Annotated in this window: 53 protein-coding genes and 1 pseudogene (1 of these 54 only partly in view); 27 read left to right on the top strand and 27 right to left on the bottom strand. The window is 66.7% G+C overall.

Annotated features, from left to right (window positions below):
* The 3 genes from ASF98_RS09115 to ASF98_RS09105 all read right to left on the bottom strand — a co-directional run.
* Window positions 1-280: the 5' end (the start) of an SGNH/GDSL hydrolase family protein gene (locus ASF98_RS09115; protein WP_055800564.1), read on the bottom strand. Its footprint begins 482 nt before the window's first position; 280 of the gene's 762 nt are visible here — the first part of the coding sequence; it begins with the start codon at window positions 278-280; the stop codon falls past the left edge of the window.
* 43 nt (window positions 281-323) lie between these two features.
* The gene (glsA, locus tag ASF98_RS09110) at window positions 324-2150 is read right to left on the bottom strand and encodes a glutaminase A (RefSeq protein WP_055800561.1); all 1827 of its coding nucleotides are present in this window, start codon (window positions 2148-2150) and stop codon (window positions 324-326) included.
* A gap of 115 nt (window positions 2151-2265) precedes the next feature.
* Window positions 2266-2745: a MarR family winged helix-turn-helix transcriptional regulator gene (locus tag ASF98_RS09105; RefSeq protein WP_028272376.1), complete on the bottom strand. Its 480-nt coding sequence runs from the start codon at window positions 2743-2745 to the stop codon at window positions 2266-2268.
* A 78-nt stretch (window positions 2746-2823) separates the two neighbouring features.
* Here ASF98_RS09105 and ASF98_RS09100 point away from each other — a divergent pair, with 78 nt between their 5' ends.
* Window positions 2824-3456 carry an NADPH-dependent F420 reductase gene (locus tag ASF98_RS09100; RefSeq protein ID WP_055800558.1) on the top strand — a complete coding sequence of 211 codons (633 nt, stop codon included), beginning with the start codon at window positions 2824-2826 and terminating at the stop codon, window positions 3454-3456.
* A 63-nt stretch (window positions 3457-3519) separates the two neighbouring features.
* Window positions 3520-3807 (top strand): YciI family protein, encoded by a 288-nt coding sequence (locus tag ASF98_RS09095; RefSeq protein WP_055800556.1) that lies wholly within the window; start codon window positions 3520-3522, stop codon window positions 3805-3807.
* Here the strand turns inward: ASF98_RS09095 and ASF98_RS09090 are convergent.
* From ASF98_RS09090 to ASF98_RS09065, 6 genes are all read right to left on the bottom strand, one after another.
* On the bottom strand, window positions 3804-4655 hold the full coding sequence (locus tag ASF98_RS09090) for an SGNH/GDSL hydrolase family protein (RefSeq protein WP_055800554.1): 852 nt from the start codon (window positions 4653-4655) through the stop codon (window positions 3804-3806). The two genes, ASF98_RS09095 and ASF98_RS09090, sit on opposite strands and share 4 nt — an antisense overlap.
* Window positions 4656-4810: 155 nt before the next feature.
* On the bottom strand, window positions 4811-5851 hold the full coding sequence (locus ASF98_RS09085) for a siderophore-interacting protein (protein ID WP_055800551.1): 1041 nt from the start codon (window positions 5849-5851) through the stop codon (window positions 4811-4813).
* Window positions 5848-6675, bottom strand: a complete 828-nt coding sequence (locus ASF98_RS09080; protein ID WP_055800549.1) for an ABC transporter ATP-binding protein — start codon at window positions 6673-6675, stop codon at window positions 5848-5850. The genes ASF98_RS09085 and ASF98_RS09080 overlap by 4 nt, the downstream gene beginning before the upstream one ends.
* Window position 6676: 1 nt before the next feature.
* Window positions 6677-7765 (bottom strand): FecCD family ABC transporter permease, encoded by a 1089-nt coding sequence (locus tag ASF98_RS09075; RefSeq protein ID WP_055800579.1) that lies wholly within the window; start codon window positions 7763-7765, stop codon window positions 6677-6679.
* Between the two features lie 155 nt (window positions 7766-7920).
* Complete coding sequence (locus ASF98_RS09070; RefSeq protein WP_055800546.1) at window positions 7921-8979, bottom strand: FecCD family ABC transporter permease; 1059 nt, start codon at window positions 8977-8979, stop codon at window positions 7921-7923.
* Window positions 8980-8988: 9 nt separating this feature from the next.
* Window positions 8989-10110, bottom strand: coding sequence for an iron-siderophore ABC transporter substrate-binding protein (locus tag ASF98_RS09065; protein WP_442854033.1), 1122 nt, complete (start codon window positions 10108-10110; stop codon window positions 8989-8991).
* Between the two features lie 255 nt (window positions 10111-10365).
* Between ASF98_RS09065 and ASF98_RS09060 the strand changes: the two genes are divergently transcribed.
* Together ASF98_RS09060 and ASF98_RS09055 are read left to right on the top strand one after the other, a co-directional pair.
* Entirely contained in the window at window positions 10366-12318 is a 1953-nt protein-coding gene (locus tag ASF98_RS09060; RefSeq protein WP_055800543.1) for an MFS transporter, read from the top strand.
* Window positions 12315-12860, top strand: coding sequence for a TetR/AcrR family transcriptional regulator (locus tag ASF98_RS09055; RefSeq protein ID WP_055800540.1), 546 nt, complete (start codon window positions 12315-12317; stop codon window positions 12858-12860). Before ASF98_RS09060 ends, ASF98_RS09055 begins: the two co-directional genes overlap by 4 nt.
* 75 nt (window positions 12861-12935) lie before the next feature.
* On the opposite strand, the gene ASF98_RS09050 is transcribed toward ASF98_RS09055, so the two are convergent.
* Genes ASF98_RS09050 through ASF98_RS09040 form a run of 3 tightly spaced genes read right to left on the bottom strand, consistent with a single transcriptional unit; the run spans window position 12936 to window position 18675 of the window.
* Entirely contained in the window at window positions 12936-16403 is a 3468-nt protein-coding gene (locus ASF98_RS09050; protein ID WP_055800537.1) for an ATP-binding protein, read from the bottom strand.
* Window positions 16400-17224, bottom strand: a complete 825-nt coding sequence (locus ASF98_RS09045; RefSeq protein ID WP_055800536.1) for a DUF4194 domain-containing protein — start codon at window positions 17222-17224, stop codon at window positions 16400-16402. Before ASF98_RS09045 ends, ASF98_RS09050 begins: the two co-directional genes overlap by 4 nt.
* Window positions 17225-17226: 2 nt before the next feature.
* Entirely contained in the window at window positions 17227-18675 is a 1449-nt protein-coding gene (locus tag ASF98_RS09040) for a DUF3375 family protein (RefSeq protein WP_055800533.1), read from the bottom strand.
* A gap of 346 nt (window positions 18676-19021) precedes the next feature.
* Between ASF98_RS09040 and ASF98_RS09035 the strand changes: the two genes are divergently transcribed.
* From ASF98_RS09035 to ASF98_RS09025, 3 genes are all read left to right on the top strand, one after another.
* Window positions 19022-19324 carry a hypothetical protein gene (locus ASF98_RS09035; protein WP_055800530.1) on the top strand — a complete coding sequence of 101 codons (303 nt, stop codon included), beginning with the start codon at window positions 19022-19024 and terminating at the stop codon, window positions 19322-19324.
* A 64-nt stretch (window positions 19325-19388) separates the two neighbouring features.
* Complete coding sequence (locus ASF98_RS09030; protein WP_055800527.1) at window positions 19389-21374, top strand: acyl-CoA dehydrogenase family protein; 1986 nt, start codon at window positions 19389-19391, stop codon at window positions 21372-21374.
* 157 nt (window positions 21375-21531) lie between these two features.
* The gene (locus ASF98_RS09025; protein WP_055800524.1) at window positions 21532-22398 is read left to right on the top strand and encodes a TIGR04086 family membrane protein; all 867 of its coding nucleotides are present in this window, start codon (window positions 21532-21534) and stop codon (window positions 22396-22398) included.
* Here ASF98_RS09025 and ASF98_RS09020 read toward each other — a convergent pair.
* Complete coding sequence (locus ASF98_RS09020) at window positions 22395-22796, bottom strand: YchJ family protein (protein ID WP_235505744.1); 402 nt, start codon at window positions 22794-22796, stop codon at window positions 22395-22397. The two genes, ASF98_RS09025 and ASF98_RS09020, sit on opposite strands and share 4 nt — an antisense overlap.
* Before the next feature lie 228 nt (window positions 22797-23024).
* On the opposite strand from ASF98_RS09020, the gene ASF98_RS09015 reads away from it, so the two are divergent.
* The 5 genes from ASF98_RS09015 to ASF98_RS08995 all read left to right on the top strand — a co-directional run bounded on the left by ASF98_RS09015 (window position 23025) and on the right by ASF98_RS08995 (window position 28102).
* Window positions 23025-23681: a hypothetical protein gene (locus ASF98_RS09015; RefSeq protein ID WP_055800513.1), complete on the top strand. Its 657-nt coding sequence runs from the start codon at window positions 23025-23027 to the stop codon at window positions 23679-23681.
* A gap of 151 nt (window positions 23682-23832) precedes the next feature.
* Window positions 23833-24906 carry an aldo/keto reductase gene (locus tag ASF98_RS09010; RefSeq protein ID WP_055800510.1) on the top strand — a complete coding sequence of 358 codons (1074 nt, stop codon included), beginning with the start codon at window positions 23833-23835 and terminating at the stop codon, window positions 24904-24906.
* Between the two features lie 61 nt (window positions 24907-24967).
* On the top strand, window positions 24968-25972 hold the full coding sequence (locus tag ASF98_RS09005) for an aldo/keto reductase family protein (protein ID WP_055800507.1): 1005 nt from the start codon (window positions 24968-24970) through the stop codon (window positions 25970-25972).
* Window positions 25973-25974: 2 nt separating this feature from the next.
* Window positions 25975-26877, top strand: a complete 903-nt coding sequence (locus ASF98_RS09000; protein WP_235505743.1) for an SDR family oxidoreductase — start codon at window positions 25975-25977, stop codon at window positions 26875-26877.
* Window positions 26878-26992: 115 nt separating this feature from the next.
* A complete protein-coding gene (locus tag ASF98_RS08995) occupies window positions 26993-28102 on the top strand; it encodes a sulfite oxidase (protein WP_055800505.1) in 1110 nt (369 codons plus the stop codon).
* A 24-nt stretch (window positions 28103-28126) separates the two neighbouring features.
* Here ASF98_RS08995 and ASF98_RS08990 read toward each other — a convergent pair whose 3' ends face one another.
* Genes ASF98_RS08990 through ASF98_RS08975 form a run of 4 tightly spaced genes read right to left on the bottom strand, consistent with a single transcriptional unit; the run spans window position 28127 to window position 32105 of the window.
* Window positions 28127-28633: a ribose-5-phosphate isomerase gene (locus tag ASF98_RS08990; RefSeq protein WP_326949654.1), complete on the bottom strand. Its 507-nt coding sequence runs from the start codon at window positions 28631-28633 to the stop codon at window positions 28127-28129.
* A complete protein-coding gene (locus ASF98_RS08985; protein ID WP_055800502.1) occupies window positions 28630-30426 on the bottom strand; it encodes a dihydroxyacetone kinase family protein in 1797 nt (598 codons plus the stop codon). The genes ASF98_RS08990 and ASF98_RS08985 overlap by 4 nt, the downstream gene beginning before the upstream one ends.
* A 31-nt stretch (window positions 30427-30457) precedes the next feature.
* Window positions 30458-31234: an SDR family NAD(P)-dependent oxidoreductase gene (locus tag ASF98_RS08980; RefSeq protein ID WP_055800499.1), complete on the bottom strand. Its 777-nt coding sequence runs from the start codon at window positions 31232-31234 to the stop codon at window positions 30458-30460.
* A 46-nt stretch (window positions 31235-31280) separates the two neighbouring features.
* Window positions 31281-32105, bottom strand: coding sequence for a sugar phosphate isomerase/epimerase family protein (locus tag ASF98_RS08975; protein ID WP_055800496.1), 825 nt, complete (start codon window positions 32103-32105; stop codon window positions 31281-31283).
* A gap of 186 nt (window positions 32106-32291) precedes the next feature.
* Between ASF98_RS08975 and ASF98_RS08970 the strand changes: the two genes are divergently transcribed.
* The 4 genes from ASF98_RS08970 to ASF98_RS08955 all read left to right on the top strand — a co-directional run bounded on the left by ASF98_RS08970 (window position 32292) and on the right by ASF98_RS08955 (window position 36344).
* Entirely contained in the window at window positions 32292-33629 is a 1338-nt protein-coding gene (locus ASF98_RS08970; RefSeq protein WP_055800494.1) for an MFS transporter, read from the top strand.
* A gap of 23 nt (window positions 33630-33652) precedes the next feature.
* Window positions 33653-34534 carry a transketolase gene (locus tag ASF98_RS08965; protein ID WP_156372357.1) on the top strand — a complete coding sequence of 294 codons (882 nt, stop codon included), beginning with the start codon at window positions 33653-33655 and terminating at the stop codon, window positions 34532-34534.
* Window positions 34531-35538, top strand: coding sequence for a transketolase family protein (locus tag ASF98_RS08960; RefSeq protein WP_055800487.1), 1008 nt, complete (start codon window positions 34531-34533; stop codon window positions 35536-35538). Before ASF98_RS08965 ends, ASF98_RS08960 begins: the two co-directional genes overlap by 4 nt.
* A gap of 146 nt (window positions 35539-35684) precedes the next feature.
* Window positions 35685-36344, top strand: coding sequence for a GntR family transcriptional regulator (locus ASF98_RS08955; RefSeq protein WP_028272403.1), 660 nt, complete (start codon window positions 35685-35687; stop codon window positions 36342-36344).
* Between the two features lie 120 nt (window positions 36345-36464).
* On the opposite strand, the gene ASF98_RS08950 is transcribed toward ASF98_RS08955, so the two are convergent.
* Complete coding sequence (locus ASF98_RS08950) at window positions 36465-37247, bottom strand: SDR family NAD(P)-dependent oxidoreductase (RefSeq protein WP_055800475.1); 783 nt, start codon at window positions 37245-37247, stop codon at window positions 36465-36467.
* Between the two features lie 19 nt (window positions 37248-37266).
* On the opposite strand from ASF98_RS08950, the gene ASF98_RS24125 reads away from it, so the two are divergent.
* Entirely contained in the window at window positions 37267-37416 is a 150-nt protein-coding gene (locus ASF98_RS24125) for a hypothetical protein (protein ID WP_156372356.1), read from the top strand.
* Window positions 37417-37429: 13 nt separating this feature from the next.
* Here the strand turns inward: ASF98_RS24125 and ASF98_RS08945 are convergent, their stop codons facing one another.
* The 4 genes from ASF98_RS08945 to ASF98_RS08930 are packed head-to-tail and all read right to left on the bottom strand — an operon-like array spanning window position 37430 to window position 41050.
* Window positions 37430-39112 (bottom strand): DUF4389 domain-containing protein, encoded by a 1683-nt coding sequence (locus ASF98_RS08945; RefSeq protein WP_055800473.1) that lies wholly within the window; start codon window positions 39110-39112, stop codon window positions 37430-37432.
* Between the two features lie 41 nt (window positions 39113-39153).
* On the bottom strand, window positions 39154-39600 hold the full coding sequence (locus ASF98_RS08940; RefSeq protein ID WP_055800470.1) for a flavodoxin family protein: 447 nt from the start codon (window positions 39598-39600) through the stop codon (window positions 39154-39156).
* Window positions 39597-40652 carry a zinc-dependent alcohol dehydrogenase family protein gene (locus ASF98_RS08935; protein WP_055800468.1) on the bottom strand — a complete coding sequence of 352 codons (1056 nt, stop codon included), beginning with the start codon at window positions 40650-40652 and terminating at the stop codon, window positions 39597-39599. Before ASF98_RS08935 ends, ASF98_RS08940 begins: the two co-directional genes overlap by 4 nt.
* Window positions 40649-41050 carry a hypothetical protein gene (locus ASF98_RS08930; protein WP_156372355.1) on the bottom strand — a complete coding sequence of 134 codons (402 nt, stop codon included), beginning with the start codon at window positions 41048-41050 and terminating at the stop codon, window positions 40649-40651. The genes ASF98_RS08935 and ASF98_RS08930 overlap by 4 nt, the downstream gene beginning before the upstream one ends.
* Window positions 41051-41356: 306 nt before the next feature.
* On the opposite strand from ASF98_RS08930, the gene ASF98_RS08925 reads away from it, so the two are divergent.
* Together ASF98_RS08925 and ASF98_RS08920 are read left to right on the top strand one after the other, a co-directional pair.
* A complete protein-coding gene (locus ASF98_RS08925) occupies window positions 41357-41995 on the top strand; it encodes a hypothetical protein (protein WP_055800465.1) in 639 nt (212 codons plus the stop codon).
* 12 nt (window positions 41996-42007) lie between these two features.
* Window positions 42008-43597 (top strand): amidohydrolase, encoded by a 1590-nt coding sequence (locus tag ASF98_RS08920; protein WP_055800462.1) that lies wholly within the window; start codon window positions 42008-42010, stop codon window positions 43595-43597.
* A 120-nt stretch (window positions 43598-43717) separates the two neighbouring features.
* Here ASF98_RS08920 and eat read toward each other — a convergent pair whose 3' ends face one another.
* Both eat and ASF98_RS08910 read right to left on the bottom strand, forming a co-directional pair.
* Window positions 43718-45151, bottom strand: a complete 1434-nt coding sequence (gene eat / locus ASF98_RS08915) for an ethanolamine permease (RefSeq protein WP_055800459.1) — start codon at window positions 45149-45151, stop codon at window positions 43718-43720.
* Window positions 45152-45245: 94 nt separating this feature from the next.
* Window positions 45246-46286: a phosphotransferase enzyme family protein gene (locus ASF98_RS08910; protein WP_055800457.1), complete on the bottom strand. Its 1041-nt coding sequence runs from the start codon at window positions 46284-46286 to the stop codon at window positions 45246-45248.
* A 285-nt stretch (window positions 46287-46571) separates the two neighbouring features.
* Between ASF98_RS08910 and ASF98_RS08905 the strand changes: the two genes are divergently transcribed.
* Together ASF98_RS08905 and ASF98_RS08900 are read left to right on the top strand one after the other, a co-directional pair.
* Window positions 46572-47930 (top strand): aspartate aminotransferase family protein, encoded by a 1359-nt coding sequence (locus ASF98_RS08905; protein WP_055800453.1) that lies wholly within the window; start codon window positions 46572-46574, stop codon window positions 47928-47930.
* Window positions 47931-47981: 51 nt separating this feature from the next.
* Entirely contained in the window at window positions 47982-48725 is a 744-nt protein-coding gene (locus tag ASF98_RS08900; RefSeq protein ID WP_055800451.1) for a GntR family transcriptional regulator, read from the top strand.
* A 27-nt stretch (window positions 48726-48752) separates the two neighbouring features.
* Here ASF98_RS08900 and ASF98_RS08895 read toward each other — a convergent pair whose 3' ends face one another.
* A complete protein-coding gene (locus ASF98_RS08895; RefSeq protein WP_055800448.1) occupies window positions 48753-49259 on the bottom strand; it encodes a hypothetical protein in 507 nt (168 codons plus the stop codon).
* 162 nt (window positions 49260-49421) lie between these two features.
* Here ASF98_RS08895 and ASF98_RS08890 point away from each other — a divergent pair, with 162 nt between their 5' ends.
* From ASF98_RS08890 to ASF98_RS08880, 3 genes are all read left to right on the top strand, one after another.
* The gene (locus ASF98_RS08890) at window positions 49422-50327 is read left to right on the top strand and encodes an SRPBCC family protein (RefSeq protein ID WP_055800446.1); all 906 of its coding nucleotides are present in this window, start codon (window positions 49422-49424) and stop codon (window positions 50325-50327) included.
* 112 nt (window positions 50328-50439) lie between these two features.
* Window positions 50440-51825: an HNH endonuclease gene (locus ASF98_RS08885; protein ID WP_055800443.1), complete on the top strand. Its 1386-nt coding sequence runs from the start codon at window positions 50440-50442 to the stop codon at window positions 51823-51825.
* 334 nt (window positions 51826-52159) lie between these two features.
* Window positions 52160-52777 (top strand): uracil-DNA glycosylase, encoded by a 618-nt coding sequence (locus tag ASF98_RS08880; RefSeq protein WP_028272415.1) that lies wholly within the window; start codon window positions 52160-52162, stop codon window positions 52775-52777.
* Window positions 52778-52785: 8 nt separating this feature from the next.
* On the opposite strand, the gene ASF98_RS08875 is transcribed toward ASF98_RS08880, so the two are convergent.
* Window positions 52786-54015, bottom strand: a complete 1230-nt coding sequence (locus ASF98_RS08875; protein WP_055800440.1) for a type II toxin-antitoxin system HipA family toxin — start codon at window positions 54013-54015, stop codon at window positions 52786-52788.
* Window positions 54012-54272, bottom strand: coding sequence for a type II toxin-antitoxin system Y4mF family antitoxin (locus ASF98_RS08870; protein WP_055800437.1), 261 nt, complete (start codon window positions 54270-54272; stop codon window positions 54012-54014). The genes ASF98_RS08875 and ASF98_RS08870 overlap by 4 nt, the downstream gene beginning before the upstream one ends.
* Window positions 54273-54439: 167 nt before the next feature.
* Here ASF98_RS08870 and ASF98_RS08865 point away from each other — a divergent pair, with 167 nt between their 5' ends.
* The 3 genes and pseudogenes from ASF98_RS08865 to aspA form a co-directional block, all read left to right on the top strand.
* Entirely contained in the window at window positions 54440-55135 is a 696-nt protein-coding gene (locus ASF98_RS08865; protein WP_055800432.1) for a FadR/GntR family transcriptional regulator, read from the top strand.
* Window positions 55136-55189: 54 nt separating this feature from the next.
* Window positions 55190-56233 carry an asparaginase gene (locus ASF98_RS08860; protein ID WP_055800428.1) on the top strand — a complete coding sequence of 348 codons (1044 nt, stop codon included), beginning with the start codon at window positions 55190-55192 and terminating at the stop codon, window positions 56231-56233.
* A gap of 45 nt (window positions 56234-56278) precedes the next feature.
* A pseudogene (gene aspA / locus ASF98_RS08855) lies at window positions 56279-56463 on the top strand (aspartate ammonia-lyase); the annotation flags it as partial.

Below are 56463 nucleotides of genomic sequence, written 5' to 3'. Positions count from 1 at the left end.
TGTCGATCCTGGGACGGAGGATGTCGTTGGCCCCCGCATAAATGGTCACCAGCGTGGGTTTAAGTTCGACGGCGGCATCCACCTGCTCTGCCATGATCTGCCGAAGCTTCCGGCCCCGGATGGCGAGGTTGGCGTAGCCGAAGGACGGGTCCGCGGCACCGAGCTGCTCAGCCACGCGGTCCGCCCAGCCCCGCACTCCGTTGGGGCGGGCCGGATCATCATCGCCGACGCCTTCCGTGAACGAATCTCCCAAGGCTACATATCGGGCGGAAAAATCCATATCGATAGTCTGCCACCCGTTGCCGCGAGCAACAAAGCGGCGGCTATCCCCGGATCCGGACGGCTGACTCACGCAGGTATTGTTCCACCCGCGTGTAGGCATCCCGGGTCAGGGCTTTCCACAGGGCGATGGCAAGCCTCGGATCGCTGGACTCAAGTTCGGAGATCGCCTCGGCACTGAGCACCATCACCTCCACGGGACCGTCCGCCCTGACCGTCGTTTCCTGCCGGTTGCCGCTGCCCAGCGCCAGCTCGCCGAATGTCATCCCGGCGCTGAGGGTGTTGAGCTTGACCGGGTCAGAGTTGGCTCCGGACGACGTACTGCTGACCTTGCCGGAGGTAATGAAGTAGACCCCGCCAAACCGCAGCCCGATGCGGCGGATGACGTCGCCGTCGTCGTATTTCTTCGCCGTCATGAGGTCTTGCAGGGCCAGCGCGTCCGCCTCGTCGAGCGGCGCCAGCGCGGGCGAATCCGTGACCGGAACGTGGTCCCTGAGCAGCAGCCTGTTCCCGTACTTTGCCAGCAGCCGGGTTTCGCAAAATTCGACGGCGGCGCTGCGGGCGGAAAACGAAGGTACGGCCTCGTCCGGGTGCCCGTTCCGTTCGCCAAGAGACTCCGCTACGGCACCGTCCGCTTCGATCAGCACCAGTTCGCGGCCCGCGCCGGCCAGCCCCGCCCGCGCCACGTCGAGCATGCGCAGGGCGACGTCGCTGACCTGATCGGTCCGGCGAAGGTCCAGAACCACCAGCTCGACGTCGTCGTCCAGGCTGCTGAGCTCGCGCACCATTGATTCGGTCCCGGCGAAGAGAAGGTCACCATTGAGTTCTATGACGCGCGCCCGGTGTCCGTGGGCACGGAGGACGTCGGACGCTTCAGCATTGCGCCGGATGCCCGATGGCGTTTCGGTGACGTCGTATGCGGCAAGGATGGCCGAACGCCCCGCGCGCGCAGCCCTGACGAAGTGCAGCTCCATGTCCCGGGAAAGTCTCTGGGCGGTGGCCAAACCCCGGACGCTGCCGCCGTGTTCATCGAGCGGCGGAGAGTAGACCGCCAGCCCCACCTGGCCCGGCAGGACGGCGATAATTCCGCCGGCAACACCGCTCTTGCCGGGCATGCCCACGCTGCTGATCCAGGCACCGGCGTCGTCGTACATGCCGGACGTCATCATCACCGACAACACCCTTTCCACCGGGCCGATCTCCAGTACCTGCCTGTGGGTGAGCGGATTCTTTCCGCCGTTCGCGAGGGTGGCGGCCATAATGGCGAGGTCGAAGCTGTTCACCAGGACCGAGCACTGGCGGAAATAGTCCTCCAGGACAGGCGTGGGGTCGTCCTCGATGATGTTGAAGGAGCGCAGCAGGTGGGCCAGCGCCGTATTACGGTGCCCGTGTTTCAACTCAGACTCGAAGACCTTCTGGTCCACGGATAGCTGACGGCCCGCGAATGCTGAATATGTGCTGAGAATCCGTTTGAAGCTGGACTGGCCGCCGGATCCCCTGATCAGTGATGTAGCGGTGAGTGCTCCCGCGTTGATCATGGCGTTCGCCGGGCGGCCCGTCCCCTCTGCCAATGAGATCTCGTTGAAGGAGTCGCCGGAGGGTTCGACATCCACCTTTGCATCCACGGCGTCGTTGCCAAGGTCTTCAAGGGCCAGCCCGTAGGTGAACGGTTTCGAGATGGACTGGATGGTGAATTCCGCGCGTGTGTCCCCCACCTCATAGACCTGGCCGTCGACGGTGGCCAGCGCAATGCCGAAACGGTCCGGATCCACGTTGGCCATTGCCGGGATGGTGCTGTAAGGCTTGCCATCCTTGAGCTGGGCGATCTCGGCGTGGATCTGCTGCAGGTAGCTCTGGATGGGCGATTCCATGGACCCAACACTACGGCCGCCGCCCGCGTTGGGTCGCGTCGCTCGTCAGGACTCGCGGTTCAGGACTCGCGGTTCAGGACTCGCGGTTCAGGACTCGCGGTTCAGGACTCGCGGTTCAGGACTCGCGCAGGATCCAGTGATCCGCATCCAGCCGGCCCACGATCTTCTCGCCAATGCGGGCCAGGTCGGCAACGTCCCGCTCGGAGAGTGCGTCAAGGAACAGCGAGCGGACGGCTTCCACATGGCCGGGCGCCAGCTCAACGATCGTCGCCATGCCGTCGTCGGTCAGATGGGCGGTGGTGACACGCGCGTCGCGCGGATGCGGACGGCGTTCCACCCACCCGCGGTTCTGCAGCTTGGTGACCACATGCGACAACCGCGACAGCGAGGCGCTGGTCCGGGCGGCGAGTTCGCTCATGGGAAGGAAGCGGCCTTCCGCTTCGGAGAGCATGGCGAGTACGTTGTAGTCGAAAAGCGAAAGCTTGCCCGCGGCGTGCATTTTGGTGTCCAGCGCTGCCGGAAGCAAGGTGTTGATGCTCAGCTGGGCCAGCCAGGCGCGGCGTTCGTCAGCGTTGAGCCAGCGGGGTTCGGTCATGGATACATCCTAGGAGAAAAAATCATTGACAGTTCAAGCCCCGCTGTCCGAGCAGCCGTTCCGATCTAAGGAAGCAGCATGACTGACATCACGATCATCGGTACCGGCAACATGGCGGCAGCGATCGCCGCCCGCGCCGCAAGTGCCGGCCGCAGCATCCAGATCCTTAGCCGGGATGCAGTCGCCGCCTCCACCCTGGCGTCCGAGACGAATGCCTCCGCCGGAACAACCGGCCAGGAAATTGAGGGCAGCATTGTTGTCCTTGCAACCCACTTCGAGGTGTCCAAGGACATTGCCGGCCACTACGGCGAGGCGCTCAACGGCAAGACGATCGTGGATGTCTGCAACCCTGTGGACACGGAAACGTTCGACTCCCTGACAGTGCCTGCCGGGAGCTCCGCAGCCGAGGAGATCCAGGCTCTGGTTCCCGGCGCAACCGTGGTCAAGGGCTTCAACACGGTCTTCGCCTCCACACTGGCTGCCGGGGAAGTGGCCGGACAGACGCTGGACGTCCTTCTGGCCGGCGATTCCGCCGATGCGAAGGCTGCCGTGGCCAGCTTCGTCAATGATTCCGGTTTGCGCGCCATCGATGTGGGGCCGTTGCGCCGCGCGCGGGAGCTGGAAGCCTTTCAGCTGCTGATCATAGGGCTGCAGGCTGGCAACGCCCACCCTGAGTACAACTGGAACAGCGCACTGAAACTGCTTCCGTAGGTGGCCGGCTGGCGTGGCCGGGAGCTCCTCGCCGGGCCGGCGGGTAACCGGTAGGCTGGCCGCATGTACGTAGTCTCCCTGACCTATAAGGTTCCCGAAGAGATCGTCGATTTCCATCTCAACGCGCACGTCGCGTGGCTGCAGGATGCCTTCGACCAGGGGATCTTTATTGTCGCCGGCCGGAAGATCCCCCGCACCGGCGCGCTGCTGCTGTCCAACGCGGACCGGGCCAGCCTGGACGCGTCGCTGGTCCAGGACCCTTTTTACACGAACGGTGTGGCGGAGTTCGACGTCGAGGAATTCCACGCCGGCAGGGTTGCCCCGGGCTACGAAAACCTCCTGGACAGCTAGTTCCCCTCGGGCGCAGCTGCCGGCGCCTTCTCAAGGAGTTTCTTGAGGCCACCCTTCCGCGGAACTTTGACCGGTTCCGGCCAGCGCGGGCTTAGCATGTCCCCGAGGGTGACGCCGCGCAGCTTGCGGCCAAAAAGTGGCAACACCCAGTCATGCACCCAGCGGCGCTGCGCCTGTTCCCACTCCCGCAGGCTCAGTTTCGACGGCGGTTCCCACTCCAGCGGGCTGATCTTGTGCGGCACGCCCAAATGGTCCAGGACCTGGCCGGCCAGGTATTTGTGCCCCGCTTTGGACATGTGCAGCCGGTCCGAGTCCCACATCCGCCGGTCATGGAACGCATCGAAGCACCAGTAATCCACCAGCACTGCGTTGTACCTGGCCGCGATTTCCCGGACGCGGCGGTTGTAGGCGATGTTGCGCTTCTTGAGGGGCTCCAGGACAGCGGACACCTTGACGTCGAAACCGGTGAATAGCACCACGGTGGCACCCGTGGCCGCCAGCCGGGCCACGAGCGATTCGTACTCGGCCATGAGCGCATCCACATCGGTGCCGAAATCCAGGATGTCATTGCCGCCGGCGTACAGGGTCACCAGGGTCGGCTGCATGGCGAGCGCCGGCTCCAGTTGCTCATCGATGATGTGCCGAAGCCTCTTGCTGCGGATAGCGAGGTTCGCGTACTCCCACCCGGGTTCGGCCTTGGCCAGTTTCTCAGCAACCCGGTCGGCCCAGCCGCGCACCCCGTTGGGCAGCCGCTTGCTCCGATCCCCCACGCCCTCGGTGAACGAATCCCCCAAGGCAACAAACCGCCGTCGCCCGTTCCTGTCCGGAAGCAAAGGAAATGAACCCATCCCCGCACCCTAACCACACAAAGAAACGGCAGGGTTAACGGCCGACGACAGGATCTGCGAGAGGGATCAGAAAAAACCCGCAGGAAGTGCGAGATGGATTGGAAAATAGCAGCGAAAGGTGAGAGAGCGTTGCAGTCGGCGCGGGACTCGGGGCCCTACAGCTCGGCTTTCCCCTGCCGCCAGTAGCCCATGAAGGCCACCTGCTTGCGGTCTATCCCGACGTCGCGGACCAGGTACCGGCGCATGTCCTTGATGACTCCCGCCTCGCCGGCAATCCAGGCGTAGAACGGCATGGCACCCGCGGGCATTCCGGGGTTCTTCGTGGCAGCGATGGCCGCGGTTTCCATCCTCGCGGGCGTTTCCCAGAGGATGTCCTGGTCCACGTCCACGTCTTCCGGTTCCGGGCCGGCCCCGCCGGACGCGGCCTTGATGCCCACCCAGCCCGGCTCGGGAACGGCGGCGCGGACGGCTTCCTGCAGGAGTTCGCCGTGCCGACGTGAGCGTCCGATCGAGGCGCCGCGTGCCAGCCAGGTGATTTCGACGTCGGCGTCCGACTTCAGGTCCAGGAAGTCGCCGGCCTCGGGGACCTCAAGGAAAGCGTGCCCGCTCATATATGCCGGAAGGCTTTCGAGGATGGCGCTGATGGCGGGAACAGCGGTTTCGTCGCCCGCGAGGAGCACGCGCTGGGCCAGTCCCGGACGCCATTCGATGCCGGAGTAGATCTCCGCCGTGACGCAGTGCGCGGCACGGTTGTTGGGGCCGATGATGGTAAGCGCGTCCCCGGGTTTGGCGCCCAGTGCCCAGTTGGCTGCGGGGCCGCCGTTGCCCGCGGCGTCGAAGTGCATCACGAAATCCACGTCGATCTCGGGGTAGACTGCGTCGAGCCGTTCCTGCCTGACGGTGTAAGTGCGCATGGAGCCGCGCGTCGCCGGATCCATGGCCAGCCATTCCCGGTACCAGCCGGCCTGCTCCATCTGGAAAACAGGCAACGGCAGTTGGGCGCCATCCTCGGCAAGCGACGGGATCATCAGCTTCACGCGCAGATCCAGGGTGCCGCCGTGGACACCGAAGTCGCGCAGGGAGTACCCGCCAAAAGTGATGCGGCGGAAGTTGGGGCTCAGTTCCTGGACGGCGGTGACCGTCACGTCGAACGCCAGGGTCATGGGTTCGGTGGTGGCAATGTCGCGGGTTTTCATGAAACGAGCTCCAGTTCAGTTGCAGTGGTGTGGTGCCGGCCGAGCGGAATGATCAGTGGAGTGCCGGAAACGGGATCGGGAAGCACCCGCGATTCCAGGCCGAAGACGTCCCGGACCAGGTCCTCAGTGACCACATGGGTGGAGGCACCCTCGGCCACGATCCGGCCGCCCTTCATGGCAATCACGTGGTCCGCGTACCGCGCCGCGAGGTTCAGGTCATGCAGAACGATGGCCACGGTGGTGCCGCGCGTGCGGTTCAGGTCCGTGACCAGGTCCAGCACTTCCACCTGGTGTGCGAGGTCCAGGTAGGTGGTGGGCTCGTCCAGGAGCAGCACGTCGGTCTCCTGGGCCAATGCCATCGCTATCCAGACGCGCTGGCGCTGGCCGCCGGACAGTTCGTCCACGTTGCGCCCGGCGAGTTCCAGCGTTTCGGTGGCCTCCATCGCGCGCTGCACCGCGAGATCGTGCTGCGACAAGTCGCCTGCGCTCCAACTCCGGAAGAAGCCCTGGTGCGGGTACCGCCCGCGTCCCACCAGGTCGCGGACCGTGATGCCGTCCGGCGCGGTGGGATGCTGGGGCAGGAGGCCCAGGGTCCGGGCGACGTCCCGGGCGGAGCGGCTGTGGATGTCCTTGCCGTCCAGGGTCACGGTTCCGGCCGCGGGCTTCAACAGCCGGGAGAGTCCGCGAAGCAGGGTGGACTTGCCGCAGGCGTTGGCGCCCACGATCATGGTCACTTTGCCTTCGGGAATTTCAGCGTGCAGCCCCTCAACCACCGTGCGCTGGGCGTACTTGAGGGTGAGGTCCGTGGCGCGCAGAACAGCCATCTCAGGCATCCTTTCGATTGGAAGTGACCAGCAGCCACAGCAGGAACGGGGCGCCCAGGGCGCCGGTCACCACGCCTACCGGCAGCACGGTGCCGCCCAACAGGAGAGGTGCGATATTCGCGGCGAAGTAGTCCGCGGCCAGCACGATCAGTGCCCCGACGAAGGCCGACGCCGGGAGGCTGGCTTTGGCAGTCAAGCGTCGGGCGATGGGACCGGCCAGGAAGGCGACGAACGCAACGGGGCCAGCTGCCGCCGTCGCCACCGCGGCGAGGGCCACGGCGACAACCACCACGGCCAGCCGGGTGAAGCCGACCCTGATGCCGAGTCCGGCGGCGGCGTCGTCGCCGAGTTCCAGGATGCGGAGAGGTCCGGAAAGAGCGGCTGCGGCCGGGATGAGGACCAGCAGCGCAAGGGCGAGGACTCCGGCGCGGTCCCAGCTGGCGGAATTAAGGGAGCCGTTGAGCCACACCAGGGCGTCGGCGGCGGTGCGGATGTCCGCGCGCGTCATGATGAAGCTGACCACGGCGTGGAGCGCGGCGGCGATGCCCACACCCGCCAGGATCAGCCGGCTGCCGGCCGCGTTGCCGCGGTTTCCGCCCCCGGACCCCAAAGGCCCGGACCCCAGCGAGCCGCCGCGGGAGATCGCGTAGATGAGCGAGGCGACACCCAGCGCACCGGCCAGGGCGGCGCCGGACACCACGGCCCCGGACGCGCCGAAAACAACGATTGCAGTGACCGCGGCGGCACTGGCCCCGTAGCTGATGCCGATGACGTCCGGGCTGGCCAGCGGATTGCGGAGCATGGTCTGGAAGAGGGCGCCGGCCAGGCCGAACGCGGCCCCGATCATGGTGCCGATCACCGCGCGGGGAAGCTTGTTTTCCATCACGATGAAGCTTGCGCCGGGGATCTTCTGGCCGCCGGTGAAGTGGGCGAGCAGGATCTTGAAGAAGTCGGGGATCGTGACGGTGTAGCTGCCCAGCAGCACGCTGACGGCAAAGAAGACCACGACGGCGAACGCCAGCACGGCGGTTCGGCTCAGGGCGGTCCGGGTCAGGGCGGTCCGGTGCCAGGTACCAGCGCGAACGGGCAGATAACGCCCTGTTTTCGCGGTTTTGAGGGCATTATCTGCCCGTTCGCGCTCAGCACCGGGCCCAACACAGCGCCCAACACTGCGCCCAACACTGCGCTCGGCGCTGGGGGCGTTGTCTCCCAGTTCGCGCCCCACGTGGGCGAGGTCCGATTTGCTCACAGTCCCGCCCCCTTCCCGCGGCGGACGAGCCACACAAAGACGGGGGCGCCCACGAGGGCCGTCATGATGCCCGCCGGGACTTCGCCGGGCAGGAGGACCACGCGGCCCAGGATGTCCGCGGACAGCAGGAGCGCCGGGGCCAGGACGAGGGAAAAGGGCAGGATCCGGCGGTAGTCGGGCCCGGTGAGGAAGCGGACGGCATGCGGAATGACGAGTCCCACGAACCCGATGGGCCCGGCGAGGGCGGTGGCGCCTCCGCAGAGCAGCACAATGCCCAGGGCGGTGACGCCGCGGACAAGGCCGACCCGCTGGCCGAGCCCGCGCGCGATGTCATCGCCCAGCGCCAGGCTGTTGAGGATGCGGCCGGTGGCAAGCACAATGCCGGCGCCGAGGATGAGGAACGGCACGCCGGGCAGGACGACTGACCAGTCCCGTCCGGCAATCCCGCCCACCTGCCAGAACCGGAAGCGGTCCAGGGTGTCCTGGCTCGAAACGAGGATGACGTTCATAAGCGAGTACAGGCCGGCGCTCAGGGCGGCACCCGCGAGGGCGAGCTTCACCGGCGTCGCACCGTCCCGGCCCAGTGAAGCGACCAGGTAGACGACGGCGGCAGCTGCCGCGGCGCCGATGAACGCGAACCAGATGTAGCCGGTCAGCGAGGAGATTCCGAAAACGTAGATGCCGGTGACCACGGCCAAGGCGGCGCCGGCGTTGACCCCCATGATGCCGGGATCGGCCAGCGGATTGCGGGCCACGCCCTGCATCGCGGCGCCGGCCAGGCCGAGCGCACCTCCGGCGAGCAGGCCCAGGACAGTGCGCGGGATCCTTGCATGGACTACTGCGTGGTCGCCGTTGCCGGGATCGAATTGCGTGAATGCCTGCCACACGGTTTCGAGGGGAAGGCCGCGGGCGCCGACGGCCAGCGATACTGCCGCGACAAGAACAAGTACGACGACGGCGGCCAGCAGCCACGCGGCCTGCTTACGTGCGGCGGGGCGGCTGGAAGGTGAGCTTAGGTCATCGCGCTGTCCCGCCGTCGTCGTACTTGGTGTCATGGTGGGTGCTTACTTCACTTTGTCCGCTGCGCTGGCCAGTTGCGGCAGGAACGTGTCCAGCGACCACGGCAGGCTCAGGGGCGATGACGCCGAGATGGACAGCGTGAGCGTGTTGTCCGAGTCGGCAACCAGGGCGCCGCTCTTGATGGCCGGGATCTGGCCCAGCAGGGGGTCGGCCTTGATGGAATCAGTGGTGGCGGAGTCAGGAACCCAGGTCACGAAGATGTCCGATTCGAGCTCGTTGGCCTTCTCAGCGGACCACGGGATGAAGAACTCCTTGGAGCCCTTCGAGTTCGCCTCCACAACCGGGGCCAGCTTCATGCCGATCTCCGACAGGAACCGCGGCCGGTTGTCGTTGGCCGTGTAGACATTGACGCCGTCGCTCTTGGCGGGCTCAAGGTTGCCGTAGATGAAGCTCTTGTCGGCCAGCTGCGGGTACTTGGAGACCTTGTCCTTGATGGTGGCTTCGGTGTCTGAGACCAGCTTGGTGGCCTCCGCCTCCTTGCCCAGGGCCTTGCCGATGATGCTGGTGGAATCCTGCCAGGAGGTGCCATAGGCGATCTCGGGGTGGGCGACGACCGGTGCGATTTCGCTGAGCTTCTTGTAGTCCTCTTCCGTCAGGCCGGAGTAGGCGCCCAGGATGACGTCCGGGTTGAGCTTGGCGATCTCGGTGAAGTTGATGCCGTCGGCCTCGGAGAACTGGACCGGAGCCTTCTCGGTGCCGAAGCCCGCCCCCAGTTCCTCGAGCTTGGCGTCCTTCCACGGCGTGGAGCCCTTGTCATTGCCGCCCCATTCGTTCTTGGGGACGCCCACGGGCACAACGCCGAGGGCGAGTGCGACGTCGTCATTGACCCAGGAAACCGTGACGACGCGCTGCGGCTGCGACTCGATGGTTGTCTCACCGAAGACGTGCTTGATGGTGACGGGGAACTGCGAACTGGCGGACTGGCTGGCCGCTGTAGTACCGGTACCGGATGCGGCCGGACCGGTGGAGCAGGCGGTGAGCGAGAGCGCGGCCGCAGCCAGAACGGCGGTTGCCTTGCCAGCGGTCTTGAGCAGCACTCGGCGGGACGGGCCGGCGGCCAGGCCGCTGCGGCCGGCGCCGAGGCCGGAGAAGAGGGAGGAAGTCACGGAACTCCTTAGGTCAATGATGCGAACCTAAGTAAGGCTAGCCTATCCTTCTATGAATTAAGGAAGCTTTGCGTAACGTAATTGTCTCAATGATTGCCCGGGCGAGGAGATCATGCGGGCAAGACGCGGCCAATGTGAGCCGTCGCACCCCGAATTTTCTTGATGCGGAGGGGTGAACGGTGGTTCACTGGTAAGAGAGTAAACGCGCGTTCACCCCCTTGTGGCCGCCTCACGCCCCGAAGGTTCCGCCCCCTCATGCCCCAAACACGCAGTAAATCCCTGTCCCCCGGCGCCATCACGGCCGTCCTCGCGCTGAGCGGAACCGTGGTGGCGCTGATGCAGACCCTCGTGGTGCCGCTCCTTCCGGACTTCCCGGGCATCCTCGGAGTGACCGCCGACGACGCCTCCTGGCTCGTCACCGCCACACTCCTGTCCAGCGCGGTGGCCACCCCCATCGTTTCCCGGAGTGCGGACATGTACGGGAAACGGAAGATGATGGTGATCTGCCTGGCCATCATGGTTGCCGGCTCCATCGTGGCCGCGGTTGGCGGAAGCTTCCTCTGGCTCATCGTCGGCCGGGCACTGCAGGGGTTCTCCTCGGCCTTGATCCCCGTGGGCATCAGCATCATGCGCGACGAACTGCCCAAGGAAAAGATGGGGTCCGCCGTCGCCCTGATGAGCGCCACGCTGGGCATCGGCAGCGCCCTGGGCCTCCCGCTCGCCGGGCTGCTCTACGAAAGCCTGGGCTGGGAATCCATCTTCTGGGTCTCCGCCGCAGCCGGCAGCCTGCTGCTCACCGCCGTCGTCCTGGCGGTCCCCGAATCGAAAGTGCGCACGCCGGGACGGTTCGATTACCTTGGCGCGGTGATTCTGTCCGCGGCGCTGGCGGCACTGCTGCTGGCCATCTCCAAGGGCGGGTCGTGGGGCTGGGGTTCCGAGCCGGTACTGCTGCTGTTCCTTGCCGCGGCTGTTCTCCTGGCCGCCTGGCTCCCGTACGAGCTGAAGGTCAGCCAGCCGATGGTGGACCTCCGCACCTCCGGCAGGCGGCCCGTCCTCCTGACCAACCTGGCATCCCTGCTGGTGGGTTTCGCCATGTTCGCCAACATGCTCCTGACCACCCAGCAGCTCCAGCTGCCCACCTCCACCGGCTACGGTTTCCAGCTGAGCGTGATCACGGCCGGCCTCTGCATGGTTCCTTCCGGCCTGGCCATGGTGGTTTTCGCTCCCGTTTCCGGCGGCATCATCCGCCGGTTCGGCGGGAAGTCCGCGCTGATCGCGGGCGCCGCGGTCATGGTGGTGGGCTACGTGGGCCGCGTCTTCTTCTGGGACTCCATCGCCTCGGTGATCATCGGCTCCACGGTGGTCAGCATCGGCACGGCGATCGCCTACGCGGCGATGCCCACCCTGATCATGGGCGCCGTCCCCATCACCGAGACAGCCTCGGCCAACGGCCTCAACAGCCTGGTGCGGTCCATCGGAACGTCGACGTCGAGTGCTGCCGTTGCCGCCGTCCTCACCTCCGTGACCCTCACCGTGGGGTCCGCCCGGTTGCCGTCGTTCGAGGCATTCAAGGACGTCTTCTGGATGGCGGCCCTTGCGTCCACGGCCTCCATGGTGGCCGCGGTGTTCATTCCCCGGGCCGCGGCCGCCGCCACGGCAGCGCTTCCCGCACAGGCCGCCAACGAGCTCGTGGTGCAGGGACGCGTCCTGACGGCTGACCGCCGCCCCGTCGCTCCCGCCGTCGTCACCGTCCTCCAGACCAGCGGTGAACCGGTGGACTGGAGCCGGGTCGACAGTGACGGCATCTACTCTGTGGCGCTGCCCGGAGCGGGCACGTACCTGATGGTGGCCAACGCCGCAGGCTGGGCTCCGATGGCTGAAGTGTTCGATTTTGACGGCCGCACGCTCCAGCAGAATTTCCACCTCGAGGACCGCCTGGAGCTGGCCGGAACCGCGACCGTTGGAGGTGCCGTCCTTCCGGATGCGGTGGTGACCCTCCTGCAGGCCTCCGGCGAACATGTGGCAACAACCCGGACCGATTCCGAGGGCCGGTATTCCCTGCCGCTGCCCCTGGCCGGCCGCTACATCGTGACCTTGCTGCACCCTGCGACCCACCAGGCCATGGCCCGGAAACTGGCCGTGGACAACCGCTCCGTGACGGCGGACCTGACGATCGACGCTCCGGCCGGACAGCTGGTGGACGCGTGAGCACCGCCGGGATTTCCAGCCGCGACGCCATCCTGGACTCTGCGGGGAGGCTGTTCGGCGAACGCGGCTACCGGGGCGTGACCGTCCGCGACATCGCCTCCGACGCCGGCGTTTCGGCAGCGCTGGTGATGAAGCTGTACGGTTCCAAGGAAAAACTGTTTGCCGCCGCCAAGCCCGACGAGTCGCTGCTGTCCGATCTCGATGTCCCGGCCGCCGAGCTGGGCGCCACGCTGGTGTTCCGGGTCCTGATGCGCCGGGAGCGCGGGCTGAAGGAACCGTGGGCCATGCTCCCGTTCACCATCCAGGACTCCCCCACGCCCGACGCTGCGCGGCTGGAAACACGCGAACGGTACCTCGCAGCCATGGCCGGGATTATGAAAGACACGACGCCGGACCGCCGCTACGCTTCCACGGTGGTGGCGCTGATGACCGGCTTCGGTGAGGCAGTGCGCACGCTTGGCATGTTCGACGGCTGGGACTTCGATGAGCTGGTGGCCCACTACGGGGCGATCGTCCAGGCCCAGATCGACGCCTGCCCGTAACGGACCGCACCGCCACCCGCCGCTTTCCCCCCGACGGGCGGGCCGGGTTGAGGTGCCGGGTCAGGCCGGGCGGGGTTAGCGCAGGACGATGTCCACCGGGTTCGCCTCGGACCTCCACTGGCCCTCGGCACCGGCCCGCGGCCCGATCACCGGAGACGTGAGCACGCCGGAGCGGTTGGTGCGCTTGTCCCGCAGGATTTCCGTCACGGAGCCGAGGTGCCGGGACAGATCGATCACGTTTTCCGGCGCCGCCAGCAGGAGCTGGAAGCCGAATTCGTGCAGCGCTTTGATGCCGGCCCCGGCGAATTCCTCCGAGGCCAGGACGAAGGCCTCGTCCATCATCACAGTGCCGTAGGTGGTGAAGCCCTGCTCGGCGATGCCCAGCTGGTAGCTGAGGGCCGCGGCCATGATGAACGCCGTGAACCGCTGCCGCTCGCCGCCGGACATGGAGCCCGTGTCCGCGTGCATAAATACGTCGGTCCGCTTGCCGCGCTTCTTGCCCGAGGCCGGGTCAACCACTTCGCGGTGTTCCTTGCACTGGATGAACAGGTGCCCGCGCACATCCAGCACCTCGGCCCGCCAGCGCCGGTCCTCCGGGGTCTGCGAACCCAAACGCTTCACGAGCGTTTCCAGCGACTTGTAGCGGTTGGTGAGCTCGGCGTCGTCGTCCGTTTCAGCTCCGGAAGCCGCCGCCCCCGCAGCGCGCGAGGGACGCGTGTGCCGAATTTTCAGCGCATTCTGGATGGCGTCCTTGAACTGCTTCGCGGTGGGCGGGAGCGTCTGCTTGATGTCGAGTTCCAGGAAGCTGCCCTCATGGAAATTGACCTCGGACAGGATGCCGTTTAGCGGCAGGATACGGCTGGTGATCGAGCGGCGTTCCTCATCCAGCAGGTGCAGCAGCGTGCTGAACGATTCGTGCGTGCGCTGGTTGAAGAACTGACGGAACTCGGCTTCCTGCGCGGGCAGGCCGTCGCTGACTATGGCGTGGTAGCGGGCCTCGAACTCCCCGGCGGCGCCGATGGACGTGCCGTGGTCCGCGGAAATCGCCGTGCCCCATTCACGCACAAAGCCCTCGAAAATGCGGGTGAGCCGCTCCGAGGTCGCCTGGCCGCGGGACTCGGCGGTGTGCAGCTCGGCAAGGAGCCGGGTCCGGACCTCGTTGGCCAGGTTGTCCAGCTCATGCATCTCGCCGACGTCGCCGAACGCGGAGAAGTACGGTTCCAGTGCCGTCACGGTGGACTCCGACGGCGGTGCCTGGCCCAGGCGCGTGCGCGCGGCTTCCAGCAGCGAATCCCCGGCGGTGAGCTGCCGGTCCAGCGCCTTGTATTCGCTCTGGAGGACAGCTGCGGCTTCCGTGCTGGCCTGGTGCTTCTGCCGGGCCACCTCGATGTTGGCCCGCAGCGGCTCCAGGTCAGCCTGCGCGGCGAGGGCATCCTTGAGGCGCTGCTCGATCTTGCCGAGTTCGTCCTCCGCCACTGCCGCGGAAACCTGCTCCCAGGGCCGGTGGTCCTCGGCGATCCGGCGCAGCGCGTCCAGCTGGCGGGTCATGCCCTGGTGCGACTCTTCGCGGCTTCGCGCGAGCTCGGCTGCCTTCGCGAGTTCCTGCTGCAGATCCTCCACTTGCGTCGCCACGAGTTCCAGTTTCGAGGCATTGTCGAAGCCGAGGACGTAGTCCTGCCTGCTGGTGAAGCGGTCGTCCTTCTCCACGGTGTGGCGGTTGCGCTTGACCACGCCGCCAAGGCTCAGGCCCTTGTCCAGCCTGGCCAGTTCATCCGGGTCCTCGACGCACGGGTACGCGAAGTCGACGGCGATCCGCTCACGGATCCACTGCCCGGCGTCGGCCGCCGGCCCCGTGGTGAGGATGTCCAGCTTGGTCAGCAGCTCGCCGTCGGCCACGTCCTCCGCGGCCAGCGCACCTCCCGCCAACGGCTTGGACACGTCAATGGCGCGGAGTGCGCCGCGGACGGAGTTGTCGTTGAGGTAGCGGGTGACGGCCCCGAAGTGTTCACCGGGAACCAGCAGCGTGGTGGCCAGGTTCCGCAGCGCGCGCTCGGCGGCCGGCCGCCACCGTTCCTCCCCCTCTGCGAGGTCGATCAGCTCGCCGCCGAACGGCATCTGCTCTTCGGGCACGCCGGTCGCCGCGGCGATCGCGGTCCGGTTTTCAATGCTCGACGGCGGCAGCAGGGACTTGCGCGTCTTCAGCGAGACGAGCTCCTGCTGGGCCGCCGCAAGTTCACGTTTCTTCGTGGCGTGGCCGTCGAACGCCTCAAAGCGCAGCTCCTTCAGCGCCTCCGAGTCGCCCTGCAGTTCAGCCGAACGGGCGGCCGCGTGGGTGTGGGCCTGCTCCCAGCCCTCCGCCGTCCACTCAAGGTCCAGTCCGGCCTCGGCCAGGGCCTGGCGCGCGGCTTCCTCGATCTGCTGGCGCAGCTTGAGCCCCACCCGGGCGTTTTCCAGCGACTGCTCGATCGCCGAGATCGCGTTGCCGCCCTGGTTGTTGTAGTCCGCTTCAAGCTGCCGCAGATCCTTGGCCAGGCCGTCCCGGACCGCACGCTCCGCGGCCAGCTCCCTTGCCTTTGCCTGGGCGAGGTCCTTGTACCGGACCAGGGTCTTCTCGTGGACCGTGACGGCCAGCTGCTGCTTGTAGGCATCGAACTCTTCGCCGGCCAGCTCCCGCAGGCGGTTCGCGTCCAGCAGGGACTGCGCGTATTCCTTGTTCAGGCCGGGCACCGGAGCAAGCTGGTCACGCTGCTGCCGCACATCCTCCAGCCGCTGCCGGATTGACATCAGGTTGCTGAATTCCTCGACGACGTCGTCCGCCGCGGCCAGCGTGGCCGGCGCATCGAGCACCTGGTCGCGGAAGAACGTGTTGACGCTGCCGCCCAGCCCTTTGCCGGCCTGGATCACGCGGAGCAGCGGCAATGCCTGGTCCGAGTTGATGCCCAGCAGCCGGCGGAAGCGCTCGGCGAACGCCTTGTGCACGTCGAAGACCTGTGCGTCCGGAAAGATCACGTCCAGTGCGGCCTTGGTGAAGCGCTTTTCCGCAATGCCCTCGATTGCGGCGAGGTCCAGTGGCTTGTTGTCGATCAGGTAGTACCGCCCGACGCTCGACTCCGTGCCGTTCTTCGGCAGGTCGAACAGCGCCGACACCGTCACCTTCGTGCCCGCTGCGTTATCGAACGTCAGGGCGACGGCGGACCACGTGGCACCGGGGCGCTGGAAGGCACTGGCCGAGCCCTCGCCCACGGCCTTGTCGCCCACCTTGCCGCGCATGTACGTGAACGTGGTCCTCTTGTCCTCCACGGCACCGGAGCGCTGCGCCGCGGCCTCGTTGGAACGCGGCCGGGCATCGAACACCCGCAGCATGGCGTCGAACAGCGTCGACTTGCCGACGCCGGAGTTGCCCGTCAGCAGCGTGCCGTTGCGGTCCACATGCATGGTGTGGGCGCCGTGGAACGTGCCCCAGTTGACCACCTGAACCAGCGCGAGCCGCATCTGGCCCGGGTTGGTGAGCTCGCCCATCGGCAGCATGGTTGCGATGCTCACTTGGTGCTCCCTTCAGCGTCGTCCTCAGTGTCATCATCCGGGCTGGCGGGACTGTCACGGTCGAGCTCTATCAGCGCTTCCGTACCTGTCGGGTCTGCCGTGGCTGCTACCAGCGCTTCGATCTGGGCCGGGATGTCACCGATGTTTTCGAAGGGGAGGGCCAGCGGGAGGGCGTTGGAGATGGTGTAGACGTCCTCGAGGCCGGTGGTGATGAGGAGCTGGCGGGCCAGGAGCTTGGTGATGGCGCGGTTGACGACGTCGGAGTCCCGCAGCGCGTCCTGCTGGCCGGACGGCTGGTAGTGGGCCACCAGCTCGGCGATTTCCTCTTTTGTGATGGTCGGATCCGTCTGCGCCGTGACGTGGCGGTCCAGCAGGAGTCTCAGGCGCAGCAGCACGATGGTCTCCACCCGGCTCAGCGCACGCTGCTGGCGGAGGATGCTGGAACGGGTGCTGCCGCCGATGGCGTCCGGATCCACCGGGCGCAGCACGGCCACCTTCCGTTCATGGTCAAGCTGGAGCGTCAGGAAAAGCTCCGACAGGCGGCTGCGGAGGATCAGCTGGTTGTCCAGCAGCGTTGTCCACAGTTTCTCGTCCCGGCCGCCGTCAATGTACGGGCCCTTGAGCAGCTTCACCAGAGCCTGGCGGACCTTCATCGGCAGCACGCCCGTATCGCCCGGGAACAGTGCGGCGCCGTCCACGAAGGTGTCCCGCGGGGTGACCGTAAACGGATCTGCGTAGGTGTGTTCAGGCGCTGCGGGGGCTTCCGGCGTCTCGACGGGCCCGGCCACCGGGGCTGCCGTCGTCGTCATCTCTTCAGTCATCGTCAATCCTTTGTGAGCGTGACCACCGGCAGGAATGCCTTGCGGGTGGTGCCGTCTATCTGTTCGAAGTCGATGGCGTCCCAGCCGGCGCGGTCGAAGCCGGCGCCGTCGTGCAGCGCGTGGGACAGCAGGGCGCGGATGGAGTTGATGTGGCGTTCCTCCGGCGGAAGCTGCTCCCACGCCTCCGGCAGCGTGGCGGCCCCGGCGAGCGCGGCGCGGATGGCCGCCGGTTTGGCCTTCCCGGTGCGCGGCGAGCGCACGCGGTCCGAGTCGCTGAAGGCAATGGGGTCGGCCAGCTTGGGCGGGGCCGCGAACTCGTCGGGGTCAAAGAGCTTGACCATGGACAAGGACTCGAAGCCGGCATTGAAGAGCACCGGCCCGGGCACCAGCCCAGGGCGTTCCCGTTCATACGGCAGCGAGCGGATAGCCTGTTCGGCCTCGCGGAGCACCTTGCGGAGCCGCACGGACTGGCGGAAATCGTCACTCTGGACGTAGGTGTTGAGGCTTTCGCTGAGCTTGCCGTAGATCCGCTGGATCTGGCTGTGCTGGGTGCGGAGTTCGGCCACCAGGTTCTTCAGCGTTTCGCGGTCCTCGTGGCTGAGGTCGTCCGCGAACTGGCGGCTGAGCACCTCTCCTATCGCGGAGCGGAACCGCAGCTGCTGCTGGGGGTCCTCCAGGAACGCCGTGAAGGACCGGAACGTCCTTCCTTCGGGACTCTGCCGGAGCCGCTTGTCCGCCTCCAGCACCTGCGCCATGGTGGCGCCCTTGCTGAGGGATTCCTCGATGATCTGGTTGCGGAGCTCGCCCACCAGTTCCTCGATCCGGTCACGCATCTTCTTGTAGTCCGCCGGCAGGCTGGCTGCGAGGTCCAGGATGTTTCCGGCGGCCTCCACGGCCTCGTCGTCGTCCAGCAGTCCGTCGAAGTCGCCGGAGCTGATGTCCTCGATGAGCTGCCGCCGCTCCTCGATCTCGTCCTCGAGGGACTCCAGCCGGGCGGTCTGGTCCGGGTTCGTCTCATTGGCGAGCTTCTCGACGTCGCCCAGCAGAGTCCCCAGCCGGGAACCGTTCAGGGTGGAGCGTTCGCTGGAGAGGCTGTCGAGGAAGGCGAGGACGCGGGCCGCGGGCTCCGTGACTTCGTAGACGATCTGCCCGGACTGGTTGCGGCGGGTCAGGAAATTCTTGCGGGTCCATTCATCGCCGAAGGACTTCCCGTTGGCCACCCCGCCCAACCCCGGGTCCTGGCGGCGGAGCTGCTCGAGGAAGGCATCGACGTCGGCATGGAACTCTTCCAGCGGAAGCTGGGGACGGGTCCGGGTAAAGGAAGCCTGCAGGACCGCGATGACCCACGGCGCGGACCGGGTGAGCGCCCATGCCGGTCCTTTGGTCAGGAGTTCGAGGTCCCGAAGCCGGGCATTGATCGCGTCCGCGGAGGACGGTGCGGATCGGGACACACACCCTCCTTCAGCTGCCACGGGACTCGTCGGGCAGCGGAAAACCCGAAAACTGCCAACTACAAGGTTAACGCAGTGCGCCCGGGAGCCGGCCCGGCGCTCGTTTCACCCCGTATCCGGCCCCCGCCGAATCCGCGCGGACCCCGGGGCACCTCCCGCGAAGCCGGCAGTGCTGTTACGTGTGTTACTGGTGGGGTTACAGTGACCGCACCGTGACCTACGGACCGGTAGCATTTCGATCCCGTATCAACACCTGCGCCACGGCCGTCCGGGGCTGGTTGGGGGCGCCGTCCGCACCCTACGCTCGTGCTACTTGATCCAGCCAGGCAATGATGCAGGGGGAAACATGCAGTTCGATCTCAGCGCAGTAGAGACAGGCACTTTCGTGTTCATCGGAACGCTCGTGTTTGGCCTGCTGATTGTGGCATTTATGATGACTGCCGGCTTTCTGGCCATGGTGCTCGTGGGGTTGGGCCGCTTCGCGTGGTTCATCATTGCCGGCACCCTGCTGGGACTGGTGCACGGCATCAACCACCTCTGGGACCGACTGGTGCACCACGCCTCCACGGTGGAGCTTCCCGGCGACTTTCAAGGGCAGCCTTCCCCTAGCACGGGAACCTACCCGCGGGTAGCATTGAGGGACAGCTGAAGGGTTCCCCACCCGAGGCGGACCCAGGGCTCGAGCCGGCCAACCCGGTTAGAGGAGATGCCCCGTGAGCTCTGCCACTGACAGTCCAGCCGCCGACGTTCCCGTCGCCCCCGACAAGATCGGGCCAGAGGCCACCGAAGCCGATGCCCGGGCCATTACGGAGGCCGCCCGGGAAACAACCTGGGACCGGCCCAGCTTTGCCAAGGGCCTGTACCTGGGCAGCTTCGACCTCTCACTGATCCACCCCTGGCCCGAAGCCAGGACCGAGGACGTGGAACGCGGCGAAGAATTCATGGCCCGCCTCACCGCCTACTGCCGGACCATGTCCGGCCGCCTGATCGAGCGGGACGCCCGGATCCCGGACCAGTACCTCGCCGGCCTGGCCGAGCTGGGCGTGTTCGGCATGAAGATCCCGCGCGAGTACGGCGGCTTGGGCCTGTCCCTCGTGTACTACGGCCGGGCGCTGGCCCTGCTGGGTTCGGTGCATCCGAGCCTCGGGGCGCTGCTGTCCGCCCACCAGTCCATCGGCGTCCCCGAGCCCGTGAAAGTGTTCGGCACCGCGGATCAGAAACAGGAATACCTTCCCCGCTGCGCCGCGGGCGCCATCACGGCGTTCCTGCTCACGGAGCCCGACGTCGGGAGCGACCCCGCCCGGATGGGCAGCACCGCCGTTCCCACGGACGACGGCGACGCTTACGTCTTGGACGGCGTAAAACTGTGGACCACCAATGGCGTGATCGCCGAACTGGTGGTGGTCATGGCGCTGGTGCCGCAACACACGGATTCCGACGGAACCGTCCACAAGGGCGGCATCAGCGCCTTCGTGGTGGAAATGGACTCCCCCGGAATCACGGTGGAAAACCGCAACGCCTTCATGGGCCTGCGCGGCATCGAGAACGGCGTGACCCGCTTCCACCAGGTCCGGGTGCCCGCGGCAAACCGGCTCGGCCGCGAAGGCCAGGGACTGAAGATCGCCCTCACCACCCTCAATACGGGCCGGCTTTCCATCCCGGCCCTCTGCGTGGCGTCCGGACGGTGGAGCCTGAAGATCGCCCGCGAGTGGTCCAACGCACGCACCCAGTGGGGCCGGCCGGTGGGCAAGCACGAAGCTGTGGGCAAGAAAATCGCCTTCATCGCCGCGAGTGCCTTCGCCCTGGACGCAGTCTTCGAACTGTCCGCCGAAATGGCCGACGCCGGCCAGAAGGACGTCCGGATCGAGGCCGCCCTCGCCAAGCTCTGGTCCACGGAGATCAGCTGCCGGATAGCCGACGAGCTGGTGCAGATCCGCGGCGGCCGCGGCTTCGAGACGGCGGATTCGCTCGAAGCCCGCGGCGAGCGCGCCGTGCCGGCGGAACAGCAGCTCCGTGACCTCCGGATCAACCGCATCTTCGAGGGTTCCTCGGAAATCATGAAGCTCCTGATTGCCCGCGAGGCCGTGGATGCCCACCTCGCGGCAGCCGGGGACCTTGCCTCCGCGGATGCCAGCCTGTCCGACAAGGCCAGGGCCGCCGTCGGCGCTTCCGGGTTCTACGCGAGGTGGCTGCCCAAACTGGTGGCGGGCGCCGGCATGGATCCGCGGTCCTACACCGAGTTCGGCAGGCTCGCCAAGCAACTGCGGTTTGTGGAGCGGTCCTCGCGGCGGCTCGCCCGGCAGACGTTCTACGGGATGGGCCGGTGGCAAGCCAAACTCGAGCACAAGCAGGCGTTCCTGGGCCGGATCGTGGACATCGGCGCCGAGCTGTTCGCCATGGCCGCATGCTGCTCACGCGCCGAAGGGATGCTCCACACCAACCCCGAGCGGGCCGCCACCGCCTACGAACTCGCCGAGGCGTACTGCGAGCAGGCGCGGGTCCGCGTGGATGAGTACTTCGACCAGCTGTGGCGGAACACGGACGACGCCGACCGCGACCTGACGGAAAAGGTGCTCGCCGGTGACTACACCTGGCTGGAGGCCGGGGTCCTGGACCAGTCCGAAGGCACCGGACCCTGGATCGCCGATGCGTCTCCGCGGGCATCCGTGAAGGAGGACCTGCACCGCAAGTACCGCTGATTCCCGCCGATTTTCGACCCGCCGGAGATGCTAAGCACCCTTGCTACCACCGGCATGCCGTGGTTAGGTGGACGTAGGACCACCATGCACGTCTCCGCATAGCGGTGGCCGGCCCAAACAATGGGTACGGTTCAATCGATGGAAGCGAGAACGCCTGATGAGCAGCACAGTAGGACCCGAAGACAGACAGTCCCGCCGCGCCGCCCGCGGCGAGGGCGCCGACGGCATCGACGCCGGCAACCGCACGGATGGCAGCCGCGTAGAAAACAGCCGGGTGGAAAGCAGCCGGGTGGAAGACAGGCTTGAGGGCCGGCGCAGCTACGCTGACGCTCCCGGCGGCAGCCGTAATTTTGACGCCGGGACGGACTACGACGACGACACCCGGGCCTATGCGGTGCCGCCCGCGAGCGAGCACCCTCTCGCTGCCGACCCGAATGCTGCGACCCGCGAGACCGTGATTGCCCGCGAGAAGGAGCAGTTCGGCGGGATCAAGATTGGCTCGGCTTTCTTTGGCTGGCTGGCCGCGACGGGAACGGCCGTCCTGCTGACCGCTTTGGTGGCAGCGGCCGGAACAGCGGTGGGGCTCGCTACCAGCACGGACGTCAACGAAGCGGTGAACCAGGCCTCCACTGACCAGACCGTGGGACTGGCAGGAATCATCGTACTGCTGGTGATCCTGTTCGTGGCCTACTACTGCGGCGGTTATGTGGCCGGCCGGATGGCACGCTTCAACGGGGCCAAGCAGGGATTCATGGTCTGGGTCTGGGCCGTGATCTTCGCAGTGCTGGTTGCGTTGCTGGCCATGATCGCCGGCGAGCGCTTCAACATCCTGGCCAACCTGAACAGCTTCCCGCGGATCCCCGTGAACGAAGGCCAGCTGACCACCACCGGGATTATCGCCGCCGTCGTGGTGGCTGTGGTGGCACTGATTGGCGCCGTAGTGGGCGGCCTGGCCGGCATGCGGTTCCACCGCAAGGTGGACCGGGCCGGGTTCACTCCCGTTGAAGCTGACGCGGAGCGCTAGCTCCTGGCCTCGTTAAGCCCAACCTCGTTGAGGTAATACCAGCGCCGGTCAACACGCAGGAACTGGCTGGTTTCGTGGTGGATCCCCCGCTCGCCGTCGTGCCTGAAATAGGCCTTGAACTCGACGATCCCGTCCGAATCCAGGGGTCCGCCGCGGCGGGTGGAAACAATGTCCAGCCGGCGCCACTGCATGTCCGGGTCCAGTTCGAGTTCCGCCGGCCTGGTATCCGGGTGCCAGGTGCGGAGCAAGTAGGCGGCATCCTGGACCACAAAGGCGCTGTACCGGGAGCGCATCAGCTGCTCCGCCGTCGGGGCCTCGGCGTCGCCGCGGTGGAAGCGGCCGCAGCAGTCCGCGTACTGCTCACCGGACAGGCACGGGCAGTTTCCTGGAGGGGGCACAGGTGGTCCTTTTCGTGGATAGCTGGAGGGCGCCAGGTGGCTGTCTCCGACTATATGCCGCGACCTGCCGGAAACTGCGTTGTCATATCCGATAACAGCTTCGACACAACCCCCGAGCGGACCTCACTGCGGGCGTGTTGCCCAGCAAAAGTCCGTATTGTTAAGGGGTGCTTATCGCCGGGTGGTTACAGCCGGCACACAGGCGCTGCAGGCCGTAAGGAGAGGTAAATGGAAGATCCCACCACCATTGCCCTGAACCTGACCTTTTTTGGCACGCTCGGTGTGGCGTTCGTCATGTTCATCGGCCTCTTCCTGGTTTTCGTAGCCACACTGCTGCTTGCAGGGCTGGGCCGGCTGGTCGCCGTCACAGTCATGGCCTTGTTCGGCCGGCGTCCCGCCACGGCGCCCCGTCCCGCCACGGTGACCCGTCCCGCCGCGTCGTCTCCTCCCGCCGGCTCGCCTCGTCCTTCCCCGGCGCCTCGCCCACAACCGAAGCTGCGCAGCTCATCGGAAAAGCAGCCGCGCACAGGCAGCACCAGCCGCCGCGAGACTCCCGCCCTGGCCGAAGACTGGGCAGCCGCGGTGGCCCGGGCAGACGCCCGCGCCGCAGCCCGGGCCAAGGCCGCAGCTGCGCCCGAGGTGAAGGTCACCGTGCGCGATCTCCCCAGCCCGGACGCCCCGGTGGAAGAGGTCAGGGAGGTAGCGCCGCTGGTGGAATCCGCCACGGACCAGCACGCCACCGTCCGGCCCATACCGCGCTCCTTCGAGAAACCCCCGGGACCGGGGTCGATGGCCATGCTGGACACCGGTTCCCTGGTTTCCCTGGCCGGCCATCCGGGCGCCTTGAAGGGCACCCTGCCGGCTGAGCACCGCCGCGCCGGCTGATTCACAATTCGTCATTGACGCCCGCTGCGTTACTCCGGACGACGCAAGACTAAGAAGTGCTTCGCCGGAGCCCTCCGCCGGGCCGATTTTGTGTAGCCTCGTGACGATCCACAGCAATCAGCCGTGGGAGTCAGACGTGAGGAAACCGGGAATGAGCCTCAACCAGTTACGGGTGTTCGGGCGCAGCGGGACCCTGATCAGCCCGCTCACCTTGGGCACCATGAACTTCGGCGAGGGCGCACCGGCGGACCCTGTTGGCGCCGGCGGCACCGCCCAGGGCTATGCGCCCACCGGCGCCGAGGAAAGCATCCGCATCATCAACTCCGCGCTGGATGCCGGCATCACCGCGGTGGACACCGCGGACGTCTATTCGCAGGGCCAGAGCGAGCAAGTAGTGGGCCGCGCCCTCAAGGGCCGCCGGGACGACGTCTTCATCGCCACCAAATTCCACGGCCAGATGAGCGCCAACCCCGCCCACTCGGGCAACTCAAGGCGCTGGATCATGCAGGCAGTGGAGGGCAGCCTCCGCCGCCTCCAGACGGACCGGATCGACCTCTACCAGGCGCACCGTCCGGACTACAACACGGATGTCCTGGAAACCATCACGGCGCTGAACGACCTCATCCGGCAGGGCAAGATCCTCTACTACGGAACCTCCGTGTTCACCCCGGCGCAGCTCGTGGAGGCCCAGTGGCTGGCCACCACCAACCACCTCATTCCGCCGGTGGCCAACCAGGTCCCCTATTCGATGCTGGTCCGCGGCACCGAACGCGATGTCCTTCCGATCGCCCAGCAGTACGGCCTGGGTGTGCTGGCTTACGGTCCGCTGGCCGGCGGCTGGCTGTCCGGGAGTTTTGTCCTGGACGCCGGGAAACCGCCCACACGGGTCCACTCCCTTCCCGGCCGGTACGACATTTCCGGCCCCGCAAGCGAGCGCAAGCTGCTCGCCGCAGATTCCCTGGCCCGCCTGGCCGACAAGCTGGAACTGCCTCTGGTGGACCTCGCGGTCGGATTCGCCCTGAACCATCCTGCCGTCAGCAGCGTGATCATTGGCCCGCGGAGCGAGGAACATCTGCGCGCGTACCTGAAAGCGGCTGACACGGTACTCGACGAAGCCGTGCTGGACGCGATTGATGATCTGGTGCCGCCCGGCACCAACTTCGTGGAGCGCGACGCCGGCGCCGTTGTCCCCTCCCTGGAATATGCGGAACTGCGCCGGCGGTAAACCGCAGGTCGGTGGCGGAAAGCCCTTACCCTGAGCAACCAAGTGGACTACGGTAAACACCATGGAATTCAGATACCTCGGCAACAGCGGCTTCAAGATCTCCGAAATCACCTTCGGCAACTGGCTCACGCACGGCTCCCAGGTGGAGAACGAAGTGGCCACCCAGTGCGTGCGGGCGGCGCTGGACGCGGGAATCAGTACCTTCGACACCGCTGACGTCTACGCCAACACGGCGGCGGAGAAGGTGCTGGGCGAAGCGTTGAAGGACGAGCGCCGCGAGTCCCTGGAGATTTTCACCAAAGTGTTCGGCCCCACGGGGCCCAAGGGCCACAACGATGTGGGACTGTCCCGAAAGCACATCATGGAATCCATCAACGGTTCCCTGACGCGCCTCCAGACCGACTACGTGGACCTGTACCAGGCGCACCGCTACGACTATGAGACGCCGCTGGAAGAGACCATGCAGGCGTTTGCGGACATTGTCCGGCAGGGCAAGGCACTGTACATCGGCGTCAGTGAATGGACGGCGGACCAGATCCGGGACGGGCACGCCCTGTCAAAGGACCTGGGATTCCAGCTGATCTCCAACCAGCCGCAGTACTCCATGCTGTGGCGGGTCATCGAAGCCGAAGTGGTCCCGACGTCCGAAGAGCTTGGCCTCTCCCAGATTGTCTGGTCCCCCATCGCCCAGGGTGTGCTGAGCGGCAAGTACCGGCCGGGGAAGCCGGCCCCGGAGGGAAGCCGCGCCACGGACACCAAGGGCGGCGCCAGGATGATCGAACGCTGGATGTCCGACGAAGTGCTCACCGGTGTCCAGCACCTCAAGCCGATCGCAGCTGAAGCCGGGCTCACCATGGCCCAGCTGAGCATCGCGTGGGTGCTGCAGAACAAGAACGTTGCCTCCGCCATCATGGGTGCGTCCCGTCCGGAGCAGATTGCCGGCAACGTGGCGGCCGCAGGCGTGAAGCTGGACCAGGCCATCATGGACAAGATCGATGACGTTATCGGTTCCCTGGCCGAACGCGACCCCGCCCAGACCAAGTCGCCTGCGTCCCGGGAGGCCTAGCCGTGGCTGCCGGGGAAAGCAGCGCGGACCGGGGGACGGCCCGGCCAACGACCGAAGCCCTGCCCGCCCTGGCCGTCACCGGCTCCACCGGCCAGCTCGGCGGACTCGTCGCCAGGATCCTCGCCGACGCCGGGCTGCCGCAGCGGCTGCTGGTGCGCGACGCCGCCCGGGCGCCTGACCTTCCGGGCGCGGTTCCGGTGGTGTCCACGTATGCGGACCCGGAGCTGGCGACGTCCTCGCTTGCGGGAGTGAAGACCCTCTTTATGGTGTCCGCGTCCGAGGCCGAGGACAGGCTCCAGACGCATTTCGCGTTCGTGGATGCTGCTGCCGGGGCCGGCGTGGAGCACATCGTCTACACGTCCTTTTTCGGGGCCTCCGCCGACTGCACGTTCACGCTGGGCCGGGACCACTACGCCACTGAGGAACGGGTCAAGGCCTCGGGGATGAACTACACGTTCCTGCGGGACAACTTCTACCTCGACTTCCTGCCCCTTCTCGCCGGCGACGACGGTGTCATCCGCGGCCCGGCGGATGGCGGAGTGATGGCGGCCGTCACCCGCGGGGACGTCGCCCGGTGCGCCGCTGCGGTGCTGGGTGATCCGGCGGTACACGTGGGCCGGACCTACAGCCTGACCGGCCCCGAGGACATTTCCCTGCAGCGGGCCGCGGAGCTCCTCACTGCAGGCACCGGACGGACCATCACTTTCCTCAATGAAACCGTGGCGGAAGCCTATGCTTCCCGGGCATCCTACGGCGCCCCGGCCTGGCAGGTCGACGCCTGGGTGAGCACGTACACGGCCATCGCCAACGGCGAACTGGCCGGCCCGACGTCGGACGTTCGTGGCCTCACGGGCAGGGAACCCCTGGGGCTCACGGACTTCCTCAAAGAGGCGCATCACCTCTAGGAGTCCTGCTTGACGGACCGGCGGCGGCGGCGTAGACCTGTGAACACGGGCACCGCCGGCCACGCGGAATCCGCCCGACCCGAAGAAACGGCCCCACCCGAAGAAGAACAGTGCCATGACGAAGCAGATTTCCCGGCGCCGTCAGTCCGTTAAGCCCACGGCGCATGCAGGAGAACCTACGCACGGCCCGCTCACGGCAGAGGAACTGCAGCTGGCGGTCCGGAACCATTCGATGCCGCTGGAGGCCCTGCGGGAAGACACCACCCCGCCGGGCCTGCACTACGTCCTGACCCATTTCGACATCCCGTTCATCGACGCGGACGCCTGGCACTTGCGGATCGGCGGTGCCGTGCAGCGCGCCGTCGAGATCAGCCTGCGCGCCCTCCGCCGGGACCCCGCCATCAGCATCCCGGTCACGCTGGAGTGCGCCGGCAACGGACGCTCGCTCCTGCATCCGCGGCCGATGAGCCAGCCGTGGCGGCTCGAGGGCGTGGGCACCGCCGAGTGGACCGGGGTTCCGCTCGCGTACTTGCTGGCCCAGGCCGGAGTTGACGACGACGCCGTCGAAGTCGTCTTCACCGGCGCCGACGCCGGCATCCAGGGCGGAATCCGGCAGAAGTATGCGCGAAGCCTGCCGATCAAGGAAGCGATGCGCCCCGACGTCGTGCTGGCGTACGAGATGAACGGCCGCGAACTGCCGCCGCAGCACGGCTACCCGCTGCGGCTGGTGGTCCCGGGCTGGTACGGCATGGCCAGCGTGAAGTGGCTGGAGTCCATCCAGGTGGTGACCCACCCCTTCGAGGGATTCCAGCAGGCGGTGTCCTACCGCTACCAGCAGGACGCGGACGACGCCGGCACTCCGGTTTCGCGGATCAGGGTCCGTTCGCTGATGATTCCGCCGGGCATCCCGGACTTCTACACCCGCAGCAGGGTCCTGTCCCCGGGACCGGTGATGCTCCAGGGCAGGGCCTGGTCCGGCCAAGGCTCCGTGGTCCGCGTGGAGGTGGGGATCGACGGGAAGTGGGTGCCCGCGCATCTCGGGCATCCGGCCGGGCCGTTTGCGTGGTGCGAATGGACGTTGCCGTGGGTGGCGGACCGGGGCGAGCATGAGCTCGCCTGCCGGGCCACCGACGCGACCGGGCTAACTCAGCCGCTGGAGCAGGCCTGGAACTACCAGGGCATGGGGAACAACGTGGTGCAGCGCGTCAAGGTGAGCGTCGAGTAGCTGCCCAGTCCCCGGACAGCGGGGTCAGCAGCCTTCGAAATCCGTCAGCACCTTCACTTTGGATGCCGAGGCGGACGAGGGGTCGAAGGTGTAGCCGAGCCATTCCCGGGCCAGCCTGCGGGCGAGTTCCACGCCCACCACACGCTGGCCCATGGTGAGGACCTGGCAGTCGTTGGAGAGCACCGAGCGCTCCACCGAGAACGAGTCGTGGGCCGTGGCTGCCCTGATGCCGTCCACCTTGTTCGCGGCGATGGCCACGCCGATTCCGGTCCCGCAGAACAGGATGGCCCGGTCCGCGCGGCCTTCCTTGATCATCTCCCCCGCAGCGATCCCCACGTACGGGTACGGCGTGGTGAACTGCGCGGGGGCATCGCTGCGGTTGACGCCGATATCGATGATTTCGCTGACCCGGGGATCGTTGCGCAGGTCCGCCGCGATCCTGTCCTTGTAGTCCACGCCGGCTTCGTCGGCGCCCAGGATGAGTCGTATGCCCACGGCCTGTCCTTCCCCTGCAGTTGCGGGATGTGTCATGACGGTGTTCCTGCGGGCTGGCGGGCTGCCGGTCCTGTCGTTTCGGCAGCAGCCGGCGCGGCAAGGCCGGTAAGGTGCGGGCCCATGACGGTGAAGATCATGGCCAGGGACGTGGCCCCGGGGTCCGCGGTGCCTATGCTCTTTTCGGCGAGCGGCCGGGCGCGGCCCTTGAGCGGACGCAGCGAAGCGGTGGCTTCCGCAGCCGCGGTGGACACGGCGGCCGCTTCGGCCCACGCCGTTGCAGCAGGCTGCCCGCCGTGGTGGCTGCCGTCAGCCAGCAGCCGGCTGAACGTCTCTGCGAAGGGCAGCAGGGCGTCCACCATGGTCTTGTCCCCGATTTCCGCCTTGCCGAGGCCGGTGATCCTTGCCGCGAACGCGCTGACGGCTGCGGCTAATTCCGAAGGTCCGGGAGACAGCTGGTTGCCGAGTGCTTCGCCGAAGGACCTCAGCCCGGCACCCCACAGCACGCCGGAGGTTCCGCCGGCTTTATCCGCCCACGCATCCCCGGCGGCGGCCAGGACGGCTCCCGCGCCGGCGCCGCGGGCAGCGGCATCCGCCGCCGCGGCCGTGGCCGCGTCGATGCCGCGGACCATGCCGCGGCCGTGGTCTCCATCGCCGGCCACGGCATCCATGTCCCCGAGGCGCGCTTCGGCGCCGTGCAGGGAGTCCCGGGCGGCAGCGAGGGCTGCGAGGCAGTTTGCCGCGTAGCCGCGCGACTCTTCGGTTGCGTCGAAAGCATCGGGTGCGGCGGCGCCGTCGGACTCTTCCTCTGCCGAGGCATCACCGGACTGGAGGGCCGCGTTACCCCTGCGGTACGCCGGTGTTTCGGCCGGCGCGGTCCAGAGCGGCTCAAGTTCGTCGTCCAGCCAGGTGATGGTGAGGGAGACGCCGGACATGTCCAGGCTGGTGACCAGCTCGCCCACTTCCGGCATCACCAGCGTGTAGCCCGCGGCGCGGAGCAGCGGGGCAATGGTGAGCCAGAGGACAAAGAGTTCCTCATGCTTGGTGGAACCGAGGCCGTTGAGGATGACGGCGATGCGGTCGCCAGCGCCGTGCGGGGTCTCGGCCAGCAACCGGGAGACGAATTCCTGGCCCAGCTCCTTGGCGGGCGGCAGCTCGGTGTCGAACAGGCCGGGCTCGCCGTGGATGCCCAGGCCCAGGCCCATCTGCCGGTCCTTGAGGGTGAACAGCGGGGTTTCGGCGCCCGGGAAGGTGCAGCCGTGGAAGGCGCTGCCGATGGTGCGGGTCAGGCTGTTGGCTTTGCGGCCAAGGCGCACGACGTCGGCCAGGTCCGCGCCGGCTTCGGCCGCCGCACCCATGATCTTGAAGACGGTGAAGTCGCCCGCGATACCGCGGCGTTTCTCCGATTCCGACGGCGGGGCGCTGGCAACGTCATCCGTCACCAGGACGTTTTCCACCTGGATCCCCTCCGAAGCGAGCCGCTCCCTGGCCATGCCGAAATTCAGCACATCCCCGGCGTAATTGCCGTAGGTGAACACCACTCCGGCGCCGGACTCCGCGGCCTTGGCCACGGCATAGGCTTGCTGCGCGGAAGGCGAGGTGAAGATGTTGCCCACCACGGCGCCGTCGGCCAGTCCGGTGCCGATCAGACCGGCGAAGGCCGGGTAGTGGCCCGACCCGCCGCCCGCGAGGACAGCCACTTTGGGCTTGGCGGGGCGGCGTCGGCGCACAGCCCCGCCGGTTACCTGGCGGACCAAGTCGGCGTGGACGTCGCAGAACCCGGCGAGGGCTTCCTCTGCAAAGTCGGAGGGATCGTTGAAAATTCTGGTCATGGCGGGCTCTCTACCTTTGGCGGGACGGCTGCTAGTGGATGTGGCTTCCGCCGTTGATGTCGATGGTGGTTCCGGTCAGGTAGGCCGATTCCTCGGAGGACAGGAAGGTGATGACGGCGGCGATTTCCTCGGTGGTGGCGTTCCGGCCCAGGGGGATGCCGGCGTTGATGGCGGCTTCCTGTTCCTCGGTGCTGCCCACGCGGATGTTGGTGTCCACTGCGCCCGGGGTGATGGCGTTGACGGTCACGCCGGTGGCGCCGATTTCACGGGCCAGGGCCTTGGTGAAGCCGAGGATGGCGGCTTTGGCGGCGGAGTAGGGGACCTTGCCGAACACGCCGCCGCCGCGCTGCGCGGAAACGGAGGACATGTTGACGATCCGGCCCCAGCCGGCCTCGATCATGTCCGGCAGGAATGCCTTGGTGACGAGGTAGGTGCCGGTGGCGTTCACGTCCATGACTTTGTGCCAGAGTTCCAGGGTGGTTTCCAGGAACGGAACAGGGGAGGTGATGCCGGCGATGTTGGCCAGGGCGCCCACCGGGGGAAGATTGCCGGCGCTCACTTCTGCCTTGACGGCGGCGTAGGCGGCGTTGACGGAGCCCTCATTGGCGACGTCGATCTCGTGGCCGTATGCCGGGACGTTGAATTCGTTGCCGATGTCGGCGGCGACCTTGGCGGACTTCTCGCCGTCGAGGTCCAGGATCACCACTCCCCAGCCCTGGCTGGCGTAGCGGCGTGCGGTGGTGATGCCGATGCCGCGGTCAGAGGTGGCCCCGGTGAGGACGGCGGTGCGCTGGATGGTGGTAGTCATGATGCTCCTTGGTTTCTTGGTGGTGCGGGTTGCTTGGTGGTGGTCGTTAGATGAGGTCGGTGATGAAGCTGGCCGCTTTGGCAGCGGCGGCGGGGCGTTCGTCGTGCGTGACATCCCGGGTTTCCAGTTCGAGCGAAAAGTGGCCGGTATAGCCGCGGCCTGCGAGCGCGCGCAGCCCGGCGGCGAAGTCCGCCTGGCCGTTGCCGATGCTGAGGTTGATGTTTCCCGGCACGGCATCGCGGAGGTGTACGTGGGCAATTCGGCCGTCGTGCCGGTCAAGGTATTCGAGCGGGTCCTCGCCGGCCGCAACGATGTGGCTGAAGTCCATGACAATTCCAATGCCGGAACCTGCCAGCCGCTGCGCCAGCAGTTCCGCGCGCTCCAGGTTCCAGCAGAACCTCAGGAAGTGCAGGGATTCGGTCCAGAGTTCGACGCCGAATTCGGCGGCGCGCTGCCCGGCATGGATGAGCGAGGCGGCGATCGTGTCCAGATCTTCGTCCACGCTCCGGACGGGGTCGTGGCCCAGGGCGCCGCACGGAAGGACTAGCGCCTTGGCACCGGTGTTGGCCGTGAGCGTGAGCAGGGCTTCCAGGTGCCGTTCGCGCGCAGCCTGCTGGCGGGCGTCGAGCACTGCATTGAGGTCCCCGATATCCCCGTTGACCGAGCGGACCCGCAGCCCTGAGGCCAGAACGTCAGCGGTAACTGCCTCGACGGCGTCCCCGTCCAGTTCATACGGGACGTGGTCGCACACGCCGGGAAGCGCACCAAGGTCGATTTCGTCGAAGCCCAGGGAGCCGATGGTCCGCAGGGCGGTGCGCAGGTCCTGATGGCGGAAGCTGATGGACGAGCAGCCGAGGCGGGAATTGAACATCGTCGTTGATCCTCTGGATGAGCGGGGGTGATGTGTATCACTGTAGGGCGTTTCACTGTCAACAGTCAACCTCCAACATTGACTGTTGACATTGAAGCATGACCGGGGTCACACTGGCATATCATTTGTTAACAGTCGACAGCGGCGGTGCGGAAGCGTTCCCCGCTCTTCGAAAGGGATTCAGCAATGAGCAACGAAGCTCTGAAAATGCGCGGCCATGTGCATGGCACCAAGGACGCGAAGCGCGTCGCCATCGGCTCCGGCGTCGGCGCCGTCATCGAGACGTATGACTTCATCGGCTTCGGCACCGCCGCCGCGCTGTACTTCGGGACGGCATTCTTCCCCACCGGCGACCCGGTCACGGGAACGCTGGCAGCCTTCGCCACTCTTGGCGTCGGCTTCGCAGCCCGCCCCATCGGCGGCGTCATCGGCGGCCACCTCGGCGACAAGGTGGGCCGCAAGCCCGTCCTGGTGGCGTCCCTGATCCTCATGGGCGTGGCCACGTTCCTCATCGGCCTCCTGCCCACCTACGAGCAGGTCGGCCTGCTGGCACCCGCACTGCTGGTCTTCGTCCGCATTGTCCAGGGCCTCGCCTTCGGCGCTGAATGGGGCGGCGCCATCCTGATGAGCTACGAACACGCACCCTGGAAATCCAAGGGCAAGTACACCGGCATCGTGCAGGCCGGCTTCCCCGTGGGCCTGCTCCTGGCCAACCTCGTCTTCCTGGTCAGCGTGAACCTGGGCGGCGAACTCGCCTGGCGCGTTCCGTTCCTTGCCAGCATCGTGCTCGTCGCCGTCGGCCTGATCATCCGCTCCAAGGTCCCGGAATCCCCCGTCTTCGACGAGGTCAAGGAGAGCGGCTCCATCGTCAAGTCGCCGATCATCGAGGTCATCAAGACGGACTGGCGCAGCATCGTCCGCGGCATCGGCCTCCGCATCGCCGAAACCGCCGGCTACGCCGTATCCATCACCTACATGATTTCCTACCTGCACACCCAGCACCTGGCGGATAAGACCCAGACGCTCGTTGCCCTCTGCATCGCCTCCGCCATTGGCATCTTTGCCACCATGGCCTGGGCACGGCTCACTGACAGGATCGGCCGCCGGCCCCTGTACATCTGGTCCACTGCCTTCGCACTCCTTTTCGGCATCCCCATGTTCCTGCTGGTCAACACCGGAATGTTCATCTTCATCATCGCCACCATCGTCATTTCCTACGCGGTCTGCCAGAACTCCCTGGCCGGCGCCCAGGGTCCGTGGTTCCCCGAACTGTTCCAGGCCAAGACGCGCTCCTCCGGAGCCTCACTGGCCTACCAGATCTCCGCCATGGTCTCCGGATTCACGCCTTTCGTCACCACCCTGCTCTTCGTTGCCCTTGGCTGGATGGGCCCCGCCCTTCTCTTCAGCTTCTACGCCGCCATCGGTCTCTGGGCCGCCCTCGTGACCCGGGAAACCTGGGGCAAGCGCGAACGGCAGCTGGCAGATGAGGCCACCAAAAGCACCCCCCAGGCAGTGAACGCCTGATGACCGCCACACAGGAAGCCCGCATGACCGCCACTCAGGAAACCATGGCCACCACCACAGAACGCGTCCACAATGTTTCAGCCGCGGCCTACCGGATCCGTCACCACGCCCTGAACATGGGCGAGGTCCAGGGTCAGGGCTACGTCGGCCAGGCCCTCGGTGCCGCGGACATGCTGGCCGCCGTCTACGCTGACCAGCTCCGCTTCCGGGCCGCCGACCCCGAATGGGAAGGCCGCGACAGGTTCCTGCTCTCCACCGGGCACTACGCGATCGGCCACTACGCCGCCCTGGCCGAGGCCGGGATTGTTCCGGTGGAAGAACTCGAGACGTACGGCTCCGACGACTCCCGGCTGCCGATGTCCGGAATGTCCACCTACACCCCGGGCATGGAAATCTCCGGCGGTTCCCTGGGCCACGGCCTCACCATCGCCGTCGGCATGGCACTGGGACTGAGGTACCAGGGCTCCACGGCGAGGGTGTACAACTTCCTCTCCGACGGCGAACTGGACGAGGGCTCCACCTGGGAGGCCGCCATGGGCGCGCACCACCACCAGCTGGGAAATCTCACCGCCATGGTGGACATCAACGCACTGCAGGCTGACGGCAAAACGGAGACCGTGCTCCGCACCGAACCGGTGACCGAAAAGTGGGAATCCTTCGGCTGGTACACCCAGCGGGTGGACGGCAACAACATGGCAGAACTCCTGAAAGCCTTCGACAACGCCGCCGCCCAGGCCGCCGCCGTCGGACGTCCTTCCGTGATCCTTTGCGACACGAAAGTGGGCCGCGGAGTGCCGCTGCTGGAAGAGCGCGAGAAGGCGCACTTCATGCGCATCGAGGAACACGAATGGCAGCAGTGCCGCGAACAACTCACCGCAGGATACGAAGGGACCGCTTCAGCATGAGCACCACCACAGCAACAAAAGGCACCGCCCCCAAGCTGAAGACCTCGGCCATGATCGCGTCCTTCGCCGATCCCGGCCAGAAAACCGCCTCCGCACCGTTCGGGCATGCCCTGCTGAAGGCCGCGCAGGAGAACGACAGGATCGTGGGCCTCACCGCGGACCTGGGCAAATACACGGACATGCACATCTTCGCGCAGGCCTTCCCGGAGCGCTTCTTCCAGATGGGCATGGCCGAGCAGCTGCTCTTCGGTGCGGCCGCGGGCCTGGCCGAGACCGGCCTGGTGCCGTTCGCGTCCACCTACTCCGTCTTTGCTGCACGACGGGCCTATGACTTCCTCTGCCTGGACAGCGCCGAACCGAACCTGAACGTGAACATCGTCGGCGGGCTGCCCGGCCTCACCACCGGGTACGGTCCCAGCCACCAGGCCACCGAGGACATGGCGATCTTCCGCGGCATGCCCAACCTGACCATCGTGGACCCCTGCGACTCGATCGACATCGAACAGGCCGTCCCCCAGCTCGCCGCCAGCGAGGGCCCCACCTACCTGCGGCTGCTGCGCGGCAACGTGCCTACGGTGCTGGACGAATACGGCTACACCTTCGAACTCGGCAAGGCGAAGGTCCTGCGCGGCGGGAACGACGTCGTCTTCATCTCCAGCGGGCTCATGACCATGCGGGCGCTGCAGGCCGCCAAGGCACTGGCCGAACACAACGTGGACGTCGCCGTCGTGCACACCCCCACCATCAAGCCGTTCGACGCCGCGACCGTCCTCGCCGAAATCAACACGGACCGCCTGGCTGTGACGCTGGAAAACCACAGCGTGATCGGAGGCCTGTTTGAAACGGTTGCGTCCGCCGTCGTCACCGCGGGACTCGGCAAGCGGGTGGTTCCCGTGGCGTTGCCGGACGAGTTCCTCGACGCGGGCGCCCTGCCGACCCTCCACGAACGCTACGGCCTGTCCGTCCAGCGGATCGTGGCCAAGGTCCTCGCCGAACTGGGCTAGCTACCCAAACCGGCGCACGAACGGCAGAACCCGTGAACGGTGGAAGCGCGGACCGGACACGAGACGGTTCCGCGCTTCTGCCGTAACATCAACAGTTAACACACGGACTGTAAACAGTCGACCAATGACATTGAGGACGTACCAAGATGGCCGGAGCAACAGCACCCCTGCTGGGACTGCAAAAGCGGAGCCTCCGCGAGCAGGCCCTTTCCGCGCTGCGCACCGCCATCACCAGCGGTGAGCTGGAACCCGGACGTCACCTGGTGGAAACCGAACTCTCGGACATGCTCCAGATCAGCCGCGGCACGCTCCGGGAAGCGCTGCGGCAGCTGGAACAGGAGGGGCTGCTGTCAGCAGGCCCGCGGGGACGGCTGTCCGTCCGGCACCTCGATGCCAAGGAGATCCGGGACATCTACTCCGTGCGTGCCGCGCTGGAATCACTGGCTGCCCGCACCCTGTGTGAGCTTCCGGACCGCCAGCACGTCATCGGCTCGCTGCGCGCGGCCATCGGCGCGATGGATGCAGCCACCAAGGGCACTCTCGAGGAGCGGATCGAATCGGACCTGGAATTCCACCGCACTCTGTGCCGTCTCACCGGCAACGAGACACTGCTCCACTCCTGGGAATCACTCGAAGGCTCCATCAGGATGTCCATCATGTTCGCCGGGCTGGAAAAGGGCGTTTCGAACATGAGCGTGGACCGGCATCACGACATCGTGGCAGCCATTGAAACCGGGGATGCCTCCCTGGCCCGCAAGACCATCCGCGAACACATGGACACCGCCGCGGACAACCTGGTGGCGTAGGAGCCGTCGCTGCGCCCGGGCAGCTGACGTCCTGCGCAACGGCATGGGCAGCTGGCCGTTCGTGGGAATCTTCCTGGCGTCCATGATGGCGGACCGCGAACTGGCCGGCGGGGCAAAGCCTCAGTAGTCCACGATCGCGCCGCAGGAAATATTCACGGTGGCATCGGTGATGGCACCCGCCCGGTCCGAGGCGATAAACACCGCCACATTGCCCACGTCCTCCAGGGTCGCCGTCCGGTTCAGGTGCGCGGTCCGGGTGATTTCCTCCACGATCTCTTCACGGCCCTCCGCTTGCCAGGGAATGGTTTCCACGATCCCGCCGGTCACCATCGTGACCACGCGGATACCGTTCTTGCCGAGTTCCAGCGCCCACTGCCGGCGCTGCCCCTCCATGGCGTCCAGCGCGATCTTGAACCCGCCCAGCCCGTGCAGGGTCTGCGGGCCGGAGCCGCCGAACATCAACACGACGCCGGAACGCTGCTTGACCATGTGCCGTGCCGCGGCCCGGGTGGTGAGGAAGTGCGTCCGGGTAGCTGCAGTGATGGGCTGGCTGAAGTCGTCCGCGGAGATCTCCATCAGCGGCTGCTGGACGTCCCCGTAGGAAATCAGGTTGAAGGAAATGTCGATGCGCCTGGTCTTCTTTGCGGCCTGGTCCACGAAGGCGTTCACTTGGCTTTCGTCCAGGGCGTCGACGACGGCGGCGTCCGCGCTGCCGCCCGCCTCACGGATGTCCCGGGCTACTTTGAGGAGACGGGATTCTGTCCGGCCGGCCAGGAAGACGTCCGCACCTTCCGCCGCGAAGGCCCGGGCGACAGCGCCTCCGATGGGACCGCCGGCGCCGTAGACAAGGGCGGTCCGGCCCTGCAGGAGACCGGTTGGCCCGGTAGCGTTTTCCAGCGGCATTGCGGGCCTCCTGCCCGGAGTGGACGATTCCTCCCACTATCTGCCTGTGGGCCGCAGGTGGCAAGGGCACCGCGATTCCCCGCGCCTTGACAGCATGGCTGCCCGGGAGCAGATTCGGACCATGGTGCAGGACCCGGACGGAAACCTGGTGGTGGCCACCGGCCCCTAGGGTTGGCGCACTCCTAGGGTTGGCGGGGTGCGCCCGGAGGCTCGGTAGGCGGAGGCTCCGTTTGCGAGGCGGGGACCGGCGGCGGCAGGTAGCCGGCTGGCGGAGCTTCGGCCGGATCCATCGGGCCCATGTCGAGGCGGAACGGCGGGTATTCGTCACGCATCAACGCCACGTAGGCAATAACGCGGTGCGTCCAGCGGTTCAGGCCGATCAGCAAGTCAAAGAGCCTCCGGCCGAAGCGGCCCGTGAACAGCAGGCTAAAGCCGGCCACGATCACCAGCAGCCCGATCAGCGAGATCCCGCCGCCGCCCTGGTATCCCACCCAGGTTCCATCAACCCAGGTGCCGTCCACCCATCGGCCGTCCACCCACGTGCGCCGGCTGCCCCAGGTGCTTGCGGCGCCGGAGAATGCGGAGACAATCAGGAGCTGCGGAAGGACCAACAGCCACCATTTGATCAGCACCAGGCCCCGGGACAGATGCTCGGGGTACTCGACGTCGAAATCCGCCGGGTAGTCGGTCCGCGCCAGCGTGAAGGGCGGGTAGCGGTCCGTTCCTATGGCTGCGTAGGCGTAGAAGGCCACCCGCCAGTTCCACCGCAGGACGCCCACGTTGAAGTTGAACAGCGAGCGCGGGTAGCGGCCTGTGAACAGGATGGCGAAGCCGGCCACGATGGTGGTCACGAAGAATGCGAACCACAGGAAGAACAGCACGATGTAGTGCGGGATCGCCAGGAACCACTTGATCAGCCACATTCCGCGGGAGAGCCCAGGGTCTAGGTACCCGTTCAGCCGCACAGGGTATCTGGAGGTGTCCGAGGGCTGCGGGTCGGTGGGCAGCGGGGTGCGCCCTCCTGCGGGCGGGATCGCTGCTGCCGCCGTGGGATACGGCGCAGCGGGGTACGGTGCTGCGGCGGATGGACCTGTTGAGTACGGCGTTGCGGCCCCCGGCGCTCGGGCTTCCGGGCCTCCGGGCACGCCCGCCGGTTCCATGTGACCGGCGGCCGGGTAATGCGGCGGGGGCCCGTGCCTGCCGAGTCCTGCGGCGCCGGCAACAATGAGCGGCACGCCCACGGCCAGCAGCGCAATGCCGCCGATCAGCAGCCCGATGAAGACCGGCCACAACAGATCGGACCGAACGCCGGCCTGCAGGTCAACGGAAACAGGAGCGGCGCCGTCGGCGTTCATGACCACCACTGACCAGCGGCCGCTGCGGAGGTCCCACTCAATCTGCTGGGTCCCGGTTCCCTGGGCCGAGGTGGACCAGAATGGCTGCGCCCCGGGGTCTGCGGGTTCGGCGTTGCCGGGAACCTCACGGTACTCGACGCGGAACGGGTAGGAGTCCAATTTGGTGATCTCGGAATGCCGGACGTTGTCGAGGTACCGGGCCACGTCTTCCTGGGGTCCGATGCCGATAAAGATCTGTTTGCCGGATGCCGCCGTTCCCCGCAACAGCAGGCGGCCGGCGCTGTCCACCGGCAGGACGTCCGGCAGTTCCTCGTCCACCAGGACGTCCAGGCCGGGCGAGGTGATGGCCCGGGTGGCCACATCGTAGCGCTCGGTGGGCGTGGTCAAATATCCGTTGTCGCGCTGCTGGAAGTTGACCCATCCGACGAAGCCGGCACCAGTCAGCAGCCCAAGCCCCATCAGGGCGGCGAGGGTGCCGAGCACCAGCATGACTATCCGGCCTGGTTTCATGGTCGCAGTCCTTTCTTGCCTCTTGCTTGGCCCCCCGGCGGCTATCCACCCACTCTTTTGAGCAGGTCCGCGGCCCATGCGGCCGCTTTGTCGAGTTCCCCGCTGCGGAGCGGGCCCTCGCTGCCTTTGACGTAAAAGGGCATTGGCTTGGAGATGATCTCCGCGCCACCGGCTTTGAGCGATTCGGTCATCTTCTTGGCCGCATCGCCGTGGATAAAGAGCCGGACACGGGTGTCGAAGGCTGCCGCTTTGACGCCCGCGAGCCGGCCGTCGCCGAGGCCGGACAGCAGCTCGGTGATCTTCGGCGTCGGCCGCCAGCCGTTGATGGGACTTCCGACGACGAACAGGTCGCCTTCAGCGAGCGCGGTGGCCTGGAAATCCGTCACGGAAACAGCCTGGGCCTGCAGGGGCCCGAGGGCGGCCACGATGGCTTCGGCCACCTGCCTGGTGTTTCCGTAGGCGGAGTCGTAGACCACCAGGGCTTTCACGCCGTGATCACCACTTTGAGTGCCTTGGTTTCCGCGGCGCGGGCGAAAGTGTCGTAGGCGTCCATGAACTGGTCGAACGTGAAGTGGTGGGTGGCGAATTTCTCCGCCGGTACCTTCTTCTGGGCCACTAGCTTCAGGAGCATCGGCGTGGTGTTGGCATTGACCAGGCCCATGCTGATGTTGATGTTCTGGATCCAGAGGTTCTCCACATGCAGTTCCACGGACTTGCCGTGAACGCCCACGTTGGCCACGTTGCCGCCGGGACGGACGATGTCCGTGCACATGGTGAAGGTCGCCGGGATGCCCACCGCTTCAATGGCCACATCCACGCCCTGTCCGTCCGTGAACGCCAACACCTGTTCCTTCCAGTCGGCGTCGCCGGAGAGGACGACGTTGGTGGCGCCGAACTCGCGGGACTTTTCCAGCCGGTTGGCGTCAAGGTCAATTGCGATGATGGTTGCCGCGCCGTACAGCCCGGCAGTGGCGATAGCTGCCAACCCGACCGGACCCGCGCCCACAACAGCCACGGTGTCCCCCGGCTTGACCCGCCCGTACTGCACGCCGATTTCAAAGCCGGTGGGAAGGATGTCGGAGAGCATCACAGCTTGGTCGTCGCTGACCCCTTCAGGGAGGAGATGCAGCGAGTTCTCCGCGTACGGCACGCGCACGTACTCGGCCTGCGTACCGTCGATCAGGTGTCCGAAGACCCAGCCGATACCGGACGCCCCTTCCTCGCCCATGCAGTGCGAGTAGAGGCCGGTCTTGCAGTTGGCACAGTGGCCGCAGGACTTGATGCAGGAGATGATGACCCGGTCCCCCGCCTTCAGGCTCGTGACCGAAGGACCCACCTCGGTGATGGTTCCCACGCCTTCGTGGCCCAGGATCCGGCCTTTCTGCACCGCCGGCACGTCCCCTTTGAGAATGTGCAGGTCCGTTCCACAGATGGTGGTGGTGTCCACCTTGACGATGACGTCGCTGGGGTCCTGGATCGTGGGATCCGGGACGTCGGTCCACGACTTTTCACCGGGGCCTCCGTACACGAGCGCTTTCATGCGTACTCCTTCACTCTGTGGATGAAGCCGGGATCTACGATTTTCACGCGGCACGGCACTACCGAGCTGTCCACTCCCGTGGCCAGCCGGGACAGGCGTGCACATTCATGGAGTTGCTCGAGGACCGTGTCGGTAACCCGTGCACGGGAAAGGTCGATGGTGAGCTCCTTGCCATGCAGCAGCGACGTAGTTCGCCGCGCCACCACGTACAGCGCACGAAGACTGGCCCCTGTCACCACGCCGCGGACTTCAAGACTGGCTGCCTCCAGGTCCGCTTCAATGCGGACCACAATCTTCAGCCGGTGCTCTGAATGTTCGTAATGTGTGGTGGATGGGGCTCCATGACGGGAGTGGACGGCGGGTCGGGTACCCAGGACAGTTCGTGCGTACTGATTCATGAAGCCGGGTCTCCTGCTATGTCCGGGAGGCGCACTGCGCCAGCCCTTCCCCAATTTTTTAGCGAGACCGGTTGCTGATCGGCGAAGCATTTCCCCTCCCCAAGGTGCGTGCGTGAGTAACGCAGACGTGAGACGCTCCACATCAAGGATGGACGCTCCGCCCAGCAACGGTAAGGGACGAAAGTCCCTTATAAGGACGGCGCGGGGGCGGGCCGTCCTGAGCCGCCCGGAGTAAACGGGGCGTAGTGAACCGGGGCAGGGCTTATGGCCCGTGACAGGTGAACCGGCCGACTGGAGAATTGCCCGATGACGAAGCCACGGAACATAAAACATATTTCCAAGCCTGCAGTGTTCGCCTGGCTGGTGGCATCGGGCTTCCTGTTCCGGCGCTTCCACTTGCGGTGGGGTGCCACGGCCGCCGAAGCCGGCGGCGGGCTGCCGGGCGACGATTTCCTGTCCGGCGCCGATCTGCAGTCCACGCGGGCGATCACCATCAAGGCTCCGGCGGATGACGTGTGGCCCTGGCTCGCGCAGATGGGGCAGGGCCGCGGCGGACTCTACAGCTACGACTTCCTGGAAAACCTCGCCGGCCTGGACATCCACAGTGCCGACCGTATCCACCCGGAGTGGCAGGACATTAAGGCAGGCGACCGCTTTCACCTCGCACCGGCAGCTTCCGCGGACCTGGAAGTAGGGCTGGTGGACCCCGGCAACGCGCTCGTGCTGCGAGTTCCGCCCGGTTCACCCACCGGCCCGTTCGATTTCAGCTGGGCATTTGTCCTGCAGCCGCAGCCCGACGGCACCACCCGACTGCTTGTGCGGGAGCGGTACGCCTACCGGCAGTGGTGGGCCCGGTGCCTGGTCGAAGCGGTGGAGGTAGTCAGTTTCATCATGTCCCGGCGGATGCTGCACGGGATCAGGAGCCGTGCGGAGGCGAACTCCTAGTACCCTGTCCGCATGCCTGTCGCCGCACCTGAACTCGTCCTAGCCTCCGTCCGGCAACCCGGAGAGACCGAAAGTACGGACATTCACATCACCCAAGGGGTTGTTACCCGGATTACGGCCGCAGAGCAGCGGCCGGACGACGCGAGCCCCGCTGGTGCCAGCATGACTGGTACCCGAGTCGTTGACTGCGGTGGCCGGAACGTCATCCCGGGCCTGTGGGACGAACATGTGCACATGACCCAGTGGGCCATGGCAGCCAACCGGATCGACCTGTCGCACGCCGCGTCGGCGCGGAACGCCGTCGAAGTCGTTCGTTCAAGTTTGGAAGACCGCCCGGGCGGCAATCGCCGCAAGGATGAGAACGACGGCGGCACCGGCCCCACGCTCGTGGGCGTCGGCTTCCGCGACGCCGTCTGGGCGGACGTTCCCAGCCTGGCGATGCTCGATGCCGTGACTCACGGAGTGCCTTCAGCGCTGATCAGCCACGACCTCCACTGCGTCTGGCTGAACAGTGCCGCCGCACGGCGCTACGGCGTGGAGGTTGACGCCGGCGGCCTGCTGCGGGAGGACGCGGCGTTTGCCCTGACCCGTGAGCTGGGCCGGCTGCCGGATGCGGTGGTTGACGCGTGGGTGGGCGATGCTGCCCGGAAGGCCGCCGCCCGCGGCGTGGTGGGGATCGTGGACTTCGAGATGACCTGGAACCGCGATGTGTGGCTCCGGCGTATCAATGGCGGCTTCGGGTCCCTCCGGGTGGAGGCGGGCGTCTATCCCGAGCATCTGGACCGCGCGCGGCTCGAGGCCATGCGGACAGGGCAGGACATTCCGGGCGGGAACGGCCTGCTCCGCGTGGGCCCGCTCAAGGTTCTCATCGACGGCTCCCTCAATACGCGGACGGCCTACTGCGTGGATCCCTACCCGCACGGCGGACGGGGCTTGCTCACCGTCAGCGAACCGGAACTGCTTGCGCTGCTGGTCCGGGCCAGGGAGGCCGGCTTCGTTCCAGCGGTCCACGCGATCGGTGACGCCGCGAATCAAGTGGCGTTGAACGCCTTCGAGGCTGCCGGAATCCGGGGACGCATTGAACATGCCCAGTTTGTGCGGCAGGAGGACTTCGCGCGTTTTGGCCGGCTGGGCCTGACCGCGAGCGTCCAGCCGGCGCATGCCCTCGATGATCGCGATGCCGCCGACGCCAACTGGGGCGACCGCACCGACCGGGCCTTTCCGCTGCGGTCGCTGCTGGCCGCCGGGGCCACCCTGGTGCTGGGTTCGGACGCCCCGGTGGCGCCGCTGGATCCGTGGGCTGCGATGTCGGCCGCGACCACCCGGTCCAGCCGGGACGGACGCGCACCGTGGCACCCGGAACAGGCAATCACGCGGGAGGAAGCCCTGGCGGCGTCTGCCCGTGGCCGGAGCCGGATCAGGGTGGGCGACCCTGCAGACATCGCGGTGCTGGACGACGACCCGCTCAGCGTCCCGGACGAAGTGTTCTCCTCGATGCCGGTAGCGGCAACGCTCGTTGCCGGCCGGTTTACGTTCGGCGGCGGCTTGACACATGACGACGGGACGGGCGACGACGGCGGGATGGTTGCGTCCGGATCCTGACCAAGCGCGAACGGACACTTACGGCCCTTACTCACCGCCCGCCGTCGTGCGCCAAGAGCGCGAACGGACACTTACGGCCCTTACTCACCGCCCGCCGTCGTGATTATCAAGCTGCGCAGATCAGCGCAGCTCTGCCTCTGACTCGCGAATGCGGGCAAACTCCTCCTCCGGCGCGCCCGCCACCAGGTGGTGGCGGCTGTGGAAGGCAAAGTAGAGCAGTCCGACGACGAAGATGCCGGCCGTGATTGCCGCGGCTTGGATGTCGACGAAGAACGTGGCAACCACCGCGATGATCGCAAGAACCAGTCCGACGCCGGTGGTCACCACCCCGCCGGGGGTGCGGTAGGGGCGGTGCAGTTCCGGTTCACGCTTGCGCAGCACGATGTGTGACAGGTTGAGCAGCACGTAGGACACGGCTGCGCCGAAAACGGCGATGTTGATGAGCTTGTCGCCGTCTCCCACTGCGGCGGCCAGGATGAAGCCGACGATGCCGGGGACGATCAGCGCCCAGGTGGGCGTTTTCCGCGAGTTGGTGCGGCTGAGCCAGGTGGGCAGGTACCCGGCACGGGACAGTGCGAAGAGCTGGCGGGAGTAGGCATAGACGATCGAGAAGAAGCTGGCCACCAGCCCGGCGAGGCCGGCGTAGTTCACAAATACAGCCAGGCCTTCGTTGCCGACTGCACGCAACGCGTCCGGCAGCGGGCTCGCGGACGAGCTCATCAGCGCGCTGCCGGCGCCGCCCGGGGCCAGGACCAGGACGGACAGGCCGGTGAATGCCAATACTGACATGGCCACGATGATGGCGCGCGGCATGTCCCGCTGCGGGTTTTCCGCTTCCTCGGCGGCCAGCGGCACGCCCTCCACGGCCAGGAAGAACCAGATGGCAAATACCAATGCCCCGATGATGCCGCCGAAACCGTTGGGCAGGAAGGCGCTGGCACCGGCCGCGTCGCTCACGGGAATGTCGAACAGCTTCGTGGCGTCGAAGTGCGGCACCATGCCGACGACGAACGCGATGAGGGCCACCACCGCGATGCCCGTGATGGCGAACATTGCCTTGAGCGCCTCGCCGACGCCAATGAGGTGGATGCCGATAAACAGCGCGAAGCAGACGAGGTATACCGGCCAGCCGTCCGTGATGCCGAACAGCCCCAGGCTCTCCACATAACCGCCGATGAAGACGGCGATCGCGGCCGGGGCTATCGAGTATTCGATCAGGATCGCGAGTCCGGTGGCAAAACCGCCCAGGCGGCCCAGGGCGCGGCGGGCGAAGCCGTAGCCGGCGCCTGCCACCGGGAGCGCGGAGGACATTTCGGCCAGGCCGAAGACCATGCAGGCGTACATGACGCCCATCAGGACGAAGGCGATCAGCAGGCCGCCCCAGCCCCCGGCTTCGAGGCCGAAGTTCCAGCCCGAGAAATCACCGGAAATCACGTACGAGATGCCAAGGCCGGCCAGGAGAAGCCAGCCGGCGGCACCCCGCCTCAGGCTTCGCTGTTCAAAATACGCTTTGTCGACGGCGCGCTGTTCCGCGGCCGGAAGGGTTTCAGTCATGGGAGTCTCCAGGAAAGGTGGGAGTGAAGTTTGAGTCCGCAGGGAACAGGACCGGCGGGGCTTGGTCGCTGGGCCGGGGAACTGAGCCGGAGGCTCAGTCGAACAGCCAGGTGGGCGAGGCAAGGTAGCGCTCGGCGACGGCTACGGCGCCGGGGATCTGGGCCTCCCAGAGTTTGGCGGGCAGTGCGTCGGCGCGGTGGGTGGTGGTCCAGCCGAGCATGGTCAGCCGGCGGATCATGCTCAGGGCCGCCGCATGGATGAGGTCTGTTTCGGTGAGGGGGCGGACCGTGCGGTAGCCGGCCACCCAGCTCTTGGCGATGTCCGGCGCGTAAGGTTCATGTTCAATGAAGGACAGCGCGGAGGCGAAGTCGTAGAGCAGCCAGGAGAAGCCGCAGTCGTCAAAGTCGATCACGGTGAGTGCGCCGCCGTCGATCATGATGTTGGAAGGCCGCAGGTCCGCGTGCACCAGTCCCCAGCTTTCACCCGATACGGGAAGGCCGTCCAGCGCGGAGACGGCGGCGAATTCGGCGCGGCCCAGCACGGCCGCCTGTTCGGGCGTGAGGTCTGCGCGCCGCCAGTCCCCCCACCTGCTCGTTTCACCGAGCATGTCGCTCAGTTGCCAGGAGAAGCGGGTGAAGTCGGCCGGCAGCGGCCAGCGCTTGACCTGCTGGTGCAGGCGCGCCGTGGTCGCGCCGATTTCCGCGTAGTAAGGCCGCGGGTCGGCGAAGTCCTCCAGGATGTCCCCGGCTACGAAGGCAAACGCGACGCAGTGCCATTCGGACCCGCCCGGGTCCGTGAAGGTGTGCAGGAGGGCACCGCCGGCGGTGGGCACGACGTCGGGAACTCGCACTTCCGCTTCTTCCGCCAGGCGCCGTACCCAGGTCAGCTCGCCGGCGATCTGGCGGGCATCCCCCACATGGCCGGGACGGTGCACGCGCAGGACGGACACGGGAACGCCGTCCACCTCTATCCGGAACGTGGCGTTCTCCGAGACGGCGATCAGGGTGATCGCCGTCCGGTCCGGGGGAAGGCCCCAGGCGGCCGTGACGGTGTCGCCGATCCAGTCAGGGGCCGGTTCCCCGCGGCGCAGGCCGTTGAAGATGGCGAGCGGGGAAGTGTCTGTCATGGTGTTCATGGATGCTCCTCGGAGGCGAGGAGGGTTGGGCTCCAGTAGCGAGTATGGCACGGCGGAACCGGCCAGACCGCGCCGATCCGGAGGAATTTACGGCCTCGAAACAAAGCCGCGACTCGGAAACAAACCGTTCAATTTGCGGCCGCTTTTAGTAACGCCGCCTTAATCTGGCGGCGGTTTTTGGCGGCGGCGCCCAAACATACTGGAAGTACAGAAATTCGATCCGAGGGTTGGGCCCGTGAGGACGAAAATTGCACGCTTTGGCACTTAACAGCGAGGACACCACCCATGGCCATCCGTTCCACCATCATGGACACCAACAGCTTCCGCACGGAGGACGCCGCCGGCCTTGACCCCGAAACGCGGGTGCTGACCGAGCGCAGGGACACCGTGCTGGGCGCCTCCTACCGGCTCTTCTACCGCAACCCGGTGCATCTGGTCCGCGGCGAAGGGCAGTACCTGTGGGACGCTGCCGGCCGGAAATACCTCGACGCCTACAACAACGTGGCCAGCCTGGGCCACTGCCACCCGGCCGTCACGGCAGCCGTGACCGCGCAGATGCAGCAATTGAACACGCACACCCGATACTTGCACGAACGCATCCTGGACTACACGGACGACCTGCTCTCCACCATGCCGGCCGAGCTCGACAAGGCCATGTACATGTGCACCGGCTCCGAGGCCAACGACCTCGCCATCCGCGTAGCCAAGGCATACAGCGGCGGCGAGGGCATTATCGCCACGACGGAGGCTTATCACGGCACCTCCGACTTGACCTCGGGAGTCTCCCCGGCGCTGGGAACCGGGCAGCCGCTCTCACCCACTGCCCGCCTTGTTGCCGCGCCGGATGCTTACCGGTTGGGTGCCGAGGCCGGTCCGGAAGGCGCCGAACTCGGTACCTGGTTCGCCAACCGGATTCGCGCGGCGATTGCGGACATGGAAGCAAACGGGATCCGGTTTGCCGGGTTTATCGCCGACTCGATTTTCTCCTCCGACGGCGTCCTACCGGGCCCGGCCGGTTACCTGCGCGAAGCAGCCGAGGTCATCCACCGTGCGGGCGGCATCATCATCGCGGACGAGGTGCAGCCCGGTTTCGGTCGGACCGGCGAGTCGTTCTGGGGATTCCAGCGGCACGGCATAGTGCCCGACGTCGTCACGCTCGGCAAGCCGATGGGGAACGGGATTCCGGTCTCCGGGCTCGTGGCCAAGGCCGACGTCCTGGCCTCCTTCAGCGACACGATCCCCTATTTCAACACCTTCGGCGGCAACCCCGTGTCGATGGCTGCCGCCCAGGCGGTTCTGTCCACCATCCGCTCCGAGGGCCTGCAGGAGCACAGCCGGGTTGTCGGAGCGCACCTGCTTTCGGCACTTGCCGGTTTGGCGGACACCCACGAGTCGGTGGGTGACGTCCGGGGGGCCGGCCTGTTCATCGGCTTCGAGCTGGTCAAGGACCGCAGCACCCGCGAACCGGACCGGGAGCTCGCGCTGGCCGTGTTGGAACAGCTCCGGGACCGCGGTGTGCTGACGTCCGTGGCAGGGCCGCACGGGAATGTCCTGAAGTTGCGTCCGCCGCTGGCTTTCCAGCCCATGGACATCGACTGGCTGGTGGGGGCCCTCGACGAGTCGCTTTCCGCACTCGGCGCCTAGTTTGTATATTTTGGGACGATGGTGACGGGCACAGGCGGAGAGCCGGACAGAATGACGGCCGCCGATGCCGCCCACGCGGCACTGGCGCGGTTTGCGCGGGCGGAGATGTTTCGCCCGGGCGAACTGATGGGCAGTGAACGCGCTTTGGCTGAGCGGCTGGGCATTGGCCGGGCCGTCCTCCGGCAGGCGATCGACCGGATGGAGGCCGAGGGCACGGTCCGGCGGGTGCTGGGCCGCTCGGGAGGGGTGTTCTTCAACGACGGCCGGATCCAGCGGCACCTGAACACCGTGGAGGGCGTGCCCCAGATGGTGCTGCACCAGGGACGCGCCATCTCCACCACGGTGGTGCGTGCCGAGATGGGCCTGCCGCAACCGGACGAACGGCGGAACCTGCATCTGAACGGCGGGGATGCAGTGATGCGAATCCAGCGACTGCGGCTGGTGGACGGGACCTCGTGGTCACTGGACCTGTCCGTGCTGCCAGCCGCCCGCTTCCCGGGACTGCTGACGCATCCCCTGACGGGTTCGCTCTACCACCTGCTGACCACCGAGTACGGCCTGGAACTGGACCGGGCCGACGAGACGGTGGAGGCCGTGCCTGCCACGTCCGAGCAGGCGGGTGTGTTGGACATACCGCCAGGATCGGCACTGCTGGAAATCCGCAGGGTGGCCTGGGACGTGCAGGGAACTCCGGTGGAGTTCGCACACGATTTCTTCCGCGCAGACCGTACGCGCGTTCACATGCAGAAGTACGGAACCAATTGGAAACGGACAGTGCGGCTGGGACGCGACTAACCCTTTGGCTTTGGTGCCGTCCTGCCCCTAGCCCTTGACCCGGGCCTGGACCAGATTGGCAAACGGCAGGCGGCCGAATTCCTCACGGAAGGCGGCGTGATAGGCGGCCTCCGCCTGGTTCAGCCCACCGGCGGGCAACTCTTTCCAGGCTATGAGCAGGGACTTGGTGTTTGCGAGTTGCCAGATGAGCCGTCCGTCCCAGTGTCCGGGAGGCTTACCAATGCCAAAGTCCAGGAATTCCTGGATCTGCCGGCGCAGGCCGCGGTTGCCCTTGCTTCCGGGCCCGGCCTTTCCGACGTAGAGGACCTCCGCACAGTCCACCCATTCGGCAGCGAGCTTTTCGGCGGAGAGCGAGGGGTCCTTTTTCTTGAACACCCCGGCGGTGCTCTTGGCAAGGAACTGAACCTGGAATCCTTCAGGCTGGATAACGGCGAAGATCCCCGGCGCCTGCGGGATCCGGTTGATGTCGACGTCCGCGAAGGTCCTGAAGCCGGCGAAACCGTCTTCCCGGAGCGCCCTCTTGTTGACCTGCATGAGTGGGGGTCCTTGGCTCGTGAACTCGTGGAACGGCGGGGCCGCCAAAGAAACTCTAGCCGGATGCCAGCAACAAAGTTATAGTAAGCATGCTGATTAGTTGGCGAAATCATCGCCCCTCGTCAGGCATTCTTCAACCCTTTCTAGTCAAAGGAGACACCAATGAGCACGAAGGTCGAGAAGCGCATTCTGGTCAACGTCCCGACAAGCACGGCGTACAACCAGTGGACCCAGTTCGAGGAATTTCCGCACTTCATGGGTGGCGTGAAGAGCGTGGCCCAACTCAGCGACGATCGTCTTGAATGGGTGGCCGAAATCGCAGGTATCCGCCGGAAGTGGGAGGCGAAAATCCTGGAGCAGGTCCCCGACCGCAAGGTTGCCTGGGCCGCGACGGAAGGCGCAACCAATGCGGGAACAGTAACCTTCGAAGACGTGGGTGGCGGCCAGACTTCGGTGCAGCTTTCGCTCGAATACGAACCGGAAGGCATCGTAGAGACCATCGGCGACAAACTTCATGTCGTCGACCGTCAGGTGGAAGCGGATCTGAAGAGGTTCAAGGACTTCATCGAGGACGAGGGCTATGCAAGCGGCGCCTGGCGCGGGAGCGTCAATGAGGGCGCCTCTCCCGGCACTCCCGGAGTCGAGGCCGCCGAGGCTTCACGCGGCGATTCCGGCAGAGCCGGTGTGTCCGGAAAGGTCGCGGCGGGAGTGGGCGTTGCAGCGGCAGCAGCAGCAGGCGTGGCCGCGAGCATGCGCGACAAGGACACTGAGCCCACCCGTACCACGGCTCCAGTTTCCGAGACCCCGGTGTCGGCCGTTCCGGCCACCGATGCTTCCGGATACGTGCAGCCGCTGGATGAGGGCGGCACGGTGTCCGGCGATTCCGGCTCCGCGTTGAGTGACGAGCGGATCGCCAAGCCGTTCGACCAGACCAACGGGCTGGTGGACTTCGAAGGCGATTCGGACGAAACCGCCGACAGCGACACGAGAAGCGCCGCCGAGCGGCGGAACGAAGAAAACCGCGACGGCGGCCTCCCTCCCGCGGCGGGGAGCCTCGGCCAGCACTAGGGCTGTCTCGCTGGGGGCGAGCACCAGGGGCGTCGCCTCCCGTCCAGCACGGGAGGCGACGCCCCTTCCCCATGACCACTTAAATGTCGGTGGTCGCGGAGAGACTTGATGTATGGACGGCGGGCAGGAGCCGGAACGGGCTCCGGGAGCAGCGGACGCGGTGGCGATCACCGAGATGATCGCTATCCTGGCTGACACGCTGCCGGCCGCGGACAGCGCAGGGATGATTGACCAGCTCCGTGAACTTGAGGATTTGAAATCCGCTGCCGCCGCGCGGCAGGCACGGATCGCGGTCGCCTTCGACGCAAAGCAGCGCAGTGAGCAGGCCCGCGCGGGCGTCCCCGCCGACGAACTCGGCACCGGCGTCGCTGCACAGATCGCCCTCGCCCGGCGGGAATCGCCAGCCAAGGGCAGCCGGCTTCTGGGCCTGGCGAAGGCGCTCGTCACCGAGATGCCGCACACTCTCGCCGGGCTAGAGGCCGGCCGGCTCAACGAATGGCGTGCAACACTCCTGATCCGTGAGACGGCCTGCCTTTCCCCTGCTGACCGCAGCGCCGTTGACGAGGAATTGGCGTCCGACGTCGGGAAGTTCAGTGGAGCGGGCGACCGCGCGCTGATTGCCGCGGCACGGTCCGCCGCGTATCGGCACGATCCGAGGTCCGTTGCGGACCGTGCCAGCCACGCCGCCGCCGAGCGCCATGTCAGTCTCCGCCCCGCGCCCGACACCATGTGCTACCTAACGGCGTTCCTCCCGGTCGCGGAGGGTGTGGCCGTCCACGCGGCGCTCTCCAGGCAGGCGGACGCGTTTCGATCCGACGGCGACCCCCGTTCACGCGGCCAGATCATGGCCGATGCGCTGGTGGAACGCGTCACGGGAACGGCAGGGGGAATCAGCGGGGTCCAGATCCAGCTGGTCATGACGGACCGCACTCTGTTCCAGGGCGACAGCGAGCCTGCCCGGCTTCCGGGCTACGGCGTGGTCCCCGCCGGGTGGGCCCGGGAGTTCGCTGCCCAGAGCCAAGGCCATGACCGGCCGCTGAACGTTTGGCTGCGGCGGCTCTACACTGCCCCGGGCAGCGGGGATCTCGTGGCAATGGACTCGAGGGCAAGACTCTTCCCGCCCGGATTGGCCCGCTTTATCCAGGTCCGCGACCACACCTGCCGCACGCCATATTGCGACGCTCCGATCAGGCATCTGGACCACGTCCTGCCCTGGCACAGCGGCGGAACCACCGCTCAAAGCAACGGGGCGGGACTCTGTGAAGCGTGCAACCACATCAAGGAAGCCCCCGGCTGGCGCTGCCGTCCCAGTCCGGGACCCCGGCACACTTTGCAGCTGACAACGCCCACCGGGCACAGTTACCAGTCCACAGCCCCGCCGTTGCCCGGACACCAGCCGCCCGAAGCAGCAGCATCCCGCCGCCGGCGCGAACTCCGGCACCGGGCCAAGACGCTCAAGCGCGCCAGGATCAGGGCAGAGGCTGCCGCTGCGGCCTGACGCGGCGTTGAGCCAACCGGCTGAGGCGCGCACCAAACACGAAGACCTGCTTTAAACAACAAAGACCTGCAGGTACCTTCGCGATCTCGCTAAGAGACGGCCCGGACATTCACATGTCCCGAACGGCCCGCGTTATCTGAACGGTTACCTGCAGGCGCTTTAAGCGTACGCCCACGCGGTCCGCCTGAAAATAGGCCGGGAGCCTCTTGCCACGGAGCCCGGATGAGGCGCCGTAACTTGTGATTTTGGAAATCCGCAGAACATCAACCCCGGCCAAAAGCGTAGAGTGGAACCAGACGCCTGATTCTGGACGCCGTGTGCTGAGGGAGAAATCGTGACGATTGACTGGGACGAAAAAAAGGCCCTGCTGCAGGAACCGAACATCGCTGCTGTAACCCAGCTTTGCGACGAACTGATGGAAAAGAAGCCGGGCTCAATAGTCCCGTACATCGACCCCGTCCATGACGAGGACGAATGCAGGATCGTCAGTCTCCATGTCAGCCCCGGCAAGGGCACCGAATCGGGCTTCGTGTCGCATTTCAACGACGACGAAGCAGCCCGGCGGGCCACGTCAATCTACGAAATCGTGGAACTCGACCCCCGCTACGTTATGCCGTGGAACGCCTACCCGTGGGTGCGCGACCCCGATTTGCCCTCCGCCCTCAACGTCCAGGAAAAGACGGACGGCCTGCGACCCTTCCGCCAGTTCCTGAAGATCAACAAGCGTGTCTCGGCCATCATCGCCCACGGCACGGATGCCCAGACCTTCCTCACCCTCTTCGAAAAGACCTACCACCAGTCCCTGAAGAACTCCGGCATCAAGATCTACAAAGCCAGCGCCCTCGGGGGCCGGGCCTTCGCGGTCTCGGCGAACAAGCAGGAAGAGCTGCTGAGCAAGAGCGTGGAGATCTACAAGGACGCGATGCAGCGCGCGGGGATCCAGCACCTCTAGCCGCTCCCCTACCCTTCGAGCAGCCTGCGCCGGTGCTTGAGCTCCTTGAGCCATGACCTGGTGACCATCGCAGAGAACGGCGAGCCGCCGTCGTCGTTCGTTCCGGCAAAAGCAGCGCCGCGCTCCAGGTCCGCCACCAACGGACCCGACGCCTTCAACCCCAGCTCCAGCACCTGGACAGCGGCGCGCTCGGCCAGCCCCAGGCCGGTGGCCCAGCCGAGAAAATGCTTCCGCGATATCCCTGTCCGCTTGCCGTCCAGCGTGAGGGCGAGCGTTTTGTCCCCGTAAACCACTGTGGAGGGGATGTCGTAGACCGGGGCAATGGACCACTCCCCCGACGGCTGCTGCACCATCGACACGTTCTTCGCATGCAGGTCGCCGTTCCCGCTCAACCACGCAAAGGCAGCCTGGATGGCCAGATTCCGCAACGCAGGCAGGGGCGCTGCGCAGTATTCGGCCAGGGCGTGGCACACCCGCCCGTACGCCACGTTGTACTTGTCCGCCGGGTACAGCCCCAGCACCTGCGCACCATCCTCGACGGCGAGCCGCTGCACCGCGCCATGCGCACCGCCGGCCAACGGGATCCGGTCAAACCGCTCCACCAGGAGCCCCGGCCGGGCCTCGACGTCCCGTATCAGCCGCACCCTGCTCAGCGGAATCCGCAGCTTGGCCGCGTAACGGAACATCACCAGCTCGTTTTCCACCACATGCGGGAACTCGGGTGCATTGAGCTTGAGGATGTAACGCCGGCCCGCGCTGGCAACGGGCATGGAGATCATCCCCGCCGACAGCTTGTCCTGCACGCCGGCAAGGGCCACGGGGTCGATCAGGCCGGAATCGCCCAGCAGCGCGTCGAAATCGACCGGCGCCTTCGGGTTCAGCTCGACGGCGTGCTCATCCGGGTCCAGCGGCTCGCCGTGGCCGACAATCTGCACATCGCCCACAGGGTTGGCGCCGGCCGCGATGAGGAGGGACAGTTCGTCGTCAACGCTCGTTTTCACCGAGCGCCGAAGGGCATTCAGCCGCCTGCCCTCCGGCAGGAGCCCCGTGAAGTACGGCGGCGCAGCCCCCGCCGCGGACAGCACCGGTTCAGTGCTCAGCGGCAGGGAACTGGCGACGGCGGGACCTCCCGCCGCGAGGTAGGCCGGCAGGTAGCTGAACCTGGTGCCGCCGTCGTGCCGTTCCAGCCGGGCTGCCAGCACTCCGGCCTTGTAGACATCGGCCACGCGGTGCCTCACGGCCGGGCCTCCGGCAGCTGCCCGTCGATGGCGCGCGCCGCTGCCCGCGTCCGGGTGCTCAGCTGCAGCTCCAGCCCGAGCGTCTCAAGCAGCGCCAGGAGTGAATCCAGCTGCACGCTGCGCTTTCCCTGTTCAACGAAACGGACAAACCGCTCCGACACCCCTGCTAGCTGGGCAAGGTCGTGCTGGGTCAGCCGCAGGGTTGTCCGTCGTGCCCGGACCTCGGCTGCGAGCCTGTCGGTGAACGCCTCGGCCATCCCGGACCCCTCTCGACAGGCACGAACGTACCGTTTCTAGCTGGATTACCAGTCTAAGAGCGCCAACGCGCCAACGTAAAGGGAAAATCGGAACGAACGTACCGAGGGCATGGAGCCGACATGGAGTCAGTATTGACACCCCATGTGACCCGTGCCATATTTAAAGCGTGAACCTGTCAGACAGCCGGACAGCAGGACAGCCTCTCGCCCGCCTCAGCGCGGCAGAGGCCGTCTTCAACGTCCTCCGCACGGACATCGAGTCCGGCAAACTCGAGGTCGGCGCCAAGCTCAGCTCCGAAGCCACGCTCGCCCAGCAGTACGGGGTGAGCCGCTCCGTAGTCCGCGAGGCGTTGCGTTCCTGCAACGCCCTCGGCCTCACTACCACCAAAACCGGCCGCGGCACCTTTGTTGTGGCCAGCCGGGTTGCCAAAGACCTGGTGCTCGGCCAGTACTCCGCGCTGGACCTCACCGAGGCGCGCCCGCACATCGAGGTTCCGGCGGCCGGCCTGGCCGCCCAACGCCGGACCGCCGAGGAACTGGAAGGGCTGCGGGAGATCGTGGCCGCTATGGTTGCGGAGGACGACCCCGAAGCCTGGGTGGCCCTCGACTCCGGCTTCCACGCAGCCATTGCCCGCGCCAGCCACAACCAGGTTTTCGAAAACGTGGTCGCCGACATCCGCGGCGCCCTGGCGCACCAGTCCGAAACCCTCAATATGGTGGCCGACCGCCAGCACGCCTCCGACCAGGAGCACCAGCGGATCCTGGCCGCCATCGAATCCGGCAATTCCGCCGAAGCCAGCGCCGCTATGCAGGAGCACCTGCAGGCCGTAGGCGCCGCCCTCGACTCCATCCTCGGCCAATAGCCGCAAGCCACTCGCAACCAACAACCGACGCCCCACACGTAACCCAAGGACTCCATGCTTTCCCCTGCCTTGCCCGTCCATGCCCAAGCTCCGAACCCGGACGTAACAGCCCTGCCGCGGCACGCCCCGCTGGCCGTGCAGACCCGCGACGGGCTCGTGGAAAGCGTCCACTACGGCTCAGTGATCTCCACCGCCCCGGACGAATCCGACGACGGCGGCCTCCGCACGCTGTTCTCCGCGGGCGACCCCCTGGCTCCTTTCTACCCGCGGTCATCGCTCAAGCCGCTGCAGGCCGCGGCCATGGTCTCCGCCGGCCTTGACCTCCCCGCGGATCTCCTTGCCCTCACCGCCGCCAGCCATTCCGGAGCGGCAATCCACCGCGACGGAGCGCTCCGCATCCTCGAAATGCACGGCCTGACCGCCGACGCCCTGGAAAACAGCACCGACCTTCCCTACGGCCCGGACGAACGCGAAGAATGGCTCCACGCCGGCGGCATAGCAACGCAGATCACGCAGAACTGCTCCGGCAAACACGCCGCCATGGCCGCAACGTGCGTCATCAACGGCTGGCCGGTCCGCGGCTACCTCGATCCTGAGCATCCCCTGCAGCTACTCGTGGCCGCCACCGTCCGGGACCTCACCGGCGAAGAGCCCGAGCGCACCAGCACCGACGGCTGCGGCACGCCGCTGTTCGCCCTCACCCTCCGCGGCATGGCCCGCGCGTTCGGCCGCCTTGCCGCCGCTGTGGTGGCCGACCCCGGAAGTCCGGAAGCCGCCGTCGGCCGCGCCATGATGCAGCGCCCCGAAATGGTGGCCGGCGAGGGCCGCGATGTCACCGAACTGATGCGCCTGCTCCCGGGAGCGGTGGCGAAGGACGGCTTCGAAGGCGTGCAGCTCGTGGGACTGCCGGACGGCCGCGCTGTGGCAGTCAAGATTTCCGACGGCGGGGACCGCGCCCGCATGCCGGTCACCGTCCGCGCACTGGAAGCGCTCGACGTCGACACCTCAACGCTCGCGGGCATCGCCACCGGTGTGGTCCTGGGCGGCGGCCGCACCGTCGGGCAGCTGACGGCCACCGATTTCGTCCCGGCAACCTAGCCGCCCCCACCAACCCGTCTCCCCAGCTACGTCCCGAGGATATCCATGACCGACACCGCATCCCCCGCCGACTTCCGTTCCGAACACGACCTCCTGGGTGACCGTGATGTCCCTGCCGCCGCGTACTGGGGTGTCCACACGCTCCGGGCCGTGGAGAACTTCCCCATCACCGGCCAGCCGCTCTCCTCCAACATGTACCTGGTCCGCGGCCTGGCCGCCGTCAAGCTGGC

This window comes from Arthrobacter sp. Leaf337 (genome assembly GCF_001423745.1).
Lineage (GTDB): Bacteria > Actinomycetota > Actinomycetes > Actinomycetales > Micrococcaceae > Arthrobacter.
This window is presented reverse-complemented; position numbering and strand designations above follow the sequence as displayed.

What these genes read in the sequence shown, in the direction of transcription:
- glsA (WP_055800561.1), bottom strand. Translation starts at nt 2,150, where the DNA reads ATGGAATCGCCCATCCAGAGCTACCTGCAGCAGATCCACGCCGAGATC.
- ASF98_RS09105 (WP_028272376.1), bottom strand. Translation starts at nt 2,745, where the DNA reads ATGACCGAACCCCGCTGGCTCAACGCTGACGAACGCCGCGCCTGGCTG.
- ASF98_RS09100 (WP_055800558.1), top strand. Translation starts at nt 2,824, where the DNA reads ATGACTGACATCACGATCATCGGTACCGGCAACATGGCGGCAGCGATC.
- ASF98_RS09095 (WP_055800556.1), top strand. Translation starts at nt 3,520, where the DNA reads ATGTACGTAGTCTCCCTGACCTATAAGGTTCCCGAAGAGATCGTCGAT.
- ASF98_RS09090 (WP_055800554.1), bottom strand. Translation starts at nt 4,655, where the DNA reads ATGGGTTCATTTCCTTTGCTTCCGGACAGGAACGGGCGACGGCGGTTT.
- ASF98_RS09085 (WP_055800551.1), bottom strand. Translation starts at nt 5,851, where the DNA reads ATGAAAACCCGCGACATTGCCACCACCGAACCCATGACCCTGGCGTTC.
- ASF98_RS09080 (WP_055800549.1), bottom strand. Translation starts at nt 6,675, where the DNA reads ATGGCTGTTCTGCGCGCCACGGACCTCACCCTCAAGTACGCCCAGCGC.
- ASF98_RS09070 (WP_055800546.1), bottom strand. Translation starts at nt 8,979, where the DNA reads ATGACACCAAGTACGACGACGGCGGGACAGCGCGATGACCTAAGCTCA.
- ASF98_RS09060 (WP_055800543.1), top strand. Translation starts at nt 10,366, where the DNA reads ATGCCCCAAACACGCAGTAAATCCCTGTCCCCCGGCGCCATCACGGCC.
- ASF98_RS09045 (WP_055800536.1), bottom strand. Translation starts at nt 17,224, where the DNA reads ATGACTGAAGAGATGACGACGACGGCAGCCCCGGTGGCCGGGCCCGTC.
- ASF98_RS09035 (WP_055800530.1), top strand. Translation starts at nt 19,022, where the DNA reads ATGCAGTTCGATCTCAGCGCAGTAGAGACAGGCACTTTCGTGTTCATC.
- ASF98_RS09025 (WP_055800524.1), top strand. Translation starts at nt 21,532, where the DNA reads ATGAGCAGCACAGTAGGACCCGAAGACAGACAGTCCCGCCGCGCCGCC.
- ASF98_RS09015 (WP_055800513.1), top strand. Translation starts at nt 23,025, where the DNA reads ATGGAAGATCCCACCACCATTGCCCTGAACCTGACCTTTTTTGGCACG.
- ASF98_RS09010 (WP_055800510.1), top strand. Translation starts at nt 23,833, where the DNA reads ATGAGCCTCAACCAGTTACGGGTGTTCGGGCGCAGCGGGACCCTGATC.
- ASF98_RS09005 (WP_055800507.1), top strand. Translation starts at nt 24,968, where the DNA reads ATGGAATTCAGATACCTCGGCAACAGCGGCTTCAAGATCTCCGAAATC.
- ASF98_RS08995 (WP_055800505.1), top strand. Translation starts at nt 26,993, where the DNA reads ATGACGAAGCAGATTTCCCGGCGCCGTCAGTCCGTTAAGCCCACGGCG.
- ASF98_RS08990 (WP_326949654.1), bottom strand. Translation starts at nt 28,633, where the DNA reads ATGACACATCCCGCAACTGCAGGGGAAGGACAGGCCGTGGGCATACGA.
- ASF98_RS08985 (WP_055800502.1), bottom strand. Translation starts at nt 30,426, where the DNA reads ATGACCAGAATTTTCAACGATCCCTCCGACTTTGCAGAGGAAGCCCTC.
- ASF98_RS08980 (WP_055800499.1), bottom strand. Translation starts at nt 31,234, where the DNA reads ATGACTACCACCATCCAGCGCACCGCCGTCCTCACCGGGGCCACCTCT.
- ASF98_RS08975 (WP_055800496.1), bottom strand. Translation starts at nt 32,105, where the DNA reads ATGTTCAATTCCCGCCTCGGCTGCTCGTCCATCAGCTTCCGCCATCAG.
- ASF98_RS08970 (WP_055800494.1), top strand. Translation starts at nt 32,292, where the DNA reads ATGAGCAACGAAGCTCTGAAAATGCGCGGCCATGTGCATGGCACCAAG.
- ASF98_RS08965 (WP_156372357.1), top strand. Translation starts at nt 33,653, where the DNA reads ATGACCGCCACTCAGGAAACCATGGCCACCACCACAGAACGCGTCCAC.
- ASF98_RS08960 (WP_055800487.1), top strand. Translation starts at nt 34,531, where the DNA reads ATGAGCACCACCACAGCAACAAAAGGCACCGCCCCCAAGCTGAAGACC.
- ASF98_RS08955 (WP_028272403.1), top strand. Translation starts at nt 35,685, where the DNA reads ATGGCCGGAGCAACAGCACCCCTGCTGGGACTGCAAAAGCGGAGCCTC.
- ASF98_RS08950 (WP_055800475.1), bottom strand. Translation starts at nt 37,247, where the DNA reads ATGCCGCTGGAAAACGCTACCGGGCCAACCGGTCTCCTGCAGGGCCGG.
- ASF98_RS08945 (WP_055800473.1), bottom strand. Translation starts at nt 39,112, where the DNA reads ATGAAACCAGGCCGGATAGTCATGCTGGTGCTCGGCACCCTCGCCGCC.
- ASF98_RS08935 (WP_055800468.1), bottom strand. Translation starts at nt 40,652, where the DNA reads ATGAAAGCGCTCGTGTACGGAGGCCCCGGTGAAAAGTCGTGGACCGAC.
- ASF98_RS08930 (WP_156372355.1), bottom strand. Translation starts at nt 41,050, where the DNA reads ATGAATCAGTACGCACGAACTGTCCTGGGTACCCGACCCGCCGTCCAC.
- ASF98_RS08925 (WP_055800465.1), top strand. Translation starts at nt 41,357, where the DNA reads ATGACGAAGCCACGGAACATAAAACATATTTCCAAGCCTGCAGTGTTC.
- ASF98_RS08920 (WP_055800462.1), top strand. Translation starts at nt 42,008, where the DNA reads ATGCCTGTCGCCGCACCTGAACTCGTCCTAGCCTCCGTCCGGCAACCC.
- eat (WP_055800459.1), bottom strand. Translation starts at nt 45,151, where the DNA reads ATGACTGAAACCCTTCCGGCCGCGGAACAGCGCGCCGTCGACAAAGCG.
- ASF98_RS08910 (WP_055800457.1), bottom strand. Translation starts at nt 46,286, where the DNA reads ATGAACACCATGACAGACACTTCCCCGCTCGCCATCTTCAACGGCCTG.
- ASF98_RS08905 (WP_055800453.1), top strand. Translation starts at nt 46,572, where the DNA reads ATGGCCATCCGTTCCACCATCATGGACACCAACAGCTTCCGCACGGAG.
- ASF98_RS08900 (WP_055800451.1), top strand. Translation starts at nt 47,982, where the DNA reads ATGACGGCCGCCGATGCCGCCCACGCGGCACTGGCGCGGTTTGCGCGG.
- ASF98_RS08895 (WP_055800448.1), bottom strand. Translation starts at nt 49,259, where the DNA reads ATGCAGGTCAACAAGAGGGCGCTCCGGGAAGACGGTTTCGCCGGCTTC.
- ASF98_RS08890 (WP_055800446.1), top strand. Translation starts at nt 49,422, where the DNA reads ATGAGCACGAAGGTCGAGAAGCGCATTCTGGTCAACGTCCCGACAAGC.
- ASF98_RS08885 (WP_055800443.1), top strand. Translation starts at nt 50,440, where the DNA reads ATGGACGGCGGGCAGGAGCCGGAACGGGCTCCGGGAGCAGCGGACGCG.
- ASF98_RS08870 (WP_055800437.1), bottom strand. Translation starts at nt 54,272, where the DNA reads ATGGCCGAGGCGTTCACCGACAGGCTCGCAGCCGAGGTCCGGGCACGA.
- ASF98_RS08860 (WP_055800428.1), top strand. Translation starts at nt 55,190, where the DNA reads ATGCTTTCCCCTGCCTTGCCCGTCCATGCCCAAGCTCCGAACCCGGAC.